At 46.7% G+C, this 57,671-nt stretch carries 55 protein-coding genes (1 of these 55 running past the window's edge); 24 read left to right on the top strand and 31 right to left on the bottom strand.

Features of this window, described 5'->3' with window-relative positions:
* On the top strand, positions 1-277 hold the final stretch of the coding sequence (locus B5G00_RS12225) for an ABC transporter permease (RefSeq protein WP_087273088.1). The gene continues 980 nt to the left of window position 1, outside the view; only the last 277 of its 1,257 coding nucleotides appear in the window; its start codon lies off the left edge, out of view; its stop codon occupies positions 275-277.
* A gap of 200 nt (positions 278-477) precedes the next feature.
* Here the strand turns inward: B5G00_RS12225 and B5G00_RS12220 are convergent, their stop codons facing one another.
* Positions 478-1,113: a lactate utilization protein gene (locus tag B5G00_RS12220; protein ID WP_087273085.1), complete on the bottom strand. Its 636-nt coding sequence runs from the start codon at positions 1,111-1,113 to the stop codon at positions 478-480.
* 132 nt (positions 1,114-1,245) lie between these two features.
* Here B5G00_RS12220 and B5G00_RS12215 point away from each other — a divergent pair, with 132 nt between their 5' ends.
* From B5G00_RS12215 to gnpA, 7 genes are all read left to right on the top strand, one after another.
* Entirely contained in the window at positions 1,246-2,121 is an 876-nt protein-coding gene (locus B5G00_RS12215) for a DegV family protein (protein ID WP_087273083.1), read from the top strand.
* Between the two features lie 4 nt (positions 2,122-2,125).
* Positions 2,126-3,892 carry an arginine--tRNA ligase gene (gene argS / locus B5G00_RS12210; RefSeq protein ID WP_087273080.1) on the top strand — a complete coding sequence of 589 codons (1,767 nt, stop codon included), beginning with the start codon at positions 2,126-2,128 and terminating at the stop codon, positions 3,890-3,892.
* A 159-nt stretch (positions 3,893-4,051) separates the two neighbouring features.
* Positions 4,052-6,004, top strand: coding sequence for a fructose-1,6-bisphosphatase (locus B5G00_RS12205; RefSeq protein ID WP_087273190.1), 1,953 nt, complete (start codon positions 4,052-4,054; stop codon positions 6,002-6,004).
* The gene (locus tag B5G00_RS12200) at positions 6,001-6,828 is read left to right on the top strand and encodes an alpha/beta hydrolase (protein ID WP_087273077.1); all 828 of its coding nucleotides are present in this window, start codon (positions 6,001-6,003) and stop codon (positions 6,826-6,828) included. The genes B5G00_RS12205 and B5G00_RS12200 overlap by 4 nt, the downstream gene beginning before the upstream one ends.
* 146 nt (positions 6,829-6,974) lie before the next feature.
* On the top strand, positions 6,975-7,745 hold the full coding sequence (gene rpsB, locus B5G00_RS12195) for a 30S ribosomal protein S2 (RefSeq protein WP_087273188.1): 771 nt from the start codon (positions 6,975-6,977) through the stop codon (positions 7,743-7,745).
* 26 nt (positions 7,746-7,771) lie between these two features.
* Positions 7,772-8,704 (top strand): translation elongation factor Ts, encoded by a 933-nt coding sequence (gene tsf, locus B5G00_RS12190; RefSeq protein ID WP_087273074.1) that lies wholly within the window; start codon positions 7,772-7,774, stop codon positions 8,702-8,704.
* A gap of 456 nt (positions 8,705-9,160) precedes the next feature.
* Entirely contained in the window at positions 9,161-11,323 is a 2,163-nt protein-coding gene (gnpA, locus tag B5G00_RS12185; protein ID WP_330396361.1) for a 1,3-beta-galactosyl-N-acetylhexosamine phosphorylase, read from the top strand.
* Here gnpA and B5G00_RS12180 read toward each other — a convergent pair.
* The gene (locus B5G00_RS12180) at positions 11,304-12,161 is read right to left on the bottom strand and encodes a helix-turn-helix transcriptional regulator (protein WP_087273067.1); all 858 of its coding nucleotides are present in this window, start codon (positions 12,159-12,161) and stop codon (positions 11,304-11,306) included. The genes gnpA and B5G00_RS12180 overlap by 20 nt on opposite strands.
* Before the next feature lie 252 nt (positions 12,162-12,413).
* Between B5G00_RS12180 and B5G00_RS12175 the strand changes: the two genes are divergently transcribed.
* The 4 genes from B5G00_RS12175 (at position 12,414) to B5G00_RS19020 (ending at position 15,842) form a co-directional block, all read left to right on the top strand.
* Positions 12,414-13,799, top strand: a complete 1,386-nt coding sequence (locus B5G00_RS12175; protein WP_087273064.1) for a carbohydrate ABC transporter substrate-binding protein — start codon at positions 12,414-12,416, stop codon at positions 13,797-13,799.
* Between the two features lie 81 nt (positions 13,800-13,880).
* The gene (locus tag B5G00_RS12170) at positions 13,881-14,771 is read left to right on the top strand and encodes a carbohydrate ABC transporter permease (protein ID WP_087273061.1); all 891 of its coding nucleotides are present in this window, start codon (positions 13,881-13,883) and stop codon (positions 14,769-14,771) included.
* Positions 14,772-14,789: 18 nt separating this feature from the next.
* Positions 14,790-15,662 carry a carbohydrate ABC transporter permease gene (locus B5G00_RS12165; RefSeq protein WP_087273058.1) on the top strand — a complete coding sequence of 291 codons (873 nt, stop codon included), beginning with the start codon at positions 14,790-14,792 and terminating at the stop codon, positions 15,660-15,662.
* Positions 15,663-15,674: 12 nt separating this feature from the next.
* Entirely contained in the window at positions 15,675-15,842 is a 168-nt protein-coding gene (locus tag B5G00_RS19020; RefSeq protein WP_164496697.1) for a DUF6903 family protein, read from the top strand.
* A gap of 195 nt (positions 15,843-16,037) precedes the next feature.
* Here the strand turns inward: B5G00_RS19020 and B5G00_RS12160 are convergent, their stop codons facing one another.
* The gene (locus tag B5G00_RS12160) at positions 16,038-17,498 is read right to left on the bottom strand and encodes an arylsulfatase (RefSeq protein ID WP_087273055.1); all 1,461 of its coding nucleotides are present in this window, start codon (positions 17,496-17,498) and stop codon (positions 16,038-16,040) included.
* 2 nt (positions 17,499-17,500) lie between these two features.
* A complete protein-coding gene (locus tag B5G00_RS12155; protein WP_087273052.1) occupies positions 17,501-18,472 on the bottom strand; it encodes an AraC family transcriptional regulator in 972 nt (323 codons plus the stop codon).
* A 202-nt stretch (positions 18,473-18,674) separates the two neighbouring features.
* On the opposite strand from B5G00_RS12155, the gene B5G00_RS12150 reads away from it, so the two are divergent.
* The 4 genes from B5G00_RS12150 to B5G00_RS19350 all read left to right on the top strand — a co-directional run bounded on the left by B5G00_RS12150 (position 18,675) and on the right by B5G00_RS19350 (position 21,276).
* Positions 18,675-19,793: a phosphotransferase enzyme family protein gene (locus B5G00_RS12150; protein WP_087273049.1), complete on the top strand. Its 1,119-nt coding sequence runs from the start codon at positions 18,675-18,677 to the stop codon at positions 19,791-19,793.
* A 111-nt stretch (positions 19,794-19,904) separates the two neighbouring features.
* Complete coding sequence (locus tag B5G00_RS12145) at positions 19,905-20,255, top strand: DUF6864 domain-containing function (RefSeq protein WP_087273046.1); 351 nt, start codon at positions 19,905-19,907, stop codon at positions 20,253-20,255.
* A gap of 17 nt (positions 20,256-20,272) precedes the next feature.
* Complete coding sequence (locus B5G00_RS19355) at positions 20,273-20,704, top strand: hypothetical protein (RefSeq protein WP_242971346.1); 432 nt, start codon at positions 20,273-20,275, stop codon at positions 20,702-20,704.
* Positions 20,701-21,276 (top strand): hypothetical protein, encoded by a 576-nt coding sequence (locus B5G00_RS19350; protein ID WP_242971345.1) that lies wholly within the window; start codon positions 20,701-20,703, stop codon positions 21,274-21,276. Before B5G00_RS19355 ends, B5G00_RS19350 begins: the two co-directional genes overlap by 4 nt.
* Positions 21,277-21,307: 31 nt before the next feature.
* Here the strand turns inward: B5G00_RS19350 and B5G00_RS12135 are convergent, their stop codons facing one another.
* Genes B5G00_RS12135 through cysD form a run of 4 tightly spaced genes read right to left on the bottom strand, consistent with a single transcriptional unit; the run spans position 21,308 to position 26,721 of the window.
* Positions 21,308-22,822 carry a chromate transporter gene (locus tag B5G00_RS12135; RefSeq protein ID WP_087273044.1) on the bottom strand — a complete coding sequence of 505 codons (1,515 nt, stop codon included), beginning with the start codon at positions 22,820-22,822 and terminating at the stop codon, positions 21,308-21,310.
* Positions 22,791-23,972, bottom strand: a complete 1,182-nt coding sequence (locus B5G00_RS12130; RefSeq protein WP_087273041.1) for a sulfotransferase domain-containing protein — start codon at positions 23,970-23,972, stop codon at positions 22,791-22,793. The genes B5G00_RS12135 and B5G00_RS12130 overlap by 32 nt, the downstream gene beginning before the upstream one ends.
* 26 nt (positions 23,973-23,998) lie before the next feature.
* The gene (cysC, locus tag B5G00_RS12125; protein WP_087273038.1) at positions 23,999-25,822 is read right to left on the bottom strand and encodes an adenylyl-sulfate kinase; all 1,824 of its coding nucleotides are present in this window, start codon (positions 25,820-25,822) and stop codon (positions 23,999-24,001) included.
* The gene (gene cysD, locus B5G00_RS12120; RefSeq protein WP_087273035.1) at positions 25,822-26,721 is read right to left on the bottom strand and encodes a sulfate adenylyltransferase subunit CysD; all 900 of its coding nucleotides are present in this window, start codon (positions 26,719-26,721) and stop codon (positions 25,822-25,824) included. The genes cysC and cysD overlap by 1 nt, the downstream gene beginning before the upstream one ends.
* A 488-nt stretch (positions 26,722-27,209) precedes the next feature.
* Here cysD and B5G00_RS12115 point away from each other — a divergent pair, with 488 nt between their 5' ends.
* The 3 genes from B5G00_RS12115 to B5G00_RS12105 all read left to right on the top strand — a co-directional run bounded on the left by B5G00_RS12115 (position 27,210) and on the right by B5G00_RS12105 (position 31,871).
* Positions 27,210-28,934 (top strand): ABC transporter ATP-binding protein, encoded by a 1,725-nt coding sequence (locus B5G00_RS12115; protein ID WP_087273032.1) that lies wholly within the window; start codon positions 27,210-27,212, stop codon positions 28,932-28,934.
* A 4-nt stretch (positions 28,935-28,938) separates the two neighbouring features.
* Entirely contained in the window at positions 28,939-30,726 is a 1,788-nt protein-coding gene (locus B5G00_RS12110) for an ABC transporter ATP-binding protein (protein ID WP_087273029.1), read from the top strand.
* 353 nt (positions 30,727-31,079) lie between these two features.
* The gene (locus B5G00_RS12105) at positions 31,080-31,871 is read left to right on the top strand and encodes a PD-(D/E)XK nuclease family transposase (protein ID WP_330396360.1); all 792 of its coding nucleotides are present in this window, start codon (positions 31,080-31,082) and stop codon (positions 31,869-31,871) included.
* A gap of 349 nt (positions 31,872-32,220) precedes the next feature.
* Here the strand turns inward: B5G00_RS12105 and B5G00_RS19645 are convergent, their stop codons facing one another.
* The 3 genes from B5G00_RS19645 to B5G00_RS12085 all read right to left on the bottom strand — a co-directional run bounded on the left by B5G00_RS19645 (position 32,221) and on the right by B5G00_RS12085 (position 33,957).
* Entirely contained in the window at positions 32,221-32,955 is a 735-nt protein-coding gene (locus tag B5G00_RS19645; RefSeq protein ID WP_330396359.1) for a hypothetical protein, read from the bottom strand.
* 218 nt (positions 32,956-33,173) lie between these two features.
* Entirely contained in the window at positions 33,174-33,593 is a 420-nt protein-coding gene (locus tag B5G00_RS19640) for a hypothetical protein (protein WP_330396358.1), read from the bottom strand.
* Positions 33,556-33,957, bottom strand: a complete 402-nt coding sequence (locus tag B5G00_RS12085; protein WP_087273023.1) for a plasmid mobilization protein — start codon at positions 33,955-33,957, stop codon at positions 33,556-33,558. Before B5G00_RS12085 ends, B5G00_RS19640 begins: the two co-directional genes overlap by 38 nt.
* A gap of 327 nt (positions 33,958-34,284) precedes the next feature.
* On the opposite strand from B5G00_RS12085, the gene B5G00_RS12080 reads away from it, so the two are divergent.
* Positions 34,285-34,560: a DUF6870 family protein gene (locus B5G00_RS12080; RefSeq protein WP_242971344.1), complete on the top strand. Its 276-nt coding sequence runs from the start codon at positions 34,285-34,287 to the stop codon at positions 34,558-34,560.
* A 147-nt stretch (positions 34,561-34,707) separates the two neighbouring features.
* The gene (locus B5G00_RS12075; protein ID WP_087273020.1) at positions 34,708-34,911 is read left to right on the top strand and encodes a hypothetical protein; all 204 of its coding nucleotides are present in this window, start codon (positions 34,708-34,710) and stop codon (positions 34,909-34,911) included.
* Here the strand turns inward: B5G00_RS12075 and B5G00_RS12070 are convergent.
* From B5G00_RS12070 to B5G00_RS12040, 6 genes are all read right to left on the bottom strand, one after another.
* On the bottom strand, positions 34,904-36,577 hold the full coding sequence (locus tag B5G00_RS12070) for a recombinase family protein (protein ID WP_002604471.1): 1,674 nt from the start codon (positions 36,575-36,577) through the stop codon (positions 34,904-34,906). The two genes, B5G00_RS12075 and B5G00_RS12070, sit on opposite strands and share 8 nt — an antisense overlap.
* 77 nt (positions 36,578-36,654) lie before the next feature.
* Positions 36,655-36,828: a transposon-encoded TnpW family protein gene (locus B5G00_RS12065; protein ID WP_002604472.1), complete on the bottom strand. Its 174-nt coding sequence runs from the start codon at positions 36,826-36,828 to the stop codon at positions 36,655-36,657.
* Between the two features lie 458 nt (positions 36,829-37,286).
* Positions 37,287-37,529 (bottom strand): helix-turn-helix domain-containing protein, encoded by a 243-nt coding sequence (locus tag B5G00_RS12055; RefSeq protein ID WP_002604473.1) that lies wholly within the window; start codon positions 37,527-37,529, stop codon positions 37,287-37,289.
* Entirely contained in the window at positions 37,513-37,950 is a 438-nt protein-coding gene (locus tag B5G00_RS12050) for a sigma-70 family RNA polymerase sigma factor (RefSeq protein WP_002604474.1), read from the bottom strand. Before B5G00_RS12050 ends, B5G00_RS12055 begins: the two co-directional genes overlap by 17 nt.
* A gap of 473 nt (positions 37,951-38,423) precedes the next feature.
* Positions 38,424-39,407 (bottom strand): 23S rRNA (adenine(2503)-C(2))-methyltransferase RlmN, encoded by a 984-nt coding sequence (gene rlmN / locus B5G00_RS12045; protein WP_002584956.1) that lies wholly within the window; start codon positions 39,405-39,407, stop codon positions 38,424-38,426.
* A 16-nt stretch (positions 39,408-39,423) separates the two neighbouring features.
* Complete coding sequence (locus B5G00_RS12040; protein WP_003431289.1) at positions 39,424-39,609, bottom strand: cysteine-rich KTR domain-containing protein; 186 nt, start codon at positions 39,607-39,609, stop codon at positions 39,424-39,426.
* A gap of 398 nt (positions 39,610-40,007) precedes the next feature.
* On the opposite strand from B5G00_RS12040, the gene B5G00_RS12035 reads away from it, so the two are divergent.
* The 3 genes from B5G00_RS12035 to B5G00_RS12025 all read left to right on the top strand — a co-directional run bounded on the left by B5G00_RS12035 (position 40,008) and on the right by B5G00_RS12025 (position 42,190).
* Positions 40,008-40,364, top strand: a complete 357-nt coding sequence (locus tag B5G00_RS12035) for a helix-turn-helix transcriptional regulator (protein ID WP_002584957.1) — start codon at positions 40,008-40,010, stop codon at positions 40,362-40,364.
* 201 nt (positions 40,365-40,565) lie between these two features.
* Positions 40,566-40,895, top strand: a complete 330-nt coding sequence (locus B5G00_RS12030) for a plasmid mobilization protein (protein WP_002584958.1) — start codon at positions 40,566-40,568, stop codon at positions 40,893-40,895.
* Positions 40,856-42,190, top strand: a complete 1,335-nt coding sequence (locus tag B5G00_RS12025; RefSeq protein ID WP_002584959.1) for a relaxase/mobilization nuclease domain-containing protein — start codon at positions 40,856-40,858, stop codon at positions 42,188-42,190. Before B5G00_RS12030 ends, B5G00_RS12025 begins: the two co-directional genes overlap by 40 nt.
* Before the next feature lie 201 nt (positions 42,191-42,391).
* Here the strand turns inward: B5G00_RS12025 and B5G00_RS12020 are convergent, their stop codons facing one another.
* The 14 genes from B5G00_RS12020 to B5G00_RS19825 all read right to left on the bottom strand — a co-directional run bounded on the left by B5G00_RS12020 (position 42,392) and on the right by B5G00_RS19825 (position 57,591).
* Positions 42,392-42,601 carry a transposon-transfer assisting family protein gene (locus tag B5G00_RS12020; protein ID WP_002584960.1) on the bottom strand — a complete coding sequence of 70 codons (210 nt, stop codon included), beginning with the start codon at positions 42,599-42,601 and terminating at the stop codon, positions 42,392-42,394.
* Positions 42,602-42,605: 4 nt separating this feature from the next.
* Positions 42,606-45,953, bottom strand: coding sequence for a YodL domain-containing protein (locus B5G00_RS12015; RefSeq protein ID WP_058118381.1), 3,348 nt, complete (start codon positions 45,951-45,953; stop codon positions 42,606-42,608).
* Positions 45,954-46,078: 125 nt separating this feature from the next.
* A complete protein-coding gene (locus tag B5G00_RS12010) occupies positions 46,079-46,447 on the bottom strand; it encodes a cysteine-rich VLP domain-containing protein (protein WP_002584962.1) in 369 nt (122 codons plus the stop codon).
* On the bottom strand, positions 46,444-48,519 hold the full coding sequence (locus B5G00_RS12005) for a type IA DNA topoisomerase (RefSeq protein WP_002584963.1): 2,076 nt from the start codon (positions 48,517-48,519) through the stop codon (positions 46,444-46,446). The genes B5G00_RS12010 and B5G00_RS12005 overlap by 4 nt, the downstream gene beginning before the upstream one ends.
* Positions 48,516-49,265, bottom strand: coding sequence for a DUF4366 domain-containing protein (locus B5G00_RS12000; RefSeq protein ID WP_002584964.1), 750 nt, complete (start codon positions 49,263-49,265; stop codon positions 48,516-48,518). The genes B5G00_RS12005 and B5G00_RS12000 overlap by 4 nt, the downstream gene beginning before the upstream one ends.
* Positions 49,255-49,521, bottom strand: coding sequence for a DUF4315 family protein (locus B5G00_RS11995; RefSeq protein WP_002584965.1), 267 nt, complete (start codon positions 49,519-49,521; stop codon positions 49,255-49,257). Before B5G00_RS11995 ends, B5G00_RS12000 begins: the two co-directional genes overlap by 11 nt.
* A gap of 6 nt (positions 49,522-49,527) precedes the next feature.
* Positions 49,528-50,250 (bottom strand): phosphoadenosine phosphosulfate reductase domain-containing protein, encoded by a 723-nt coding sequence (locus tag B5G00_RS11990; protein ID WP_002604475.1) that lies wholly within the window; start codon positions 50,248-50,250, stop codon positions 49,528-49,530.
* A 13-nt stretch (positions 50,251-50,263) separates the two neighbouring features.
* Entirely contained in the window at positions 50,264-52,234 is a 1,971-nt protein-coding gene (locus B5G00_RS11985; RefSeq protein WP_002604476.1) for a C40 family peptidase, read from the bottom strand.
* Positions 52,231-53,187: a DNA-methyltransferase gene (locus B5G00_RS11980; protein WP_002604477.1), complete on the bottom strand. Its 957-nt coding sequence runs from the start codon at positions 53,185-53,187 to the stop codon at positions 52,231-52,233. Before B5G00_RS11980 ends, B5G00_RS11985 begins: the two co-directional genes overlap by 4 nt.
* On the bottom strand, positions 53,184-55,580 hold the full coding sequence (locus B5G00_RS11975) for a VirB4-like conjugal transfer ATPase, CD1110 family (RefSeq protein ID WP_002604478.1): 2,397 nt from the start codon (positions 55,578-55,580) through the stop codon (positions 53,184-53,186). Before B5G00_RS11975 ends, B5G00_RS11980 begins: the two co-directional genes overlap by 4 nt.
* Positions 55,540-55,932 carry a PrgI family protein gene (locus tag B5G00_RS11970; RefSeq protein WP_002604479.1) on the bottom strand — a complete coding sequence of 131 codons (393 nt, stop codon included), beginning with the start codon at positions 55,930-55,932 and terminating at the stop codon, positions 55,540-55,542. The genes B5G00_RS11975 and B5G00_RS11970 overlap by 41 nt, the downstream gene beginning before the upstream one ends.
* Before the next feature lies 1 nt (position 55,933).
* Positions 55,934-56,482, bottom strand: coding sequence for an MT-A70 family methyltransferase (locus tag B5G00_RS11965; RefSeq protein ID WP_002604480.1), 549 nt, complete (start codon positions 56,480-56,482; stop codon positions 55,934-55,936).
* Positions 56,483-56,492: 10 nt separating this feature from the next.
* Entirely contained in the window at positions 56,493-57,344 is an 852-nt protein-coding gene (locus B5G00_RS11960; RefSeq protein ID WP_003502113.1) for a VirB6/TrbL-like conjugal transfer protein, CD1112 family, read from the bottom strand.
* Between the two features lie 85 nt (positions 57,345-57,429).
* Positions 57,430-57,591 carry a Maff2 family mobile element protein gene (locus tag B5G00_RS19825; protein ID WP_087273017.1) on the bottom strand — a complete coding sequence of 54 codons (162 nt, stop codon included), beginning with the start codon at positions 57,589-57,591 and terminating at the stop codon, positions 57,430-57,432.
* Positions 57,592-57,671 lie beyond the last annotated feature (80 nt).

Raw genomic sequence — 57,671 nt, 5'->3', positions numbered from 1 at the left:
ACTGAAAAAGGCCATTGGAGCCAATAAGAGAAGAATCCTGGGCCAGTTTTTGACTGAAGCAGCGGTACTTACCAGTATTGGGGGAGTCCTGGGTGTATTTGCGGGAGTTCTTCTTGCAGCAGTGATTGCCAGGATGTCCTCTATGCCTATGGTCATCAGCATACCTGCGGCTGCAGCCGCTGTGGCATTTTCAACAGTGATAGGTCTGGTATTCGGCCTTCTGCCCTCAGTAAAGGCAGCGAATTTAAGTCCTATTGAAGCCCTTAGAAGGATGTAAAAAATATAAAAGAAGGAGCTGTCGTATTAATCAAAATTGAGAATATTTATACATTTTATTGCTCAGTCTGTGCCGCTTTGAGCCTATGGTCTCAAAGCTATGCTCGACAAATTCGCATAAAATGTATAAATATTCCTGACATATGACTAATGCGCCAGCCCCTTTTTTTACCTTACGCTATAAAGAAGAAAGATAAGGTCTCAGAAACCATACTCTTCTCCTACCAGTATCACGGTAATCCGTCCGGCCTGCATAGACCTGCGGGTGATCACGGTCTGGCAGCAGATACAGTCATCACTCTGGCAGTCAGCACAGAAACCTGTGACAGAGCAGGGGGTTTTGGAACCTACCCGGATGCTGTTAGGCGGAGCTGCAATATTCCGTACCCGGCGGATGCCATCCTCCAGATTGGGGACTACTTTGTTCATGCCGGCGATGACCAGTACGTGGGCCGGGCCGTTTATGAGACAGGCAACCCGATTGCCGATACCATCTACATTGACCAGCTCCCCCTCTTTGGTGATTGCGTTGGTACTCATAAGGAAATAGTCGGCTGTAACGATTTTGCCGTATAAGGCCCTGGACTCTTCCGGGGTCTTTGCTGATTTCCGGTCTATGTATTCGTAGTCACCGCTGCGGATCAGGTCCATAATGCCTGTTTCCACTAAAGTCTCGGAACCACCGTTAGTTACCAGAGCCCCTTTGGGAAGAATAGATTTTACCAGCTCCAGAGCTTTTTCACCGGTTTCGCAGTAATATCCTTTCATATTCCGTTTTTCCAGATTCTTGATGATGGTTTTTGCCTGATTTTCATAAGATTGAGATTTATAGCCCATTGAAAGCCCTCCTTTATTTTTGTTTTTTCTATCATAAATCTATTTCCGACAAAAGAAAAGTAATTGTATTCAGGGGAATACTATGCTATTATTAAAAATAGTGACCTAAAAGAGGAAAAGGAGCCGAAAATCATGGGAAAAAAGAGAATCGCTATTGTAACGGACAGCAACAGCGGAATTACTCAGAAACAGGGTAAGGAGATGGGAATTACTGTGGTTGCCATGCCTTTCTATATCAATGAGCAGTTATTTTTTGAGGATATCACCCTTACCCAGGAAGAGTTTTATAAAAGGCTGACAGAGGGAGCTGATATTTCCACCTCTCAGCCTTCACCGGCAGAAGTGATGGAGCTTTGGGAATCTTTGCTCCAGGAATATGAAGAAGTGGTTCATATTCCTATGTCCAGCGGTCTGAGCAACTCCTGCCAGACGGCTATGGTTTTGTCCAGAGAGTTTAAGGGAAAAGTTCAGGTAGTAGACAACCAGCGTATTTCTGTAACCCAGCGACGATCTGTATTGGATGCCATGGCTTTGGCAGAAGCCGGGAAAAGTGCAGCCCAGATCAAAGAAATCCTGGAGCGGGAGGGTCATGAATCCAGCATTTATATTACTCTGGAAACTCTGAAATATCTGAAAAAGGGCGGCAGGATCACACCTGCGGCAGCAGCTCTGGGGACAGTGCTGAATCTGAAACCGGTGCTTCAGATCCAGGGAGAACGTCTGGATGCTTTTTCCAAAGCCAGAGGGAAAAAGCAGGCGAAAAAGATCATGATCAAGGCTATAGAAAAGGATCTGAAAACCAGATTTAAAGAATATACAGACAAAAGGCTGATGTGCCTGGATGCAGCCTATGCGGGAAATGAAGAGGAAGCCCAGGAATGGAAAAAGGAGCTGGAGAAGAACTTCGGCGTGGAAGTATTTATGGCGCCTCTGTCCTTAAGCGTTGCCTGTCATATCGGACATGGAGCTCTGGCAGTGACTGCATCGAAAAAAGTGGAAGTGGAGTAGAGAGATGAAAACATTTATTGGATGTATAGAAGAAGTGATGATGGAGGCTTTTAAGGCTTCCGGGTATGAAGAAAAGTTTGGAAAGGTGACAGTATCCAACCGCCCAGATTTGTGTGAATATCAGTGCAACGGAGCTATGGCTGCGGCCAAGGCCTATCGGAAGGCGCCGATCATGATTGCCAATGACGTGGTAGAAAAACTTCAGGACAAGAGCATTTTTGAATCTGCCCAGGCGGTAAACCCTGGATTTATTAATCTGAAGCTGGACAGAGATTTTCTGGCGTCTTATTTGAATCAGATGACAGAGGATGAAAATTTGTCTGTGGAAAAGACAGGGTCTCCTAAAACGATTGTCATCGATTACGGCGGCCCCAATGTTGCCAAGCCTCTCCATGTAGGCCATCTACGCTCTGCCATTATTGGAGAGAGCATTAAACGGATGGGAAGATTTCTGGGCCATAAGGTAATAGGAGATGTTCATCTGGGCGATTGGGGTCTCCAAATGGGACTGATCATCACAGAACTTTCCAAGAGACAGCCGGATCTGGTATATTTCGATAAGGATTACCAGGGAGAATACCCCCAGGAAGCGCCTTTTACAGTCAGCGAACTGGAGGAGATTTATCCTACAGCCAGCAAGAGATCCAAGGAAGATGAGGACTATAAAAACGAAGCCCTGGAGGCCACCCTGGAACTTCAGCAGGGAAGGAGAGGCTACAGAGCTCTCTGGGAGCAGATCATGAAGGTATCTGTGGCGGATTTAAAGAGAAATTATGAAAAACTCAGTGTGGATTTCGATTTGTGGAAGGGAGAATCTGATGCAGATTCCTATATTCCGGGCCTGGTGGAATATCTGAAAGGAAAAGGCTATGCTTACCAGGATCAGGGAGCCCTTGTGGTAGATGTAAAAGAGGAAAAAGATACGAAGGAAATTCCACCCTGCATGATCCTGAAATCCGACGGGGCTTCTCTTTACACAACAACAGACCTGGCTACCATTGTGCAGAGGGAGGAAGACTATCATCCCGATGAAATTATCTATGTGGTGGACAAACGTCAGGAGCTTCATTTTGTTCAGGTATTCCGGTGTGCAAAAAAGACCGGGCTGGTGCCGGATAGCACAGAGCTTTCGTTTGTAGGCTTTGGAACTATGAACGGCAAGGACGGTAAACCCTTTAAAACAAGAGAAGGCGGCGTTATGCGTCTGGAGCGGCTCATCAGCGAGATTAACGAAGAGATGTATAAGAAGATTGTGGAAAACCGCAGCGTAAAAGGAGATGACGCCCATAAGACTGCAGAGATGGTAGGGCTTTCTGCTATTAAGTACGGAGACCTTTCCAATCAGGCTTCCAAAGATTATGTTTTTGATGTGGACAGATTTACTTCCTTTGAAGGGAATACGGGACCTTATATTCTGTACACTATTGTCCGTATCAAATCTATACTGAACAGATATAAAGAAGCGGGAGGAAATCCTGAAGAAGGAGTAATCCTGGGCGCTGCCAATGACAGTGAAAAAGCTCTGATGATGGTACTGTCCAGACTGAATTCTGTAATACAGCCTGCATTTCAGGAAAAAGCGCCTCATAAGATCTGTTCTTATATTTATGAACTGGCAAATGCCTTTAACAGTTTTTATCATGAGACAAAAATCCTGGGAGAGGAAAATGAAAAACAGAAAACTTCCTGGATACAGGTACTTGTTCTGACGAAGAAAGTTCTGGAAACCTGCATCGGACTCCTGGGCTTTGAGGCGCCTGACAGAATGTAAAACAGTATTATAAGCATGATGGCCGAAGATATCTGGAGTAGTAAAACAGAACTATTTACAGATGTTTTCGGCCATATTTTTGTGAAAAGGGGAGAAATGTATCTTTACACCTGATTTTATGATAGAATGGTAAAATCAAAAAGTATCGGGGGAAACGAAATGGAAAATATGAAAATCAGGTACCTGGAAACCCTGGCAGAACTGTATCCCACCATTGCCAAGGCTTCCTCAGAAATCATTAATCTTCAAGCCATTTTGAATCTGCCAAAAGGAACGGAACATTTTCTGACAGATATCCACGGCGAGTATGAGGCTTTTTCCCACGTATTAAAAAATGGGTCAGGCTCTGTAAGAAGAAAGATCAAAGAAGTATTCGGCCATACTTTAAGTGAACGGGAACAGAGAGCCCTGGCAACGCTGATCTACTATCCAAAGGAAAAAATGGATCTGGTAAGAAAACAGGAATCCAACATGGAGGAATGGTATAAGATTACTTTGTACCGGTTGATAGAGGTGTGCAAAAAGACTGCCTCCAAATATACCCGCTCCAAGGTACGAAAAGCCCTGCCAAAGGACTTTTCCTATGTGATCGAGGAATTGATCACGGAAAGGCCTGAGGTTATTGACAAAGAATCTTACTATGAGCAGATTGTGCATACGATTATTGAGATTGGCTGTGCGGAGAAATTTATTGTAGATCTTTCAGAATTGATCCAGCGTCTGGTAGTGGACCATCTTCATGTGCTGGGAGACATTTACGACAGAGGTCCGGGACCCCATAAGATCATGGATGTATTGGAAAACTACCATTCTGTAGATATACAATGGGGGAATCATGATATCGTATGGATGGGAGCGGCGGCAGGACAGACCTGCTGTATAGCCACCGTGATCCGAAACTGTGTGAGATACTCTAATCTGGATATTCTGGAGGATGGATATGGCATCAACCTCCTTCCGCTGGCGACTTTTGCCCTGGCTTGCTATAAAGATGATCCCTGTACCTGCTTTAAGATTAAAGGCCACAGTGATCTGAACCCTGAGGAACAGGCCCTGAATATGAAAATGTACAAAGCTATTTCTATTATCCAGTTTAAGCTGGAAGGACAGCTTGTCAAAAAGCGGAAAGAATTTAAGATGGAAGACAGGGCCCCTCTGGAACATATCAATTATGAGGAAGGCACGATCCAGCTGGAAGGGAAGACCTATCAGCTTCTGGATAAGAATTTCCCAACCATTGATCCAAAGAATCCGTATGCGCTGTCACCGGAAGAAGAAGAGGTGATGGACCGTCTGATTTTTGTTTTTGAGAACTGCGAAAAACTTCAGCGACATATGCGTTTTCTGCTGAAAAAGGGAAGTCTTTATAAAATTTATAACCGGAACCTTCTCTACCACGGCTGCATCCCGCTGAATGAAGACGGCAGTTTCAAAGAAGTGGAGGTTTACGGAAAGGTATATAAGGGCAAAGCTCTCTATGATATATTAGAAACTTATGTGCGGAAAGCCTTTGTAGCCATTGACAAAGAGGAAAAAGAAAAAGGCAGGGACATTCTCTGGTTTATCTGGGCCGGATCTTCTTCCCCCCTTTTCGGCAAAGATAAGATGGCTACTTTTGAGAGATGCTTTCTGGCGGAAAAAGAGACCCATGAAGAAAAGAAAAATCCCTATTATCGTTTTCTGGAAAACGATCAGGTTGTAGAAAACATATTCAAAGAGTTTGACATTACCGGTGACTGCCGTCATATTGTAAACGGCCATGTGCCTGTACATCACACAGAAGGAGAGAGCCCCATTAAGTGCGGCGGCAAACTGCTGATCATAGACGGTGGTTTTTCAAAAGCATATCAAAAGGTTACAGGAATCGCAGGCTATACCTTGATCTACAATTCCTGGGGAATGATCCTGGCGGCTCATGAACCTTTTACTTCTGCCAGAGATGCCATTACCAAAGAAAGCGATATTTTGTCTGCCAGCATTCTCATTAAGAAAACAACAGAAAGAAAGACTGTGGAAGAGACTGACAACGGAATAAAGATTAAAGAAAGGATAGCAGAGCTTCAGGAGCTTTTAAAAGCCTACAGAGATGGTCTGCTGATAGAAAAGTTATGATTTGCGAGAGAATATCCATACAAACGGAAAATTCAGAGAAGAATACCCATTTAGACACTTATATACTGGAAGATTTTTTAGATGGAGGGCCTCAGTGGAAAAGGCCTTTAGTGCTGATCTGTCCGGGAGGCGCCTATGCCAGAACTTCCAACAGAGAAGCAGAGCCTGTGGCTCTGCAGCTTAATGCATTAGGCTACCATGCAGCAATTCTCAGGTACTCCTGCGCCCCTGCAGTTTATCCTGCAGCCCTTCATGAGACTGCACTGTCAGTAAAGTACCTGAGAGACCGGGCAGAAGAGTGGCATATCGCTTCGGACAGAATCCTGATCATGGGATTTTCTGCCGGAGGCCATCTGGCTGCCAGCTACGGGGTTTTCTGGCAGGAAGAGCATATGGCAGAGGCAGCAGGATGCACTTCGGAATACTTAAGGCCCCAGGGTCTGATCCTCTGCTATCCTGTGATCAGCTCAGATGAAAAAATCGCTCATACAGAGAGCATACGAAATCTTCTGGGAGATTCTTATGAGATTTTAAAGGAAAAGATGTCTCTGGAAAATCAGGTAACAGATCAGGTGCCCAAGACCTTTCTCTGGCATACCTTTGCAGACGAGACTGTACCCTTCTGGAATTCCTTCCGGTTTGTCCGGGCTCTGGGAGAAGCAGGGATACCTGTGGAATATCACTTGTATCCAGAGGGAAAGCATGGCTTAAGTCTTGCTACAGAAAGTGTTTCCGATGAAGAGGATGGCAGTAAAGTGGTGAAAGGATGTCAGAGCTGGATGCCTCTTCTTCAATCCTGGCTGATGCGAAATTTCGGTCTTTGAATAAAAAAGCCTTGCAATAGGTAAATTATGTATGCTATAATATTCGCGTTGCGAAAATATCACGCCTGTAGATTCCAATGGACGGTGCTTAAAAAGTCCCGGAGGAGATGAAGCCGGCGGAAGAAAAACCAAAAGGAGAGAAAAAAATGAGTGTTATTTCAATGAAACAGTTACTGGAAGCAGGTGTTCATTTCGGACACCAGACAAGAAGATGGAACCCTAAGATGGCTCCATACATCTACACAGAGAGAAACGGTATTTATATCATCGACCTGCAGAAATCTGTAGGAATGGTTGACGATGCTTACAAAGCTGTAGCTGACATCGCTGCTGACGGCGGTACAATCCTGTTCGTAGGTACAAAGAAACAGGCTCAGGATGCTATCCAGACAGAAGCTGAAAGATGCGGTATGTTCTATGTAAACGAAAGATGGTTAGGCGGTATGCTGACAAACTTCAAGACCATTCAGAGCAGAATCGCAAGATTAAAAGAAATTGAAGCTATGGAAGCTGACGGAACTTTTGATGTTCTGCCAAAGAAAGAAGTTATTAAACTGAAAAAAGAAATGGATAAACTGCAGAAGAACCTGGGCGGTATCAAAGAAATGAAGAAACTTCCAGACGCAATCTTTGTAGTGGATCCTAAAAAAGAAAGAATCTGTGTACAGGAAGCTCATGCACTGGGAATCACACTGATCGGTATCGCTGATACAAACTGCGATCCAGAAGAATTAGACTACGTTATCCCAGGAAATGATGATGCTATCAGAGCTGTAAAATTAATTGTTTCCAAGATGGCAGATGCAGTAATTGAAGCTAATCAGGGTGAAGCAGCAGATGCAGAAGATCTTTTCACCGAAGAAGGAGCAGAGGAAGCTGTTGAAACTGCAGATGAAGAGGAAACTACAGAGGAATAATCAGTAACTTTCAGGAGGAATATACGATGGCTATTACAGCAGGTATGGTAAAAGAGTTAAGAGAGATGACAGGCGCTGGAATGATGGACTGTAAGAAAGCTCTTACAGCTACAGAAGGCGATATGGACAAGGCTGTTGAATTCTTAAGAGAAAAAGGTCTGGCTACAGCTCAGAAGAAAGCCAGCCGTGTTGCAGCAGAAGGTCTTTGCAAGACTTTAGTTTCTGCTGATGAGAAGAACGCAGTTGTAGTAGAGGTAAACTCTGAGACAGACTTCGTTGCAAAGAACGAGAAATTCCAGGGCTATGTAGCTCAGGTTGCTGAGGCTGCTATGGAATCAAATGCTGCTACAACAGAAGAATTCCTGGCTGAAACATGGAAATTCGATACCACCAAGACTGTACAGGAAGCTCTGGCAGGACAGGTTGCTGTTATCGGTGAGAACCTTCAGATCAGAAGATTTGCAAAGGTTTCCGAAGAGAACGGTTTCATTGCTTCCTACACACATATGGGCGGTAAAATCGGCGTTTTAGTAGACGTTGAGACAGACGTGATCAACGATGCTGTAAAAGAAATGGCTAAGAACGTAGCTATGCAGGCTGCTGCTCTGAAACCTCTGTACACCAACAGAAATGAAGTTTCTCAGGAGTACATTGACCATGAGAAAGAAATCCTTACAGTAGCTGCTAAAAACGAGAAGCCAGACGCTAATGACAAGATCATCAACGGTATGGTTATGGGACGTATCAACAAAGAGCTGAAAGAGATCTGCCTCTTAGACCAGGTATACGTAAAAGCAGAAGACGGAAAACAGTCTGTTGCAAAATACGTAGAAGAAGTTGCTAAGGCAAACGGCGCTAAGATCACGATCAAATCTTTTGTACGTTTTGAGACAGGCGAAGGTATCGAAAAGAAAGAAGAGAACTTTGCTGAGGAAGTAGCAAAGCAGATGGGAATGTAATGCGGATTTCCCATTAATATTCTGATGAATAAACCCTTATAAATGGCGTGAATATGCTGTTTGTAAGGGTTTTTATTTTTGAAAAATAGATGTTTTAGAAGGAGTTTGTGACAAGAAGGAAGGAATAAGTCAAGAAAGCATTATTGGGGATGATACTGCCAATCTGAGACCCGTTGAATTTTCAGCCTTCTCTTGGTACGATTGTAACCGTGAAAGAACTGATGAAGAAGAATGGTCTGTATCATAAGCTGTTCCATATTCAGCAGGAGAGCTTTGGCCGGGCTGTATAAATCGAAGCCGAAGGATGAACAATGTGTAATTTTGCATTATAAGAAAGATGAGCAAAAATGCTTCAATGAGCAAGAATTATAAAAATATCAGCAATGAGCAGATTGACTCTGCACTCCTTTTTCAATATGATTAAATCAATAAAAAGCAGGAGAAAGGAGAAGAATATTGAAAGAAAATGCGAAGGGGAGAGTGACGATCCCTACAGATGTTGATGTTGTTCCCGAGACACTGGAGCTGCTGAAAAGATGGGGAGCAGATGCCATTCGTGACTGTGACGGTACTGACTATCCGGAAGAGCTGAAAGATGTGGATGCAAAAGTATATTCTACATATTATACCACAAGAAAAGACAATACCTGGGCAAAGGCAAATCCAGATGAAATCCAGCAGATGTATATTATGACGCCTTTTTACACGGCTGTCGGTGATGAATTGTCTGTTCATCTCATGGATCATCTGTATCCGGATATGCTCAAGGTAAATGATCAGGATGATATTGCCAGATGGTGGGAAGTGATTGACAGGACTACAGGAGAAGTAGTTCCCCCGGAACAGTGGAGCTATAACTGCGAGACCGGAGATGTGACTATCCATGGCGCTCAGGCTTTCCACGACTATACAGTAAGTTTCCTTGCATATATCATGTGGGACCCGGTCCATATGTACAATGCAGTGACCAACGGATGGGAGAATTTTGAAAAGCAGATTACTTTTGATGTGCGCCAGCCTAAGACTCACAAATATTCAATGGAGAGGCTGAGAAAGTTTATTGCAGAGAACCCTCATGTAGATGTAATACGTTATACCACATTTTTCCATCAGTTTACCCTGATCTTTGATGAGCTGGCCAGAGAAAAGTATGTGGACTGGTATGGATATTCTGCATCAGTAAGTCCTTATATCCTGGAGCAGTTTGAACAGGAAGCAGGATATAAGTTCCGTCCGGAATTTATTATTGATCAGGGATATATGAACAATACCTATCGTATTCCTTCAAAGGAATTTCTTGATTTCCAGGCTTTCCAGAGAAGAGAAGTGGCAAAACTGGCCAGAGAAATGGTGGAGATTACTCATGAGTGCGGAAAAGAAGCCATGATGTTCCTGGGAGATCACTGGATCGGAACAGAGCCTTTTATGGAGGAATTTAAATCCATCGGACTTGATGCAGTTGTAGGAAGCGTAGGAAATGGAGCAACACTGCGGCTCATCAGTGATATCCAAGGAGTAAAATACAGAGAAGGACGTCTTCTGCCTTACTTCTTCCCCGATGTATTCCATCAGGGAGGAGATCCGGTAAAAGAAGCGAAAGTGAACTGGGTAACAGCCAGAAGAGCCATTCTGAGAAAGCCTATTGACCGGATCGGATACGGGGGATACCTGAAACTGGCCATGGAGTTCCCGGATTTCGTTGATTATGTGGAAAGTGTCTGCAATGAGTTCCGTACTTTATATGAGAATATCAAAGGAACAACTCCTTACTGCATTAAGAAAGTAGCTGTACTGAACTGCTGGGGAAAAATGCGGGCATGGGGCAATCATATGGTTCATCATGCGATTTACTACAAACAGAATTATTCCTATGCAGGGGTAATCGAGGCTCTCAGCGGAGCACCCTTTGATGTTCAGTTCATCAGTTTTGAGGATATCCGCCAGAATCCTGCCATATTAGATGATATTGATGTAATCCTGAATGTAGGAGATGGGGATACAGCCTATACAGGAGGAGATAACTGGACCGATGAAAAGATTGTTACTGCTGTAAAGAAGTTTATCTATAACGGCGGAGGCTTTATCGGCGTTGGAGAACCTGCAGGACATCAGTATCAGGGACATTTCCTTCAGCTTGCAACTATTATGGGTGTAGAGAAAGAAACAGGCTTCACCTTAAACGTGGATAAATATAACTGGGAAGAGCATGATCATTTTATTAAGGCAGACTGTACTAAGGATATTGATTTCGGCGAAGGAAAGAAAAACATCTATGCCCTTGACGGAACAGAAATCCTTGTCCAGCGTGATAAGGAGGTACAGATGGCTGTGAAAGAGTTTGGAAAGGGACGCTGCGTATACATCAGCGGCCTGCCTTACAGTTTCGAGAACAGCAGGATTCTGTACCGTTCCATTATCTGGTCTTCCCACGATGAGGAAAATCTCTGCAGATGGTTCAGCACAAACTTCAATGTGGAAGTTCATGCTTATGTAAAGAATGGAAAATACTGTGTTGTAAACAACACATATGAACCCCAGAGTACAACTGTGTACAGAGGAGACGGCAGCAGCTTTGATGTAGACCTGAAGGCAAACGAAATCATTTGGTATGAGATTTAAGCTGTCCGCCCTCATGGTGGAGCTGCCGGTATTTTATAGGGGTGATGCCGTAAAATTTCCGGAAGGTCTGAGTAAAATAGGACTGAGAGGAAAAACCTGTGGAACCGGCAATATCGGAGATGGAAAGGTCCGTATCCCGGAGAAGCTGACAGGCAGCCTCCAGCCGGCGCTGATTCAGATATTGGATAGGTGAAAGGCCGGTATATTTGGTGAAAGAGTGAGCCATATAATATTTATTCATGTGAGTCAGTCCTGTTAAAGTGTCCAAAGTGATGTGCTCTGCATAGTTTGTGTCCAGATATTCTTTTATCTGGGCACATTCTTTTGTCATCCGTACAGTATTAATAGAGACAGGCATCAGCTGTCGGGAGGTGCGAAGGATGCGCAGGATCAGGATTTCCAGCAGATGCTGGCAGATCAGTTCTGCACCATAGTTTTCTGATTTAACTTCATAGTAAATCTGTGCAAACAGATCCTGGATCATTGCCACATTGTCAAAATTGCAGAAAATCTGAGGAGAAGGCGCCTGGTCTTCTTCCTGAAAGGCAATGCCGTCGATACCAAGGACATAATACTGAAGAGGAGTACCGGGAATGGACTGCTCTGTATGTTCCAGATAAGGAGGAATAATGATCAGATCTCCAGTTTCTATTGGCCGGATTTCCCGGTGAAACAAAAACTTTCCTTTCCCGTTCAGTACAAAGAAAATTTCTGTAAAAGGATGTGTGTGAAGCACACTGGTCCAGTCTTTTTCGTCTTTGGACAGAGAGATGGACAGCAGCCGGGAATTAATTTTAGGAATCTCATTTTCTTTTATGGAATAATGTCTGTGGCTCATATTGCCTCCTTTTTATTATTGATGTCAGATGATACCCTTGTACACTGAGGGTAAGTTTTATTGTAGATATTATACAAAGAAAAACCGAAGAAAAGCAAGGCTTTCAGGATAAAACGACGACAAATATTTATATATCGTGACAAAATCATTTTGAAAACAGCAATAATTATAAAAGAAAAGGCAACATCTGTATGGAAGCTTTACTTAAAATGGGATATGATGTAAACAACAGGAAAAAAGGAGGTAAAATTCATGAAGAGAAAAATGGTGAAAAAGCTGATAGCGGCATCACTTGTTTCTGTTATGGCAGCTTCTATGCTGGCTTCCTGCGGAAGCAGCTCAAATGAAAGCGCCAGTGGAGATAACAGTGGAAGTGAAAGCGAAGGCGGAGATGTGCTGAAAGTTGCAGCCTTTGAAGGTGGAAACGGAGCGGATATCTGGGAAAAGATCGCAGCAGCTTTTGAGGAAGAGACAGGGTGCGAAGTAGAATTAGAGCTGTCCTCTGAGCTGGATCAGGTGCTGACAAAAGATATCCAGAACGGTGATATTCCCGATGTTGTTTACTACAACCTGGGACAGGCCAGCGGATTTACAGAGACTATGCTGAAGGAAGAAGCAGTTGCAGATATTTCCGATGTATTTGATGACGAGCTCAAGTCTAAGATGTTGGATGGAATCCTTGACGGAACAGCTGCACAGCCTTACGGTGACGGCAAGATTTATCTTGCGCCGATTTTCTACACCCAGACAGGATTCTGGTATAATGCAACCCTTGTAGGCGAAGGAAAAGAATATGCCCTTCCTACAACATGGGATGAATTCTTTGAACTGGGACAGCAGGCAAAAGCAGATGGAAGAGCACTCTTTACATATCCACAGTCAGGATATTTTGATGCTACTATCTACGCGATGCTGGCACAGGCAGGCGGAACTGATTTCTACAACAATGCCCTGACCTATGATGCAAACACATGGACATCTGATGAAGGAAAGAAAGTTCTTGACACAGTGGCACAGCTTGTATCTTCCGATAATATCTGGGCTGATACAGTTGCTAATGCCAATACAGACGGCGGATTCAAGATCAACCAGCAGGCAGTTATCGACGGCGAAGCACTCTTTATGCCTAACGGAAGCTGGGTAGTTGGTGAGATGGCAAATACAACCCCGGCAGATTATGAATGGGGCGTAATGGGTGTTCCAAAATGGAGCGCTGATGAGAGCCAGTCTGTATATACATTTACAGAGCAGATGTGGATTCCTGCAGATGCTGAAAACATTGATCTTGGAAAAGAATTTATCAAATTTATGTACTCTGATACAGTTGTTGATCTGTGCCTTGCAAATAAGACTACAAATGCCGAAACAGGTGAAGAGTCTGATTCACCTATCGTTGTTCCAGTAAAAGGCGCAGCCGATAAACTTCCAGAAGGCGTGATCAAGAGCAGCTTCCAGACAGGAGATGATGTAGTAGCCGTTACAGGTACATGGGCTACAACAGCTCCTATCGAAGGTCTTGATATGAAAGGCTCCATCTATGGACCAATCGATTCCATCAGCAATGGTGACATGACTGTAGATGAGTGGCAGACCCAGCTTGTAGATGTTTGGGAAAAATGTGCAGGCGCTATGGAGTAATATTTAAATAAGAATAGCATATGTGCTGAGAAAACGGTGAGTTGTTACAGCTCACCGTTTTTAAGAGAAAGGAGACATAGTATGAATCGAAAACGGGCCCAGGGACGCTTTGTTTTTTTCTGTATTGCACCGGCGGCTATACTGGTCACTCTTTTCATATTTATTCCGACCATCAACGTGTTCAGGATGTCTCTGTACCGCATGGGCGGAATTACAAACAGAAAAGAATTTGTTGGTCTGTATAATTTCAAAGCTCTTCTTGAGGACAAAAGTTTTCTGCAGGCAATGCAGAACTCAATTGCGATTATTGTCCTTGTGACGCTGTGTACAATATTCTTTGCAATCCTATATGCAGCTATACTTTCAAGGGGAAAATTCAAAGGAAAAAATTTTTTCCGGATTGTTTTCTATATACCCAATATCCTGAGTATCGTAGTTATTGCCGGTATCTTTGGAGCAATCTATAATCCCAGCACTGGTCTTCTGAATACTTTTCTTAAGGCTATCGGACTGGGAAGCCTGACCCAGCAGTGGATGGGAAATCAGGATATAGTTCTGTATTCCGTAATCTTTGCTCTTGTATGGCAGGCCATCGGATACTATATGGTCATGTATATGGCAAGTATGGCGGCAATACCCCAGGATCTCTATGAGGCGGCATCTCTTGATGGAGCCACAGAGATCCAGATGTTTTTCCAGGTAACTCTGCCCCTTATATGGAGCAATATACGTACAACTTTAACGTTCTACATTATCAGTACAATTAACCTGAGCTTTCTGTTTGTACAGATCATGTCCGACGGCGGACCAAACGGACATTCCGAAGTATTCCTGAACTATATGTATAAGCAGGCTTATGGTGCAGGAGTTTATGGATATGGAATGTCCATAGGCGTAGTAGTATTTATTTTCTCATTTGCACTTGCGGCTATCGTGAATAAGATCACAGACCGTGAAGTGCTGGAATTCTAAGAAGGAGGCGCAGACAGGATGAAAAAACAGAATCCAGTTACAAAGATCCTTTTTAAGATCATTGTATATGCAAGCCTGATTGCCATGACAATCTCAATCCTGGTGCCGGTTGCCTGGGTATTTATGGCAAGCTTCAAGCGCAACGCAGAATTTATCGGAAAGGGAACAAATCCCTGGGCGCTTCCGGAGCAGCTCCAGTATCAGAACTACATCACAGCTTTTGTAGATGCAGAAATGGGAAAATTCTTCCTGAATTCTGTGATTGTTACGGCACTGGCATTGATCCTGCTTCTTATAATCGCTCTTCCGGCCTCATATGCCCTTTCCAGGTTTGAATTCCGGGGAAAGAAGATTTTAAACATTGCTTTTATGGCAGGACTTTTTGTAAATATTAACTACATTGTGGTACCGATTTTCCTGATGCTCAGCGATGCTAATAAGGCTTTAGGCGTGGACTTTTTCCTGGACAACAGGTTCTTGCTGTCTCTGATCTACGCTTCCAGTTCTCTGTCCTTCTCTATATATCTGCTCAGCGGATATTTTAAAACCCTTCCAAAAGGATATGAAGAGGCGGCTTATATTGACGGATGCGGATACTTCAAGACCATGGTACAGATTATGATACCTATGGCAAAACCCAGTATCCTGACAGTAATCCTGTTCCAGTTCCTGTCATTCTGGAACGAATATATCATCGCATTTACGATCATGGATGAACACAGTACCCTGGCAGTAGGCCTTAAGAACCTGATGGCAGTGGAAAGGACGGCAACCAACTATGGCATTATGTACGCTGGTCTGGTGATCGTCATGATCCCGGTACTCATCCTTTACATGTGCGTGCAGAAACAGCTGACCGAAGGTATGACCCTTGGAGGTCTGAAGGGATAAGGAGGAAATGATATGGGCAAAGTTATAAAAAACGTGATCCTGCTGGTCGTCTTTGCTGTGTGTGTTGGGCTGGTCATTATCGGACAGAGGAATATCAGCCTGACAGGACTTGCAATGGAACTGATCGGACTTGTGGGACTGCTTGTCCTTCTGTTCCTCTATAACAGAAAATATAAGTGACAGGTATGCAGGAGCATATATGAAGATATAAAGGAACTGTCGCATTAATCAAAATCAAGAATATTTATACATTTTATTGCTCAGTCTGCACAGCTTTGAGTCTATGGTCTCAAAGCTGCGCTCGACAAATTCGCATAAAATGTATAAATATTCCTGAAATATGTTTAATGCGACAGTTCCTTTTATATTTCCAGGTCAGGGAAGAAGGGCCTCTGGCAGAGAGGGGGAATAGGGACGTCCTGGTATCAGATCCTCTCCGTTGGTGAATCCTTCAGGTCGGTCCTTTAAGGACTGCACCAGATATGTGCGCAGTTCTCTGATCCGGTTCTGTCTGGAAGGATCCATTATCAGGTCGGTCAGTTCGTGAGGGTCTGAGGCCAGATCAAAATACTGTTCCTGGCCTGTCTGAGAATGCCAGATGTATTTGTCTGTCTCGGTGACGATCCAGTGGTTTGAAAAGACATCGTAAGAGTGCTCTCCATGGAGCCACTCACGCTGAACCTTTTCCGGAGACTCTGTAAGGGGCAGAAGGCTTTTGCCGTCTACAGAAGCCGGAATCTGGGCGCCGGCAATATCCAGAAGAGTAGGCATAATATCCCTCAGCTCCGCAATACTGTGGCAGACAGAACCGGCTTTCAGATCTGGCAGTACATGCTTTCCGGCGGTGATGAACAGAGGAATATGACAGCTTCCTTCATATGGCCTTGATTTCCGGAACATATGATGATCGCAGAGCTCCTCACCGTGGTCAGAGGTAAAGAGAAATACCGTATCGTCATAAAGTTCCTGTTCGATGAGAGCCATGATCAGACGTCCGATCTGGTGGTCCAGATGGGTGATGCAGGCGTAGTATCCTAACTGCGCCTGACGTATAAGTTCCGGGTCTTCGGGGCCTGTCCGGGAGTTAAAGATCCTTCCCTCTTTCTTTAAATATTCCTCTGTCTCCCAGGAGCCTACAAAGGGCGGACGCAGTTCCTTATCCTTATAAAGGTCAAAATAGTGCTGGGGAGCGTCAAAGGGAGGGTGAGGACGGAGATAGGAGGCCATGAGGAAAAAGGGCTTCCGTGGGTCCCGTCTTCTGAGAAAATCCAGACACCGGTCTGTGACCCAGTTGGTAGGGTGATATTTTTCTTCATGGATCCAGGGCCGCGCCAGATAGCTGTTGCAGTCTATGCCGGTGTCTGTTACGTCAGCATCGGCTCCCAGCTCCTGTTTCAGCCAGTGAAAGTAGTCATCAGCCACGAACTGGGATTCTCTGTATGGAACAGAGCCGTACCTGGCGCAGTGGAGATATCCGTCGTGAAGGTCTACATTATGGAATCCCAGAAAATTGCGAAGGGGATGGACATGCATCTTTCCAACGCACTGGGTGTAATATCCGGCAGCAGACAGTTCCTCTGCCATTGTGTGTTCGTAATTCCAGGGAAGATTGTCTTCATAGCCTACCCTGCCATGATGGCTCTGTTCTCTTCCGGTATGGAGGGCAGCCCGGGCGGCAATACAACTGGGGCAGGCGCTGTATGTATGGTCGAAGACCACCCCCTGAGCGGCCAGACTGTCAAGATAAGGGGTCTTTACATCTGGGTGACCGCTGTAGCCCAGGCAGTCAGCCCGGAGCTGGTCTGTCATGATTAATACGATGTTTGGCTTTGTCATATTCAATACTCCTTGTGGATGATTTTGGCGGACTGTTTCCCATCTATATGCCGATGCTCCGGAACTTGCTCAGCAATGGCCCGGATGGAAGAGGCATATTCGGAAGGGGTCATTCCCGTCATTTTTTTAAACTGTCTGGAAAAATAATGAATGGAAGAATAGCCCAGAGATTCGGATATCTGGGTAAAATTCATCTGTTCATCCCGGATCATCTGCTTCGCGGCTTCAATTTTCAGAAGCGAATAGTATTCAATGATTCCTTTGCCGCATTTTTCATGGAGAAGCTTCTGAAGGCGGGAACGGCTAATGAGATTGTCGGTGCAGATCTGCTCAATAGACAGATGTGCCGAAAGGTTCGCAGAAAGATATCTGCTGATCCTTGTAAAGGTTTCTTCATCCGCATTTTTTTTCATGGTCTTATCCGGAGAGGGAGAGAGGCCAACAAAAAGAGCCGGTCCTTCTTCCCGGTTATGACGCCGGAAAAGTCCGATAAGAAACTGTTCCAGACAGGTGCGAATGATCTGAGCTGCTCCAGGAGGGGCCTCCGGACGAATGGACAGAGAGGTCTGATAAGGGTCGTCCAGCCTTCCATTCAGATAACTGCGGGCTTCCTGTACAGTCCGGGCAAGAAGACGCCGGTCAGTCTCCTGGATATTCAAAACCTTGTTCCGAAAAAAATCCATCATGGGACTGTCAGAGGAAAAAGATATAACGATGAGACAGGGGGCGGCACCGTCTCCGGCCTTGACCCAGTGGAACTCTCCGGGCTCATGAAAAGCAATCTGTCCCCGTGTAAGGACAAAAGAACGGTTTCCGGCTCCAATGGTTACATCTCCTTTATCTACACAGACAAATTCCCAGAAGGGATGAGATTCTCCCGGAAAATAGAAGCTGTTCATATATTCAAAATAATGGAGTGAGAAGAGCTGGTCAATGGAAAGCTCGCTTGGCAGCCGGATTCCCTGGTAGGACATAAGTCATCGCCTCCTTTATCTGGCGGTACTCCGGATTTTCTGCTGTGTACCTTCCTCTATCATACCCTATCTGCGCAGAAAATGCAAAATAAAATATGCTGATCGTGCAAATTAAAGAGAACATAGGATAAAGATTTTCCTATGACTTTCCTTTACAATTAGGGCAGAAAATAAATGGTCCAAAAAGAAAGGAAGAGAACAAATGGGACGTGTATCAGAACTGCAGATCAGGGAAGCAATTGCTAATTTTAATTATACAGGAAAGTTAAAGGAACGCCGTCTTTTTGGAAGCGGGCATATCAATGACACCTACCTGCTCACATTCGAAATCGGCGATATGGGGACTATGAGCGCTATCCTTCAGAGAATGAACCGGGAAATTTTTACAAAACCTGTGGAGCTCATGGAAAATGTTGTGGGAGTGACCTCTTACCTCAGGGAAAAGATTATTGAGAGGGGAGGAGATCCGGAGAGAGAGACCCTTAATGTCATCCCGGCAAAGGACGGAAAAGCTTATTTTGTGGATTCCAAAGGAGAATACTGGAGGTCCTACAAATTTATCACAGATGCAACATGTTATGACAGGGTAGAAAAACCCGAAGACTTTTACGAGAGTGCAGTTGCATTTGGAAACTTCCAGAGACTTCTTGCAGATTATCCGGCGGCCACCCTTCATGAAACTATTAAAGGGTTCCACGACACACGGGCAAGATTCCAGGTGTTTAAAAATGCTGTTGAACAGGATGTCTGCGGCAGAGCGGAATCTGTGAGAAAGGAAATTGAATTTGTCCTTGCTCACGAGGAGACTGCCAATGTCTTTGGAGAACTTCAGGATAAAGACCAGCTGCCTCTCCGAGTGACCCACAATGATACAAAGCTTAACAATATTATGATTGACAATGTTACAAGAAAAGGAATCTGCGTCATCGACCTGGATACGGTAATGCCGGGGCTTGCTATGAATGATTTCGGTGATTCTATCCGGTTTGGAGCCAGCACTGCAGCAGAAGACGAAAAAGATTTGAGTAAAGTATCCTGCAGTATGGAACTGTTTGAAATCTATGTGAAGGGATTTCTCCAGGGCTGTGCAGGCAGCCTTACGCCAAAAGAGGTGGAGCTCCTTCCTATGGGCGCAAAAGTGATGACTTATGAGTGCGGCATGCGTTTCCTTACCGATTATCTCCAGGGTGACCACTATTTTAAAATACACAGAGAAGGACATAATCTGGACAGAGCAAGGACACAGTTCAAGCTGGTGGAAGATATGGAGGCAAAGTGGGATACCATGGCGAAAATTGTCCGCAAATATGAGAATCTTTAAGCCTGCACATAGAAAGGCTGTGAGTCGGTTTTCTGGGGGACTTTACAAAATTTATGCTTTCGTGTTACGATAAACATATTACTTTTGAGATTATAAATTGAGGTGAAGAATATGCAGATTCATTTGAGCTCTGATAAATATGATGTTATCCACAGCGGACAAGTATTTTTGTTTGAAAAAAATAAAAATCTTCGCTTAGAGGTTGACACGGAAGACGATTTGATTTTTACAATTGAATTGAGATTTTACGAGAATGAGTCTGGAGACCAGGAAATCAGGCAGAATATAAATGAAAATCAGATTTTACTGTCCTGCTATAATTTTCATAAAATGGGGGCGGGTCTTAAAACTCCTGTTGAGGTGGCTACAGTAAAAGGGAAAAAATTATATTTCTTTTTCTGGTCTGACTTGATAGCTGGAGAATCGAGAAGTGTATCTTACACCTTTTTCTATGAAAGATAGTAAATGAGGGAGCGAACATGAGTCATATTGTCGATAAAGTGAAAATTGAGTTAAATGTGAATACGGCATCTGACAGCGTGCGTCGGTCCGTGATATATGAAGTGATGCATATGGAGAAGACTGTAGCCAGAATATCTTCTACCGGAGAGGCAGAAGTTCTGAACAGAAAATTTATGCCATATGATCTTTATTTGGAAGAGGAAGATCTGGAATACGACATTGAAATAAGGATGAACAATCTTAACAACTTTTATCACTGGTGCGCATCCAGAGTATTATCCCTGGACAGAAAATATGCTAAGGAAATTTTAAACAGCATAGGTGCTGTACAGGCAGTGACAGACAGGGAACGTGCAGATATTTCTCTTTCTTATCATTGCGTTTCTCTTACAGATGTGTTCTGGGTGAGAAAGCATGGATCAGGGATAGGGAAGGCTTCCGGCTTTTGAAAGACGGAGATGAGAATGTAGTAAGGAGAGAACTGCTTGCAAGCCAGATCTGTCAATGCTTTGCTGTGCGTCAGGTTGTATACAGAGAATCTTCTTTTGAAGGAATACAGGTGAGTGAGAGCAGTCTGGTTACTTCAAAAGAACAGTCTATGATTTCAAAAATGTCATTTGATATTTATGCCTGCAATCATGATTTGGATACGCTGGAGATATGTAAAGAAATTGACCCTGAAACTTATTACGGAATGAATATTCTGGATTATCTTACAGGAAATACAGACAGACATCCGGAGAACTGGGGATTTTTGGTGGATAATACCACAAATGACTATATATCCTTATATCCTGTGATGGATTTTAATCAGTGTTTTCAAGCCTATGATACATTAGAGGGAGCCAACTGTCAGACAGTTCTTCCGGCTAAAATGACACAGAGAGAGGCTGCCGTGGAAGCAGTAAAGAAGATAGGACTGCCTCAGATCCGGGAAATGGATATGGATAAATTTGGCGATATGAGAGAAGAGGCAAAGATGTTTCAGATGAGGCTTCAGGAACTGAGAGGCTATTTATAAGAGGGACTTTATACCTCTTATAAATAGCCTCTCAAACCGCCATTATATATGCTGCCAGATTGCAGAATAAAAGTGCGGCTGCTGCAGAGCCCAGCACCATGTAAAGGGGCCGGTATCGGAATCTTTTAACAAACAGGAGCTCACCGCCCAGGCAGATAAGACATAAAACCGGGGGAAACCAGGTGGGGATGCCGGCCTTTGCTCCGATTTGGATACAATTATAGAGCAGCCCCAGGCTGACAGCAAAAAGGAGACCGCTGATAATTGGTCTGGTGGCTTTTTTCAGATGTTCAAAGACTGCGGCGTTTTCCAGCTGTTCATAAAAATAAGCGCCAACAGAATAGGTGATGCAGGACATGGCCACTGCACAGCCGAAGCCGCCAAGGCCTGTCAGTATGCCGGTCCAGATGTTGCCATCTGCCCGATATCCCAGAAAATATCCGGTTCCTGTCAGAATCTTGCACAGGATAGAACCTGGAATGGCGTTTGCTACGGGAACCAGATTTGAATAGAAATCCGAGTAAAGGACCAGTCCGGAAGTGACAAACATACCTCCCGCCACTGCCAGATAGGCGTCTCCTCCGCCAAATGACAGAATACTGCTCAGGGCGCCCCGGAATAGATAGGTACCGGTGCCTTCATAGACAAATAGAGCAGGCAGGGCCAGCAGAACCATAAAGAGAAAGGCCATGGCTGCCTCCCGGAGAGCCGGAAATATACTGGTATTCAGCCTCATATGATGCTGTCTTAAGTCCTTCACCAGTCCCCAGACTGCCATAAGGAACATTAAGAGCGGCAAAAATATCTTCAGAGGCGTCTGAGAAAACAGTTCCATTTCACCTACACAGACACAATAAAGGAGAGCTATGGAGAAGGCTGGAATAACCTTCCGAAGACGATAGTCGTCACCCAGCCAGAAAATCAGGAAAAAGGCTACAGCCATTACATTAACAGTGGAAATACTGAAAAGAGGCTGTCCTTCAATTCCGAAGATCTGATAGATCTGGCTGCCGCAGGTCAGTCCGAATACAGATGCAATGATCAGTACACAGGGCAGACTGAAAGGAAATTTTCGGAGGATCCTGTTTTTGGGACGACGGCTTTCCGGTATCTGGCTGTTGTCCAGAGTCTGGGCAATATAGCATCCTAATACATAGAGGATATAAGCAGTGACGCCTACAGAGAGATAATTGATCTGCAGAGTCAGCCCGCTTCCGAAAGAACTTAACAGCGCGGTAAAGAAAAGGACCAGGAGACAACCGGGAAGAGAAATTGCAGCGGCTGCACAGAGCATTCCCAGGTCTCCTGCTGTAATGCGTCCGATTCCTGATGCAATTTCCACAGGAAGAGCGCCGGGAGTAATAGAGGCAACGACCACTGCCTCTTCAAAATCTTCTTTCGATACAAGACCGTATTCTTCCACAGCTTTTCTATATAACACGGGTATCAGCGCGTTCCCTCCGCCGAAGCCCAGAAGGCCGCACTGGACCATAGCCGTGATCAGTCTGAAAATCTTATGCTTTTGTTTTGGTTTTTCCTTTGTCATCTCTCGCCCAGCTTTCCGGAGCCTTACGGCCAGCAAGTTTTTCTACTTTTCTGATTTCATTCCGATAATAATAGTTCAGAAGTCTGCGGGTAGCAGGAAGCATTTTTGAGGTATCTGTTTCTGACCGGGTACAGGTATCCATGATCCAGTCATAAAAATTTGTATATTTCTGAAAAAATCCAGGATGGCTGTGGCCCAGATTAAGAAACTCAAAAAGCGTATAATAAATTCCCTGAGAGTAATACATGATCTTTGAGCGAAGGGGAGAGGCCGGACGGAAATTGGTCTCATTGCTCTTTACGCCAAAGGTCATTTCAGGATTTTCAGGAATCTGGAGAAAATGGAGGATATCTTTTGTCTCTCTTTCTTCATCCCGGATAAAATCTTCAAAGAAAACAAATTTCATGTTTTCTTTGGAAAAGTATCTCAGGTATTCCTGAATACAATATGCATAATTCCCCTGAGAAAAGCAGAGGTATTTCATGCGTTTTTTCATGATTTCCTTCCGGCGCCTGGGATTGAGCAGCACAGAGCGGACATAGGTGTCAAAAGCTGCAGCATGGCCTCTTTTTTTATCATCGGCTACTACAGACATAGGGAGAAATCCCAGGGCAAGGAAATATTTATAGGCGGAATAACACCGGTCTGCCGGATCCCGCATCATAAAGATCAGTTTTGTATCATGGGGAAAGTCTTTTCCCAGCCAGCGCGCGCACCCGCCAAAGCCCAGACCTGCATTGACCTCTCCGGTATATAACTGCATATTCTTTGTATTGACAGCAGCTTTTTCTGAATCTTTGAGGATATTTTGGGTGTTGCTGGCAGATGATTCTTTTTTGGAGGCAGTTTTGACAGCAGAGCTTTTATCTCCAGATGTCCGGCCTCTTCGTCCTGTGAGGAGGCCTACGGAATCTGCAGTCTTTTGGCGGCCAGAGGCCGCGGCTTTTCGTGCGGCCTCATAATGACCGAAATATCTTTTCTCATACCAGGAAGCTCCCAGTATTCTTCTTACAAGAGGGACCCGGTAAAACATAGGCTCTTTCACATCTTCTGTCAGATAGACATTCGGGTGCTGTTTTAGCAGGTCATAAAGGGACGTAGTCCCGCATTTTTGAAATCCGATACAGATAAAATCGGGTCGCTTTTTCATATGCTCTCCTTCTTGAAAGTATTTAATTATAAAAATGAAGACAGCTTGTCCAGAATATTGGCTACGCAGGCGTCAATGGAACGTTCTGTGGTATCCACTGTGATTTCCGGAGATACAGGAATCTCATAAGGACTGCTGACGCCGGTAAAGTCATGGATCTGTCCCATACGGGCTTTTTTGTAAAGCTCTTTGGTGTCACGGTTTTCACATTCTTCCAGCGGCGTGCTGACATAGACCTCTATAAAAGAGGAGCCGATGATATTTCTGGCATTTTCACGGTCCCGGTGGAAAGGTGAGATAAAAGCAGTCAGTACGATGAGGCCGGCGTCATTCATCAATTTTGCTACCTGAGCGATCCTGCGGATATTTTCAATCCGGTCTTCTTCTGAAAAGCCAAGATCTCTGTTCAGCCCAAGGCGGACATTATCCCCGTCCAGCACCATGGTATGTTTCCCCATGGCATAGAGTCTTTTTTCCAGAGCATTTGCCAGCGTGGACTTTCCAGAGCCGGACAGTCCGGTAAACCAGATGGTCAGAGGCTTCTGCCCCATATTCCTGGCCCGGATATCTCTGGTCAGATCAAAATTGTGCCAGAACAGATCCCCAGATCCGGCCATAATGCTTTTCACTGTGCCCCCTGCACAGGTGCGGTTGGTTACCTGGTCAATGAGTATCAGTCCTCCCAGAGGCTGGCAGTTATCAAAAGTATCTAATATGATTTTATCGGAGCTTAAAATGCTGCATACGCCGATTTCATTTTTGTACAGCCGGTCTGCGGGAACATGTCTGCCGCTGTGGACATCAATCTTATACTGGATTTCCATGACCGTGACGTTGGTCATTTTTGTTCCCAGTTTCAGTATGTAGTTTACTCCCGGTACAAGAGGGGACTCATCCATCCATAAAAGTGTGACCATAAAACTTTCTGATATGGGATGGCCTTTTCCAGTTACAAGGACACAGCCTCTGGAGATATCGATCTCTCTGTTCAGCTGCAGAGTTACGGGCTGGCCTGTAATGGCATGTTCTACAGAGTCAAAGCCGGTAAGAATACCGGTAACCACAGCAGATTCCCCGCTGGGAAGGCTGCGGACCTCATCTCCTACAGAGATACTTCCGCTTTCAATCTGTCCCTGAAAACCACGGAAACCGGAATTAGGACGGCATACTCTCTGGACAGGCATGGTAAAATCTGTCTGAGTGCCATCGGAAAGGATTTCTACCTGATCCAGATATTCCAGCAGGGAAAGGCCCTTATACCAGGGCATCTGGTCAGAGTGTTCCGTAATGTTGTCTCCGGCAGTGGCAGAGACAGGAATGATGGTAAGACTGTTTAAAGAGAAGGAATCTGTCATTTCGTAAATCGTGTTTTCAATCTCTTTGTACCTCTGGCGGTCATAGCCCACCATATCCATCTTATTGATAGCAAATACCACGTCCCGGATTCCCATCAGGTAACAGATACGCAGATGTCGTCTGGTCTGGATCTGCACGCCTTTGGAGGCGTCAATGAGAATGATAGCCAGCTGGGCAAAAGAAGCGGCCACAGCCATATTCCGGGTATATTCTTCATGGCCGGGAGCATCGGCTACGATGTAGCTGCGCACTTCTGTCTTAAAATAACGATAGGCCACGTCAATGGTAATCCCTTGTTCTCTTTCGCTCATAAGTCCATCCAGCAGCAGAGAGTAGTCAATCTGTCCGCCGGCGCTTCCCACTCTGCTGTCCAGTTCCAAAGCCTGGCGCTGGTCTGCATAGAGCTGTTTGGTATCATATAGAAGATGACCGATCAGGGTGGATTTTCCGTCATCTACGTTTCCGCAGGTAAGAAATTTTAACAGGTCTTTCATCAGAAATATCCCTCCCTTTTTCTACGCTCCATGCTGCCGGCAGCTTCATGATCAATGACACGGCTGGTCCTTTCGGAATAAACCGCTCCCAGAGTTTCAGCAATGATCTTTTCCAGGGTATCTGCATCTGATTCCATTCCGCCGGTGAGAGGGTAGCAGCCCAGTGTACGGAAACGTATTTTTTTATATTGGATCTCTTCTCCGGGAAGAAGTTTCAGCCGGTCATCATCTACCATGATAATATTGCCGTCCCGATAGATGCAGGGACGTTCTTTGGCATAGTAGAGAGAAACGATTTCAATATTTTCCCGCTGTATATACTGCCAGATATCTGCCTCTGTCCAGTTAGACAGAGGGAAGACACGGATGCTTTCTCCTTTATGGATTTTTGTATTGTATAAATTCCACATTTCAGGCCGCTGATTCTTGGGATCCCAGGTCTGTTCCTTACTGCGGAAAGAAAAGATACGTTCTTTGGCTCTGGACTTTTCTTCATCTCTGCGTCCGCCGCCGAAGGCTGTTGTAAAGCCATAATGTTTCAGCGCTGCTTTCAGAGCCTGAGTTTTCATAATATCTGTATAGGCAGCACCATGATCAAAAGGGTTGATTCCCTGGCGAACTCCTTCCTGGTTTGTATAAACCAGCATGTTCAGATTATATTTTTCGGCAATGTGGTCCCGGAATTCGATCATTTCGCGGAATTTCCAGGTTGTATCAATATGAAGAAGGGGAAAGGGAAGATTTTCCGGATAAAACGCCTTTCTGGCGAGATGGAGCATGACAGAGCTGTCCTTCCCTATAGAATATAGCATAACGGGATTTTCGCATTCTGCGGCAACTTCCCGCATAATGTAAATGGACTCTGCTTCCAGAGCGCTTAGGTGATCTAAAGAATTCAAATTTATCTCCTTTCCAGGATAATGATCCTGAGAAATAGTTTCCCTTCTATTTTAAAAGGAAAATGTGAACATTTTGTGTCAAAAAATGTATTTTTGAAAAAAGTTAAAAATGTGTTGACAATAGAGATATAAGTATTATAATAGGTCTTGCTTGCTCGGAGGGCAAATCATTCGAAAGAAATGATAAGCCGGATAAGGCACAGGCTGAGATGCCTGCACCTTGTCCGGCTTTCTTTGGGCTTATGGGAAAAACAGAACGTGATCATCTGAGGACCTGCAGCCGCAGCTGCAGGATCGGAGAAGATGTCGGGTGCGCCCGGTTATTGAAAAGATAACCAGGCGCACTTTTTTTTATTCTACAGGAAAGTCCTTTTGCCAGTAAGCCCGCCAAAGAAGCAGGCAAGTCAATAATTTGGCTGCAGGCAGCAGAGTATCCGGTCTGCAGTAACGTTGACCGAAGATTTTTAAAAAGAAAAGGGAGGCGTATTATGAGACTGATCCTAAAATTTTTAAAACCACACTGGAAGCTTTGTGTGATCACGGTTTTGCTTTTGGTCATTGATGTTGCCGGGGCATTGTATATCCCTACCCTGGCTGCAGAGATCCTCAATGAGGGAACTTCTGGCAGTACCTTTGACACTCTCCTGAACACAGGCATACAGATGGCAGCAGCTTCACTGTTGTCAGGAGTATGTGCCATCACAGGAGGTTACACCTGTGCCATGCTCTCAGCAAGACTGGGCAAGGACATGAGGGTAGCTATATATGAAAAATCACTGAAGCTTTCCATGTATGATTTCCGACAGTTTGGCACAGCATCTATCACTACCCGTACGGTGTCGGATATCACCACTATCCAGTTTGCAGTTACCAGCTGCATTCAGATGATCCTGCCGGTACCGGTAATCTTCGTTATCGCCCTGGCCCTGGCATTCAGCCTGGATGTTGAGATGGGATTCATCCTGCTGGCCGTGGTGCTGGTAGTACTTGTACTGGCATTTATCATTATCCGCAGTGCATCGCCGCTGTTCAGACGTTTGCAGAAATTACTGGACCGGATGAGCACAGTCCTTCTGGAGAATATTACCGGTGTCCGAGTTGTCCGTGCTTTTAACAATGAAGCCAGAGAGGAAAAACGTATGGCAGAAGCATTTTCCAATTATGCGGAAACCTCCATTAAGGCAAACCGCCGTTTTGCCAATCTGGACGGGCTTTCCTTCTTCTGCATTAACTTCTTCGTAGTGACTGTTTACTGGCTCAGCGGAGGAAGGATCAGTTCAGGCCATCTTCAGATCGGAGACATCACCGCAGTGATCGAGTACGCCATGATGGTGCTGTTCTTCATGATGATGGCCCAGATGGTGATCCTGACACTGCCCCGTGCCCTGGAGTGCTGTGAGAGGATCCAGGAAGTTCTGGACCATTCACCGGAAATACGTGACATGGTTACAGAGAATCCCAAAGCAGAGAAAGACGAAAACGAAGTATTGTCATTCCAGGACGTATCCTTCCGATTTGCAGATGCAGAGGAGAATACCCTTCACCGGCTGAACTTTACCTGCCGCCGGGGCGAGACTACGGCTATTATCGGAGGAACGGGAAGCGGAAAATCTACCATTGCCCTGCTGATGCTCCGTTTCCATGATGTGACAGCCGGAAATATCCGCCTGAATGGAACGGATATCCGCCAGGTGACTCAGGAATATCTGAGAGACCATATTGGATATGTACAGCAGAAGGCATGGCTTTTCTCAGGCACTGTAGCCGATAACCTGCGGTACAGCAATCCCGATGCAACAGATGAGGAATTGATGCATGCAGCAGATGTAGCTCAGGCAGGAGATTTTATCCGTTCCCTTCCTGAGGGGCTGAACTCTTACGTAGCTCAGGGAGGGACCAACTTCTCAGGAGGACAGAAACAGCGTCTATCCATTGCCAGGGCACTGGTGAAAAAACCGGAACTTTATATCTTTGACGACAGTTTTTCCGCACTGGACTTTAAGACCGACGCAGCTCTCAGAAAGGCTCTTGTCCCGGAAACCAAGGACGCCGCAGTGGTGATCATCGCCCAGAGAGTCAGCTCTATCCGCCATGCAGACCAGATCATCGTAATAAACGAAGGTGAAATGGTTGGAAAAGGAACCCATGAGGAACTGATGAAAAATTGTCCGGTGTATCGGGAAATTTCAGATTCGCAGACAAAGGAGGCATAAAGGAATGGTACAAAATATAAACAAAGCACAGAATGTATGGAAGACTATCTCCCGTCTGGCTAGGCGGCTCCATGGACAGAGAGTTCGTCTGACGGTAGTAGCGATTTCCATTATAATCTATGTTGGACTTAGTATCTGGAACCCCCTTTACAGTGCAAAGGTTATCGACCTGCTTTGGAACAATATTCAGGCAGCATGGAAAGAAGGAAGGCCTTTTGCCATTACCTGGGATCATATGGGTAAAGAACTGGTCCAGCTTACATTCCAGTATTTCTTTACATGGATATTCTATTACCTCCAGTCCTACCTGATGGCAAACGTGGCAGAGACCCTGACCTGTACCCTTAGGACAGAGATTTCCCAGAAGCTGAACCGGCTTCCATTACGTTTCTTCGACAGGAATAAAGCAGGAGAAATCCTGAGCCGTGTGACCAGCGATTTAGATAAGATTGCAGAAGTATTGCAGACGGGACTTCTGAAACTGATCGTGGCTATCGGTACCATTGTGGGCTCACTGATCGTTATGTTCATGTACAGTGTTCCGCTGACTTTGATCTTCCTGCTGTTTATGCTGATCGCCCTTCTGGTGACAAATATCGTGGCAAGAAAAAGCCTCCAGAGTGCAATGGCAAGGCAGGAAACCATTGGAACCCTTACAGGTATCGCAGAAGAATATTACAAAGGCCGTGACGTGATCAAGGCTTACAACCATGAAAAACAGAGTATTGAACAGGTAGAGGCGGCAGCAGAGGAAAACCGCATAGCAAACCAGAAAGCGGACTTCCTGACCAACTGTGTGAACCCTCTGATCCGTCTGCTTACCAGGATTGCCCACGTAGTTATTGCAGTGATCGCAGGTAAGGCTATGCTGGAGGGAAGAATGACCGTAGGTGTTGTTCAGGCTTTCTTCCAGTATGTAAACCAGACGGCAGAGCCTATGACAGAGGCATCTTATATGCTCAACTCTCTTCAGTCAGCTCTGGCTTCTGCAGAAAGAACCTTTGAGCTGCTGGATGATGAGGAACAGGTTCCTGACAAAACAACGGTGACTACCATTGAACGGGCCCAGGGACGGATTGGTTTTGAGCATGTAAGTTTCGGATATGATCCAGATAAACTTCTGATGAAGGATATCAGCTTTAAGGCAGAACCAGGACAGAAGATTGCTGTGGTAGGAAGTACAGGAGCAGGAAAGACCACACTTATCAATCTGCTTATGAGATTCTACGAGATAAACGGCGGAAAGATTACCATAGATGGAGTGCCGACCACAGACATGAGCCGCAGCGGCCTGCGGAAGAACTTTGGTATGGTACTCCAGGACACCTGGCTTTTCGGCGGAACTATAGCAGAAAACATAGCATACGGAAAAGCAGACGCTACAAGGGAAGAAATCATTGCAGCAACCAAAGCGGCTAAGGTGGATTATTTTATCCGTACTATGCCGAAAGGCTATGATACCGTATTGGATAATGAGGCTTCCAACCTGTCTGCAGGACAGAAACAGCTTCTGACCATTGCCAGAGTATTCCTGTGCAACCCGCCTATCCTGATCTTAGATGAGGCTACTTCAAGTGTAGATACCAGGACCGAGATGGAAATTGGAAAAGCTATGAAGAAGCTCATGAAAGGAAGGACCAGCTTTGTTATCGCCCACAGGCTTTCCACTATCCGGGATGCAGATATGATCCTGTTTATGGAAAAAGGAAATATCATTGAACAGGGCAATCATAAAGAACTGCTGGTAAAACAGGGAGCTTACGCAAAACTTTATTACAGCCAGTTTGAATAATAGAAGGACTTTATCCCCATGATACCTGGTATTCATACAGGTACATGGAGATAAAGTCCTTTTTTTACATTATAGGAAAAAGCGATCAGCGGCATAAACAGGTATATCCACTGCGGTTCAGTAAAAGCGGCAAGGCAGAGATTGAAAAATCGTATGCAACGCATTATGTGGATTCTGCTCGTGCAGCAGCTTTGAAAGAAGGTCAGTGATAGAGAACAATCGAAGATTTATGAAAAATTCACAACCAGAAAAATTGCGCTGATTGTAAAGATACTTTTTCTGTGGTATGATATGGATAACAGAAAAACTCTTTCTGTTATTTGAGTTTAAACAAGAGGAAAGCCGGTGAGACTTTGGCAGAATTGGATTTTGGAAGAAAACACGCAGAAGATTTGCAGAGACTAAGGGGCTTCCGCCTTCTGGATGACGATTTTATGAGCAAAGTCTTTGAAGATAAAGCGTGTTCGCAGTTTTTACTGCAAATCATTTTGGAGAAAAAAGATTTGATCGTCCAAAAAGTACACGCACAGCATGATGTAAAGAATTTGCAGGGACGTTCCATCCGTTTGGACATCATAGCGATTGACGAGGATGGGCGTGTCTATAATATTGAAATCCAGAGAAGTGATAAGGGAGCCAGTATTAAGCGGGCAAGGTATAACAGCAGTCTGCTGGATGCAAATGTAACGGAGCCTGGGGATGATTATGAGAATCTCGCAGAGACGTATGTTATTTTTATTACAGAGAATGATGTACTGAAAGCGGGACTGCCTATTTATCACATTGACCGGACAATCAAAGAAACTGGTGCGGCATTTGGGGATGAAACGCATATCGTATATGTAAATTCCCAGATAAAAGATGGAACAGAACTTGGTAAACTGATGCATGATTTTTCATGTACGGATGCGAACGACATGCATTATAAAATTTTAGCTGATCGAGTACGCTATTTTAAGGAAGATGCGAAAGGAGTGGAAGCTATGTGCAAGGCTATGGAAGATATGAGAAAAGAGGCCGCTGCTGAACAGTTGCTTAAAACACTTCGTAATCTAATGAAGAATTTAGGTTGGACGGCAGAGCAGGCAATGACAGCTATGGGGGTTTCTGAATCAGAAAAGGATATTCTTATGAAAAGAATTTAACAAATCATCAACAAGTCGATTAAAGCTCAAAATTTGAGCGATGGTCGGCTTTTGAAATTAAGAAATGGTATGATCCTGACTGCGGTCAGTTTCTGGAATATGGGGATGTCCGAGGATGCTGTCCACATTGGAATAGACTGTCCGAAGCTCTTTCTGGTATTCCTTGAAATAATGATAGGTGTCATATTGGGCTGACCGTTTTATGGTCAGCTTTTCTTTTCAGCCTTTAGCACTTTCATGGATGGAATTTTCCCATCAGTATTTTTGTCTTTTAAAAATTTGACTGCAGATTCATAAAGCTCAATTTCCGTCTGATGTTCCTGACGGAATTTTTTCTTATTTCTGGATTTCAGCATTTGTGCAAAAATTGGTTTGTTGGCAAGGTACTGTCCGGTATAATGAATCTGTTGATTGATATTTTTAAGCTTGCTTCGGTAGCTTTGACTGCTTTCCTGGATGTCTTGTATTTTTCGGAAATATCATCAAATGCCATTTGCAGATTTTCCCTGGAGTCATAGTGGTGCTCCTGCACATAGGCAATGGTTTTCGCCAGTTGCTGTAGATTGGAGATTTTTACTTTCTGTGCATAGGCGTGACTCTGCTGTGCTTTAACATTATTCTGGAGGTCAACAACGAGCCACAAGTCAGATTTAATAAACAAAATAGCAGCCGGATCGGAAGAATAATCATAATCCGGATTGTATTCAAAAAAGCTGTGTTTCTTTTCTTGTGGATTGGCAGGAGATTCTGGCGAATGTTCTATTTTGGAAATGTCCGGTGTCTCCTTCAAACGCTTCTGATTTTGTTCAAACAATTCTACGAGGTAGTCTTTGTAGTATTGTGTTCCCAGTGTCCGGTCAGTTATATTCCTGTTACGTTCTGGATGAAGATAACTGAAACGCCCTCTGCAATCTGTAAGTGTGATATAGTATTTTTCTTGCAATCCGTTTTTGAACTGTTCCAGATTTCCGGATTGTGAAGCAATGTCATTGATTGCATCCCGTAAATATTGTTTCTGTGTCTGAAAAGTCGTCCGGCGTGGTTTCATGCCATCCGCTACGATCTGCTCGTTACGTTTATTCAATTTTTCCTGCTCCCTGCGGGCTGCCCAGTATTCTCTCTGGGTAATTTTATTTTTAGGCGGGGAGAGCAGGTCAACCTGATAAAGATTTTCTCTATGACAAATGTCCATGACTGATTGCTACAGATAATCTTTTATCAGATGATGTTTATAACCGGCCCGGTTGTCGCAGGGACGTTCCATGAAAGGTTGCTGCTCCACATCCAGTTTTCGCAAAGAATTTATGATGATGTGTACATGGATATTTCCGCTTCCATTGTGACCGTCCATATGCGTACAGACGAGAGCCTGATGACCGGGGGGATTTTTTTTGCATATTCCATTCCCAGGGCTTGTGCCCGTTCTCCGGTCAGCCCATGGTCGTCTTTATCCTTTGGGTCAAAACTAAGGATGTAATGATGGGATTTGATGTCATCATAGTGCTGGTTCTTGTGATAACTGGAATTCAGTTTTTTGCACTCTTTATCAAAAAGCATGGCTTCACAGTTGATGTCGTCTATATAATATTCATCCCTTAATATCATGCGCCCATTTTCGTCCAGGATGGGTTCCATGGTAATCTCATCATGCTGGAACAGCATATAATCAATAATCTGACTGTAATCAGTGTTTTTGCTTGCGATGTGTTTCAACACTGCCATGATAATTACCTGCCATTTTTGCAATCTCTTTCCGCATATCAAAAATCTGTGAGATACATTCATGTATTTCGTCCTGCATCGCTTTGGAACGGATACCGCCCATGTGGAAATACCGTGCGATCTGATTCAGGTTGCCCCCGATTTTTCCAAACTCTGCGGTCAACTTCTGTAGTGCGGATACATCGGCAACCACTTCATATGTGATATTTACATTTCCCTCCAGCAACAGCTTGCGGATGTAGGCGGAAGTGGAAAGGCCGGCTTCCTGTGCCATTCTTGTCACAAGGTCATATTCGACATCCGTCAGGCGGAAAGCAATCAGATGGGAGCTGGCCAGTTCTTTTTCTTTCTTTGGTCTTGCCATAGATTCTCCTTTTTTCTATGAGCCAGCATATCCGGTAAACGCTGTATGACGCTGCGACCACAACTTTTTGTGGAAGCCAAACAGCACAAGTTTCTTGTGCGTCCACCGAGGGAATGGGGAGCCGGAATCCCCATCAAGATATGCCAGGTATGCGAAAATCCATGAAATGGGTTTTTGTATAACATAGGCGAATCTTGCCCTAGAAAAGAATTTTCCTCTCATATATCCCTATCGGGGAAAAGGAAAAAACAAGTGGAACATAAAATTTGATATAACAGCTTGTTTTCCGGCCTCTGAGGGAAGGGGTTAGTGAAAGGGGCTGGTAAAATGGTAAAGAAAAAAGCAGAGCAGGAAACACTGGCGGAAAGATTAAGGAGAATGGCACAGATGGATATCCGGGCTGTGGGCAGGGAAACACTGGTGGAAAGAAGTACCGTGAAACTTGATCCGGGATTGAGCCGGGAAGAACGTATTTTGAGCTTTATAGAGCAGATTAAAAATCCATACTGCTATCTGGATGATGGCGTAGTGTTAAAAATCAGCTTTATAAATACGGACGTCACTTTAGAGGAGCGGCTGGAAGAATATGTGCGGAATCTGTAAAATGAATAGTTTTATCGCAATACCCTCTTGAAAAATATGCGGAGTTATGGTAATTTGGATGTAGGTCAAAAAAATTTAAGAACTAACAATGAGTAGAACTCCTATGATTGAGGGTCATCCTATGTCTCAATCACAGGAGGTTTTTTTATGGCTAAAAAGAAAAATAAAATCTATCGTGCTGGTGCTTATAAGAGACTGTCGCAGGATGAGGGCAGAGGAGAGATAAGCAACAGTATCATCAACCAGACGGAACTCATTAAGGATTACGGAAAAAAACACAGCGATACTGAAATTGTTGCGGAGTACGATGACGATGGTTATTCAGGGACGAACTTTGCTGGGGTTAGATAGCGATACTTTTTACATCTACCATGTTGCGGCGGTCATGGTTGACAACTTGCGTCGGCTCCTGCTCGGTATCAACCTGTCCGACAAAGCTATAATGGATTTCGATTTTCCGGGTGTTGGTTTCCCGGTCTAATTCATGTATCAAAATACGGTCGATAAACTCATGGACGTTTTCATAGGTCAATTCCTGTATGTCGCTGTATTTCCCGACAATCTGAATAAACCTTGATATATCCCTTTTTCGCTCGGTAACGGTTGCGATCTGCTGTTGTAACTCGTCTATCCTTGCGGCAAGGGATTTCTTTTCGTCCTCATAGCCGGAAGTTAGAAACACAAACCGTTCATCTGTCAGTCTGCCTAATGCGTTGTCCTCATACAGCTTGCGGAAAAGCGTGTCAAGTTCGGTCATACGCGCCTGTGCTTTGAAAAGTTCCTTTTGCTGCTGCGCTAATGCCTTTCTCGCTTCCATGTCGCCGTACTCGGTAGCTTTACAGATAAAGTCCTGTTCGTGTTCCTTAACATACCGCAAAACCCGCCGCATATCTTCCAGCACTAAATCAAGAAGTACGTTTTTGCGGATATAATGAGAGGTACACTCGCTGCCTGTCCTTGCCCTGTTGCGCCATGCGCCGCAAGAATAGGAAAACTTGCGCGGCTCGATATTTACGCCCTGTTGGTAATACATCTTATGTCTGCAACCAGCGCAAAACAGCAAGCCGGAAAAAATATCAATCTCCGCTGCTTTTGTCGGGCGGTGGCGGGTAGCAATCCGCTTTTGCGCAAGTTCAAAGGTTTCCTCGTCAACAAGCGGCTCATGGGTGTTTGGGAAGAAATAGCGTTGTTCTTCTTCGTTCTTCCGGGTCTTTTTCGACTTGTAGGATACCTTGTGAGTTTTCGCGGTTATGGTATGCCCTAAATATTCCTGCCTTGCTAATATGTCATAGAGCGTTTTGTCCGGCCAAGTATAGGGGGCGATCATTGCCCGCTGATACCGCGCCTGTCCTGTACGCTGATAGCGCAACGCTCCAATCGTCAAGACTTTGTTTTCCGCAAGCCATTTTTGGATTTCGCACATACGCACGCCGCTAACAAACATAGCGAAAACCTGTTTGACAATCGGCGCGGTTTCCGGGTCGGGTATAAGGTGGTGGCGGTTGTTCGGGTCTGGGATATAGCCGTATGGATATTCCCCGTTGACGCGCTCGCCTTTTTGCGCCTGTGCCTGTTTAACTGCGCGGATTTTCTTGCTTGTGTCGCGGGCGTAAAACTCGTTAAACCAGTTCCGCAAGGGGGTAAACTCGTTATCCTCCCGCGCTGTGTCAACTCCGTCGTTGATCGCGATATAGCGTACTCCGTTTTCGGGAAATACAATCTCTATGAGTTCGCCCGTTTTCAGATAGTTTCTGCCAAGACGGGAAAGGTCTTTGGTAATGACCGTCGCCACTCGTCCGGCTTCCACTTCCTGCAACATCGCTTGCAGCCCCTCGCGCTCAAAACTCACGCCGGAAAATCCGTCGTCCACAAAAAACTTTGTGTTCAAAAAATGGTGTTCGTCCGCATAGCGTTGAAGTATCATTTTTTGGTGCTGTATGCTTCCGCTTTCTCCGGCTTGCATATCCTCTTGACTTAAACGGCAGTAAAGGGCGGTGATTTTATTCGACTGTAACATTAGTCCTCCTTTCCGACAGCCGAATAAACAGGTATAATGTGTTGCTATCATTATACCATATCCCGCCGCCTAATGCACTACTCGGACGCTAAAAATCCCGGATTTCCGGGCTTTTTCTGCAAATCCTTTACAATGAGTTTCTCAATCTTTTTATGGATTGTATCGGTTGCCTTTTCACTCGGCAACGCTTGAACAAGATAGGTGATTTTCCCTATTTTGCGTTCGGTTGTAATTGTCTGTTTTTTATCCATTAGAAAAACCTCCTTTTCCTGTATGGATAAACTATATTCGTCAAAAGGCAAAAACGGGCGGTTGTTAGCTGCAACCTCACGGGAGTTTCACCCCGGCCCATGCTTATGGGTGCGCCGCGCAATACTTTGAGGGTGTTCAACGCGGGAGTATCATTGTGCCGCCTTGTATGTCGTCGCCCACAAGCTGCTAAACCTGTTTTACGGCGCGGTAGTTCTCGCTCGGCTTTTCCCCTATGGGGAAAAGCTGTCATGGCGTACCCGCCGACTGGCTCGGTACAGACGGAATGTACCCGTTTGCCTGTTATGCTGCGCACCAAAGGCCGCTTTCTTTGTCAAAGAACAATAGGCTTTGTCGGCCTGCAAAAGCACATCAACAGCGGATATGCTTTTGCGGAACGACAAATAGCCCATAACGGGAAGCGTGGAAAGGGGACACGCTCCCCGCATGGGCTAAAAGATTATCCTACATGAAAAGCAAGGGTGCGGGTAATAAGGCGCACTTGCAGCCTGTTACGCATTTCCTCGTCCACATAGGAATAGGTATTGCCCGCGTCGTCTTTCAGCGTGCGGGTACAAAGTTTCGCTATGTAACCCTCGTAGTGCTTCAAGATCGCGCACATGGCGGTTGTGTCGCCGTTTGCCGCTGCGGAAATGACAGGGAACGGCAACAGATTTTCAGACTTCCTAACGGTATTCATCATCTGCTTTTCCCTCCAAATACTGTTTGATTTTCGCAAGCGCGGATTTCCTGTGCCGGAAAACCGTCGTGCGTACAACATTCAGCAGTTCGCCAATTTCCGCGTCGCTCATATCCAAGAAGTAGGACAAAAGGATAATGTCGCGTTTCCTTTCGGGCAAAGCGTTAAGGGCTTCGGCAAGCAGTTCATTTTTGACGAGTACATCAAAGCCGGACACTTGAAAACGGAAATAATCGCTTTCGTATTCGTCCGTTGTGAAAAGCTGCGCGAGTTCGCTTTCGCTCAAATCCGAAAAAGTAACTTCGCGTGCTGCGCGTTTCGCAAGAGTGCGGCGGTGGCTTTTCGCTTCGCCGACCAAAGTTTTCTTTGCTAATGCGTCGTACTGATGTTGTATTCTTTCCTTGTCGGAAGAAGATAGCTCCATAGAGTTCACCTCCTTCCCGCGTGGAGTAGAGGACGGGAGTTAAGGGCTTGTCCTCTCTGCCCCTTTCGCTCCGTACCCGTTCGGGAGATGGCTCTTGAGTGCGCTTTTCAGAAAAAAGTTGAAAAAAGCAAAATGCGCCCGTCCGCAAGACGCGGACGGGCGCAAAGGAAATGTAAGCAGTAGCTAAATGTATTGACAGTTCACATTCATAGCCGGAATATCCCGCTTGCGGAGCATAGCTTTTTTTGACCGCAAAGCATTAGGCGGGTTACAGTAAATAAAAATGGACACGGCGATACCTCCCCGATACCGCCGTATCCTTAAAAAAGGGCGACTTTAATACACTACCCGCAATCCATTCTATAATAGGGAACAGCGGCTTTTGCGCAATATTAAATAAAAAAGCCGATAACACATAGGTTTTTTGACCTAATGCGTTATCGGCTCTGCGTCTATGCGTCTGGCACTTTTAATCATTTTTTTTTGAATTTATTATATGTGTTAGCTAACTGTCCACAAGCCGCGTTAATCTCTCTGCCATGAGAAACTCTCATAGTAACTTCAAGTCCTGCTTGCTCTAATTGATGTTTGAATGCAACTATTTCCCGTTTCTGTGGTGCTTTAATTCTTGAATTGCTTGTTGGGTTGTATTGTAACACGTTAATCATAACTTTTTTGCCCCGAAACCATTTTGCAAGTTGTCTTACATCTGAGGGCCGGTCATTTATACCCGGTAAAAGCAAATACGCAAAGACAATTTTGCGATTATGCCTTTCAGAATAGGATAAGGCTTGCTTAACAACATCTTCAATAGCATATATGCGCATGTGAGGAATAATACGATTTCTTGCAGATTGTGTTGCTGCGTGTAAAGATATTGTCAACTGAATTTTAAGATGTTCCTCGCGCAATTTTTTTAATTGATCGACCGGACCAACTGTTGATATGGTAATGCCGTCGGTTGGAAAGTTGAGCCCATATCTATCTCGGAGAATATGGATTGCTTTTATCAAGTTGTCATAATTGAATAAAGGCTCTCCCATACCCATAAAAACGATACGGTTTACTTTTCGACGCAACAATATAATCTGTTGTACGATTTCTGACGATGTTAGATTACGAACAAAGCCATTTCGCCCGGACTCACAAAAAATACAACCAACAGGACAACCGACTTGTGTGCTCACGCAAACAGTTCCACCATCTCGCCGCTTGATAAAAACCGTTTCAATGTATTTGTTGTCTTTCAGTTCGTAAACATACTTTTCAGTATCACTGCTTTTGCAAATATTTTTTACCAACATTGATAGATTTTTTTTGCGTGGTAATTGCTTATATAATTCTTCATATAAGGCTTTTGCTTCATTCTCGCCAATAACTTCCGACATTTCTTTGTAAGTAAATCCGTATGGATCATTCCGTACTTCCGCAGGCGTATATTTAGGTAAACGTTTCATTTTTATATCCTTTCTTCTAAATAATAAAAGTTTGTTTTTCTGTATTTTTGATTACAATCTCTAATTTTTCTACATCAATGATATGCGTCAATTTGCATTTAGGGCAGAAAAGAGGAAAATCTTTTAATACAGTATTATGAAATACTTGAACTCTCGTCTTTCCGTTACAAATCGGACATTTTATCCAATATTTTTTAAGCATTATATTTCACTCGTCCTTTTTACACAAAAAAATGCAGGTCAATCCTCAACATGAGCATTGACCTGCATTTATAATGCACAGAGCAGTACAACAAAACTAAGGCATAGCTTGCACTATGTCTATACTATATCTATACGTCGTTAGTTTTTTGTATAGCATCCGCAAAATAAGCATGACAAAAAAGCCCATGTTGAAAATGGGAAAATCCTTTTTTTCAATGCTTATCTAATACGCATGCTATGCAACATAAACGCCGCCTCCTTTTACATAAATTTTATTTTATCAGAAAATCAGTCTACTGTCAATACACAACAGGAAGTATTTAACCTAATGATATGAATTGTGTGGACATATCCAAAAAGAAAGGTGAACTGTAAAATGTAACAGGGTGAATGAAAATGGCAAAAAGACCCGTACCATTGTACGACTTTAAGGCTTTCGGGGCAGCTATAAAAGCCGCGAGAAATGAATACGGCGAGAGCCGCAAAAAGGTAAGCGACGAGTTATATATTTCCCCGCGCTACCTTGCGAATATCGAGAACAAGGGACAACAGCCGAGTTTACAGGTATTCTATGACCTTGTAACCCGGTATCATATTTCGGTAGATCAATTTTTCTTCCCGAACAGCAATGCGGAGAAATCCACCGGGCGGCGGCAGCTTGACGCGCTGCTGGACGGTATGAGCGATAAAGGCATACGGATTGTAACCGCAACAGCAAGGGAGATAACGGAAGTCGAAAAAGCAGAGGATTAACCTCACAATATGAGAAATCGGGAGATTGCAGCGCATGGCGGCTGCAATCTTTTTTTGCGTCCAAAATCAAAGGAACGCGCAACAAATACCGCCTTTCGGTGGGGGTATGGAGTAGATAGCAAGCACAGCAAACGAGTACCCGTTTGCGGAAAATGCTTGTTGGGATAATCCCAAACCCTTATACCGAAAGGCGGTGCGGAAATGGAAAACCGAAAGAGAAATATACAGATGAAGTTTTACGTTACGGAAGAAGAAAAGCGGCTGATCGACGAGAAGATGAAGCAGCTTCCCATAAAGCAGTATGGGGCATACTTCCGTAAAATGGCGATAGACGGGTATATTCTTGTCGTTGACCGAAGCGACACAAAAGCATATATCCGGGAACTGCAAGCGGTGAGCCGGAACATCAACCAAATTGCAAAACGCGCCAATGCGACGGGGACGGTTTACAGGCAGGATATAGAGGACATTAAAAAGGCGGTGGACGAGATATGGCGGTTACAAAGACGCACCCTATTAAATCAACCTTAAAGGCTGCGATAGACTATATCTTAAATCCCGAAAAGACAGACGGGAAGCTGCTTGCGTCCTCTTTCGGCTGCGGGCTGGAAACCGCCGATATTGAGTTTGCATGGACGCGGGAAGCTGCCGGAGATCGCGGCACACATTTAGGGCGGCACTTGATACAATCCTTTGCGGTGGGAGAAACCACACCGGAAGAAGCGCACAAAATCGGCATGGAACTTGCCGGGGCGGTATTAGGCGGCAAGTATGAGTTTGTTTTGACAACTCACGTCGATAAAGACCATCTGCATAATCACTTGATTTTCAACGCGGTTAGCTTCGTTGACTACAAAAAGTACCATTCCAACAAGCAAAGCTATCACTTTATCCGGCGCACCAGCGACAGGATATGTAAAGAGCATGGGCTATCCGTCGTCGTACCGGGACAGGACAAGGGAAAAAGCTATGCAGAATACACCGCCGAAAAGCAAGGGACAAGCTACAAAGCAAAGCTGAAAACGGCGATAGATACTCTCATTCCCCAAGTGAAAGATTTTGACGAACTGCTGCGCCGCTTGCAGGAAATGGGGTATGAAATCAAACAGGGCAAATACATTTCCTTTCGCGCTGCCGGACAGGAACGGTTTACCCGCACAAAGACGCTCGGCGCGGCCTATACGGAAGAAGCGATAAAGGAGCGTATCAAGGGCGTGTATGTTGCCAAAACAAAAACGCTGCGGGAAGATAAGAAAATCCGGCTTGTCGTCGATCTTGAAAACAGTATCAAAGCCCAACAGTCGGCGGGCTATGAACGGTGGGCAAAAATCCATAATCTGAAACAGGCTGCTAAAAGCATGAACTTCCTAACCGAAAACAAGATTGAGTATTATAGCGAACTTGAAAGCAAGATAGCCGATATTATGACCGCTCATGACGCGGCGGCAAAGGCGGTTAAGGAAGTGGAACAGCGTATGTCTGATTTGTCGCTGCTTATCAAGCACACCACCACATACCGACAGTTAAAACCGATTTACGATGAATACCGAAAATCGCCGGACAAGGAAAAGTATCTGCGGGGGCATGAAAGCGAAATTATCCTGTTTGAAGCTGCGGCAAGGGCATTAAAGGAAATGCAGATAAAGAAGCTGCCCGATCTCGCCGCGCTGCGCAAGGAGTATAGAAGCTTAAACGACAGGAAAACCAAATTGTATGAAGATTATCGGCAAGCCAAGAAGCAAATGCAGGAATACGGCGTTGTCAAAAAGAACGTCGATAGTATTCTTTACCCGTCCCAAAGCAGGGCGCGGGAGCAGGAGCGATAAGGCGCAAAACATGGGGTGGCAAGTGGAATGTTAAGGGCTGAAAACGCCTGTGTTTCTGCGGCTTCCAGCGCATGAAAACGACATAGACGATAAAGTATATTCAAACCCGCAAAAACGGCTTTCTAATTGTCCACGCAAGGACAAAAAAAGAACAGGGGCGCGGTGCCGGAAATCGGCAACCGCGCCCCTGTTCTCTATGGGCTATTCCTCGTCGGTCAAGATAAACTCCCTTTCGGAAAACTCGCTGTCCGTCATGGCTTGCAGCTTGTTCACCGCTGCGGCGGCAAGCTGGCGCATATCCTCGTCCATGTAGGGCATGGCGGCAAGGATATTTTCAAGCGTTGTTTCCCGGCTGTCCTCGGCGTAGATCGCAACAATGTTTTCTTCCTCAATGGTAAAGCGGGTATTCATGCTATCAAACCTCCAAATCCTTTTTATGCTCTTTCTGTTTATCTTTCGGCTGCTGCGCCGCCTGTTTCTTGTATTCGTCCAGCTTCTTCAAAATGGACGGTTTTTTCTGCGGCTGTTCCCGTTTCTCGGCTTTTACCGCTTTTGCAAGGTCGGTAACGGAAATCGCTTCCCCCGCCTTTGCCCGCTGCTCAAAATCTGCAACGGTGGGCGTTTGCGGCGTATTGTTGATAAGCCCGTCAAAATTGTTGTCGTTCTGCTCTATGGTGTCCTCGACGTGCTTTAAGGGATTATCCCGCTGCGGCTGCTCGGCGGCTATGGCATAAGCCTGTGTGCCATTCCCCATAATGAGATACTTCCCGTCCTCCGACGCATGGTGAAAACCAAATCCCGCCGCTTCGATCTGTTCACGGCTCATATCGGTAATATGAAAATTGCCCCTCGGCGTTCTGACGGTTTCACCCGTCAAAAGGCTGTCGGGGGTCGCTTCCGGCTGCTGCTTTTCAAGCTGCCCGTCCTTGTAGGAATATCCTTGCGCCGCGATTGCTTCAAGGGTCTTGCCCGTAACGTCGCCATAAATCCGCTTGTCTGCGTCAACCAGCATTTGCAAAGTGTCTTGTACGGTGTCGGACAAGGCTTGCTGCTGTTCGGGCGGCAGCTTGTCAAATACGGGGGTCTGCTGCTCCTGCAAAAACTCCGGCACTTGCTGAAAACCGATACTGTCTACATAGTGGGCGGTGTCCTCGTCGTTCTGATGAAGCACAACAATGTCGGAAACGGAAAGGCTATGCCCCTTGAAATCGGCGGGGTGGTCGATATTAAACCTTTCCCAAATGTCGCCCAGCGTCATATCCTTTGTAAGCGGTGCAGTATAGACGAGTTCATAATTTACCCGGTCAATGGTAAGTCCAGCCGCTTGCAGACGGTCATAAGGCTCAAAGCGCAAGTCCCTTGTTTCGTCCCCGCGCTTTAACTGATAAATGGAAAAGGTATCGCCCTGCTCCTGCTCGGCTTGCCGCTGCTGCTGCAACTCGGTAAAATGCCCCTCAATCTCGGTAATGAGTTCCTTTGCGGTGGTCTGTATTGTTTCAAGGGACGCTTTTAACTCGGTCATTTCCTTGCCGCTGCTCCAACCAGCCACATAGCCGAAAGAGTAATCGGAAGTATCAAGGCCGAAATGCTGGCAAACCGTATAAGCGACGCTTTCCGCTTCTACCTCGCAGGTATGGCGGTCAACGCGGTTTTGCTGCTCCGGCGGGGCGTTTAAGTCTACGTCGTGCAGCTTCGCATGGGCGATTTCGTGAATGGCGGTCTTTACCGCCTGTAATTCACTCACGCCCTCTTTGATTGCAATACGCTTGTCGGTCAAACTGAAATACCCATTTGCGCCGTTTGTGATCTGCTCAAATGCAATCGGGACGGGGGACGCTTTTTCAAGGGCGGCGAAAAAATCCTCGTACTGCTCCACATCGGCAAGCAGCGGTTTAACGGAAAGGTCGGGAAACTCCTTGCCCTCGGTCTGCGAAATATCAAAGACGGTTATAACCTTAAAGGCGGGGACGGTGATTTCCTTTTCTTCCTTTACCACTTTTCCCTCGCGGTCAAGCATGGGCTTTCTCGTTTCGGGGTCGATTTTATCAACCAGCTTTTTCACCTTGTAGGGCGCGGGGGCAAAGATTTTAATGCCTTTCTCGCCTTTCTTTACATGGCGGTCAAACTCTTTCTGCCATTGTGAATAGCCCTTTACCAAATTGCCGCCCTGCATGGCAATTAGGATAGTGTTATTCAAGCTGTAATCGTGAAACTTCGACATGGCAGTAAGAAACTCTTTGTAGCGGTCGCTGTCAAAAATCGCCTGTACGCCCTGTTCCAAACGCGCGGTGATCTCCTTTACCTTTTCGGCGGGCTTTTCGGAAGTAAGGATAATGGGGACGACGGGGCGGGGCTGCTGCGGCTCTGCGGCCTGTGCGTCTGCTTGCTGCGTTTCGGCTGCGTCCATATAGGCTTTGTCCTGTTCGCCGCGCTCCGGCTGCGGGTAACTCATAATGCGGTATTCTTCCGGCACTTCGCGCCCCTCAAACTGCCGTTCCCACTCGTCGCCGCTTTCCACGATATAGCCGTACTCGGTAAACGCGCCTTTTTCCTGCGCGGCAGCGTTCCTGCCAAAAGTAGAAAGGTCAATGCCGCCTTTCCATTCTTCGGGCATTTGTACCATGCCGGATTGATTTAAGTAATAGTCGCCCAAATCGTGGTAGTTATGTACTTCGGGGATATGGACGTAGAAATCCACGTTGTAGGTGAAGTCAATTACCTGTCCAATATTTGCAAGCCCGTTTTTCTGCTGCAAGGCTGCGTTCAGCTTGCCAACCTCGGCGGGGTCAAGCTGTTCGAGCCGCGCCGCAAGAAAATTGAGTTCGTCCACGTCGGCGGCGCATACCATTTCATAAGGCAAGGCAATATGTTTCTCCGGGTCGTCGGAATAGCCGCGAATGGAAAAATCCTGCGGGTTGTCGGCAGTAATGCCGACGTTCCGCATAGCTTCGTGCAACTGCTCCTTTGTGGCGGGCATATCCAGCCAATAGCCGCCGGGGTCGCCCGCGTCAAAGCGGCTGCGGTTGCCTATCATAATAGAAAACTGTTCGCTCATGTGTTCACGCTCCTTTTCCTGCCCGGTATTTTCGGGGATAGCTGCCGCCTGTTGCTGCTGCGGGGGTTCTTCGCCCTCTATGGTGTAGTCCGGCATGAGCATACCGTTTACTTTGAAATAGTCGGCGTACTCCTGCGGGATAGGCGGGGAGATTTCCGTAAACAGACGGTCATACGCTTTGATACGCCCATTCAGATACTTTTCCATAGCTGCCTTGTCGGTGAAAACCTTTCTATCTTGTCCGGCAATCTTCGCTTGGGTTCTGCTTGGGCTGTTGGTGCGCACGCTCCATGTAAGCGTCCATGAATACGGGATAGATTTCTGCGCTTCTTTGTCGTAGCGGGTATTCTCGTAAATGTAGTAATTCATCTGATATACCCGGTTGCTGCGAATATGGCGGTTATGCTCGGTGGTCTGCCACTCGTTAGCGGTGTGCTGGACGTGCGGCGTTCTCACATATTCAAGTGTTTTATCCAGCAAAAGCGTTCTTCCCGCCTGTTCTTCCCATGCGGCGGCGCGTTCTTTAAGGTCGTCAAAAATCGCCTGTTCTGCCGCCGCGCTTTCGCTGCGCATGGAAAGTAGCTGCGCAATCGGCAAGGAAGCATAAGGGGCAATCTCCCTGTCCTTTGCTTCAAAATATATCCGGCGTTCTATCCGCATGGTTTCGGCGGTTTCCAATTTGTCATGGTCGTATGAGGAATACGGCATATTCTTTCATCACGTCCTTTCTCGGTCATATAAGGGTTTGGGACTATCCCAACAAGCAAAATGCCCGCGCTCTCTATGGGAAGCGCGGGCATTTCTCGCAAACGGGTACTCGTTTGCTGTGCTTGCTATGTAGTTGTTTTTATCCGTAAACGCCTGTTTCTCTCGCTTTGGGCTTTCTGTCTGCGGCGTATCTTTGCCGCGCAATCGGGGCAGTATTTCGCCCGGTTGCTGCCCGCCGCAAACGTGCTGCCGCATACCGCGCAACGCTTCAAATCGGTTTCCCCGCTGCGGGTGATCTGTTCGCAAAGCTGCCTGTCGGCGGGTAATACCGCTTCGCGGAAATAGCGGCATAGCAGCGAATAGCTGATACTCTGCACACAAACGCAAGTTTCCCCGTCGTCCAGCAGCAGACAATTCCCGCAATCGTTGTTTGCACAAGCGGCGCGGGTCATTTTCTTTACGGCGCGGTATTGCTTTTCATCAAGCCTTATCATTTTCGGTTCTGCTCGACGCGGAAGTTTACATACTTGCCGCCTGTGTCGGCAAGCAGCACAACTCCGTCAAAGGTCTTTCCCGTCTTGGTCGAGTACATACCTTTGATTTTTACCTTTCCGTCTTTCAAAAGGGCGGCGGCAATCGCCTTTGTGAAAGCCTTTTTGCGCTGCTCAAAAAAGCGGTCATTCTTCCACATCACAAAGCTGCAAGCCCTGTCGGAGCAGTAAAAGTTTTTCTTGCCCTCGTAAACCGCCGCGCCGCAACGGGGGCAAGTGCCGATTGCTTCCCGCTGCGGGGTAAACAGCTTCGCTTTATCCTCGGAAATCGCGGAATAGGTCTTGACAAGCCCCGCTGTCATTTCCTCAATCCCGCGCATGAAGTCGGCGGGGCTGTCGCTGCCCTTTGCAATCCCGGTAAGGCGCGTTTCCCATTCTGCCGTAAGCTGCGGGGACGTAAGGCTGTCGGGCAGAATAGCGACAAGGTTATACCCGTCCTTTGTGGGGATTAGCTTTTTGCCCTTGCGCTCGGCAAAGCCCGCGCTAATGAGTTTTTCAATGATACCCGCCCGCGTCGCGGTGGTGCCTAACCCTTTGCGCTCCGCGTCCTCCGGCGTGTCCTCCTTTCCCGCACTCTCCATAGCCGAAAGTAACGTATCTTCGGTAAATGCCTTTGGGGGCTGCGTGTAACGTTCGGAGATCTCCGCTGCCGGATTGTCAAAGGTCTGCCCCTCGGCAAGCGGGGGTAAAACCGCTTCCGGCTCTGCGTCCTCGTCCTGTTCCCCGGACGCGGCGCGGGATAGTCTTTCAATCTCGCGCCAACCCTCGCAAAGCGTCGTCCTGCCCTTTGCGGTAAAGGTATAGCCGCCGCAAGTGAAAACCGCCGTAACCGCTTCATACTCATAGGGCGCGGCAACGGCGCAAAGCAGTTTTGCGCACACAAGGGTCATTAGCTTTTTCTCACTTTCGGCAAGGGAAGAAAAGCCCGTTTTCACAAACTCCGCTGTCGGCAAAATGGCGTGATGGTCGGTTACTTTGCTGTTGTCGCAAATCCTCGCAAGGTCGGCTTGCAGCTTCACGCCCTGCATAAAGGGGAGAGCAGCGCAAAGGCCGGTGATAAGTTCCTTTGTGCTGCCCTCCATATCGGAAGTGATATATTTGCTGTCGGTGCGGGGATAGGTCAAAAGCCGTTTTTCATAAAGGGCTTGCGCATAGTCAAGGGTCTGTTTCGCCGTAAACCCATACAAACGGTTTGCTTCCCGCTGCAAGGCGGTGAGGTCAAACAGTTTCGGCGGGGCTGCGGTCTTTTTCTCTTTTTTAAGGGAAGTACAAACGGCCTGCGATTTCTCGCAAGCCGCTTTCATCTGCCGCGCCGCCGCTTCGTCGTCCTGCCTTTCGGAAAGGGCGGCAACGCCGCCAACGTCCAGCCGGACGACATGATATTTCTCTTTCTTAAAGCTGCTGATTGCATAGTCGCGGTTTACCAGCATAGCAAGGGTGGGCGTTTGCACTCTGCCGACATTCAATGTTTTATGGTAGAGGATAGAGAAAAGGCGGGTCGCGTTAATGCCAATGAGCCAATCGGCCTTTGCTCTGCAAAGCGCGGATTGATAGAGGTTGTCATAGCCGCGCCCGTCTTTGAGATTTGAAAAGCCCTCGCGGATTGCACTTGCTTCCATGCTGCTAATCCAAAGGCGGGAAAAGGGCTTTTTGCAATTCGCCTGTTCATAGACAAAGCGGAAAATGAGTTCCCCCTCGCGCCCGCTGTCGCAAGCATTGATAATCTCGGTAACGTCGCTGCGGTGCATAAGGTCTTTGAGAATGGAAAACTGCTGCTCCTTGCCGCTGGCAACAATAAACTGCCACTCCTGCGGGACAATGGGAAGATCGTCGTACTTCCATTTACGGAATTGTTCATTGTAGGTCGCCGCGTCTGCAAGGCTAATCAAATGCCCGATACACCACGACACAAGGTAGCCGCCGCCCTCAAAATATCCGCTGCGCTTTTCATTCGCGCCCATAACGGCGGCAATCGCCGCCCCGACGCTCGGTTTTTCTGCAATTACAAGTTTCATAGATTATCGTCCTCCTGCTCGGTCTGTTCGGTTTCGACTACTTCCGTTTCCTCGTCGTCCTCGTCAAAATCAAGGTCGTCAAGGCTGCTGCTGCCTTTCGCCGCGTCCTTTTTGGGCTTCAAAATCTTAAAGTAGTAGAACGCGCCGCCGCCCGCTGCGGCAACAAGCAGCACGACAAGCAGAATACCCATGCCGCCGCCTTTTTCTTCTTCCGGCGGCTGCTCGGTTTCTTCCGGCTCCGGCTCGGCTTCCACACCCGCGCACTCGCTCATGTTGACGCTGCAAACCGGGCAAGCGGTGTTGACGCTTCCGGCAACGCATTTATCGGTGCAGCTACAAACGGGGGCTTCGGTCTGCCCGTCCTCCATAAGGGCGGTTAAATCCGCTTCGTCCACTTGGTTAAGGAAATGGACGGTATTTTCCCCGTCCTCGGCGCGGTCAATGATGATGTAAAAATAGTTGCCACTTTTGGTAACGACGGTGATAAACTGCTTGTCGCCGGACGCTTCACCCGTTATATCGTCCACAAGGGACATATTCCCGTCCGGGGTAAGGGGCTGCGGCTCATAGCCGCCCGTCGTTTCTTCCGGCTCGGTTTCCGGCGCGGGGGTTTCCTCGGTTACGGGGGTAGGCGTGTCGTCGCTTTCATCGCCACCGCCCGCATAAGCGGTAACAGAAAAGCCGCACATGATAACCAGTGCGGCAAGCAATACGGTAAACTTTCGGATTATCTTTTTATTCTTCATTGTCGTTGTCCTCCTGTTCGGCGGGGTAAGTGGCTTCCGGCTGCGGCAAGGTGATTTCGCCGCTGGCGTAAGCGGAGAGGAACGCGGCAAGCTGCGTCCCGTCAAGGTGTACCGCCTTTACCATTTGCACGATCTGCGCGTTTTCTTCCTCGACTTTCTGCGCTTCAAGGTCTTTCAGCTTCTTTTGCTGTTCAAGGATTTTTGCCCTCGTTTTCTCAATATCCCTTTCGATACGGTCAAGTTTCGTGTTCGCCATAGTCATTTACTCCTTTCCAAACTGTTCTTTCCATGAATAGCTGCGCCCCAATCCCTTAACGGTTTTAAGATAGGGCATAGCGTTTTCTTCCAAAGTCGCCGCCCGGTTAAATAGATCGGGATAGTGTTCTTTGAGATATAAAATCTCTTGTTTCTTCATGCTCGGACAAAAGAAACAGGACGATTTACCCGGCTGCGGCAATCCTGCCGCTTTGATTTCCCGGATACAATCGTCCCTGTTCCAGCCCCATTCTTCAATGAGGGGGTAGCGGTTATGATATTTTTTGTCGGCTTCGTTGTACTTGCGGGAATGTTCATACCGTTTCACTTCTCCCGCGTCATAGCCGATATAGCGGTTGACTTTCTCGCCGCGCTGCCATACTTCGCGGCAAGGCGCATAGTGGTTGCAAAACTTTTCCTGCGGTGCGATTTTGTGTTTCTGCGAACAACGCTTATGCCCGTAGGCAATCGACGGGAGCGTATGAGAGCGCAAGCACTCGGTTTCAAGAGATAGGCGGTTGCCGTAGCGGTCAACATACTGCACAACGGTAATCTGCGGCATACCGTGTTCCGCAAGCCATTGATTGATTATCTCGATAAATTGATAGGTATGCGGGTGTTCCGCGCCCGTATCGGCAAAGGTGATAAGGTCAATCGGGATTTTGTGCTTGTATAGGCCAATAAGTAAGGCGGCACTATTCGTGCCGCCGCCAAAAGATACAATATTCATTTTTCAACTCCTTTTAATTGTAATTTAACCGCCCGTAGGCGTAAAAGTGGGATTGCCAATAGCTGGTGTCCAGCTTTGAATACTGGATAGGGTCGCCACAATGCAGCATGACGGGGCTTCCGTCCCCGTCCTCGCCCACATAAATCCCCACATGGGAAACGCCGGGGGTGTCGTATGTACCCGTAAAGAACACCAAATCCCCCGGCTGCGGGTTAGAAACAGGGGTTGAGATGTTGTAAAGCCCTTGCGCCCCAAGTCTGCCCGTATTGTATAGGCCGCTGTTCGTCAACACATAACTCACAAAGCCGCTGCAATCAAAAGAGGTTTCCGGGGTGCTGCCGCCCCACACATAGGGAAAACCGACGTATTTATCTGCTTCCTCCATGAGCCGCGCAAACTTTTCATCGGAACCCAGCAGCGCGGCGGGTACTTCATAATCGGCGGGCGGGTTTTCATAGTATTTAGACACATAGCCGGATTGCGGGAAAAGGTCGGGTCTGTTTCCCAGCGACGACATATACATAGCGTACATGGATAGCTGTTCTTCGCCCATGATGTAAACGGGGACATGGGAGAGGTTGAAGTTTTCCAAATCCACATGAAGAATGTAATAGTTATAGGGGACTTCAACCGTATAGGGGTTGCCCTCGCTGTCCGTCCTTGTTTCGGTGCGGTAGCGTACCTGTACTTCTTCCTCGACCGTCAAGATATACTGTTTCTCAAAGAGCATTTCAAGGGTGCTTTGCACTTCATCGAGTGTAAACACGCCCTCATGCCACGCGGAAAGGATAGAAATTAGCACATAGGGGTCATGCTCGATCTCGTCCGCGTTTACCCGGTATTCGTCATAGCCGGGGTATTCGCTTTCGATATTGTCCAGCATATCTTGTAACTCGGCTTCCATAGCGGCATACGCGCTTTCCGCGCCCGTTATATCCGCGTCCTCGGAGAGATAGGACGACGCAATCAAGCCGCTGCCGCTGTTGCCGCCAAAGAGGGAGCAAGAGGACAGCCCGCCGAAAAGCAGCAGCACGATAAAGGCAATCCCGCCCACAATCAAGCAGCCTTTCCAATGCCGGACAACAAAGAACGTCGCCCGTTTGGTTTCCTGCGCGGTTTTCTTCGCCGCCTTTGCGGTGGCTTCAGCGGTTTTTTTCGCTTTGCCGCCCGCTTTCAGCGTTTTTGCATACTGCTTTTTAATGCGCTGCTTCTGCCAAAAACGGGAAATGGGGTTGGAGTGCGCAAGCGCGGGGTTATCGTGCAACGCCTTTTGATAGAGAAAATCTGCGTTTGCCTTTACCGCTTGTTTTTCCGCTGCCGCCGCTGCCCGGTAGGGTTTCAGCTTATGGCGGCGTATGCCGCCCTTAACTGCCCGCGCCGCCATGCCGCCCGCTTTCTCTCCGGCAAGTTCTACCCGGTGCCCGCTTTCCACACCGACGTTTTCTTTCTCTACCTCGTAGATTTTCCCATGTACGGTACTGTTTAACTCCTGTGCCGGACGGGATAAGGGGTTATGCCGCAACTTGCCGTTTGGGGGCTTATCCGTCTTTTCAAAGGAAAGGCGCGTCTTTGCCTTGCCTTTCGCTTCGTCAAAAACGCGCTCTTTCTTGATTTTGGTCTGCTTGGGGATAGCCGCCCGCGCTGCGTCTAAACAGTCTGCCGCCTTATCCGATTTCTTGATCGCTTTTTGAAGTTCCGGCGTTGCCCGTTCCGCTTCGGAAAACTGCAAGCGGGAAGAATGGGTTTTAGGCTGCGTCGCGTCAAGGGCTTTTTTCTCCGCGCCTTTTGCTGCGTGTCGCTCAATCTCTGCGCCGATATGCTGCACAACCTTTTCCGCTGCCACCCCTGCGGGGGCTGAATAGTTTTCTTCCTGCGGCCTTTCGCTGATACTGGACGTTTCGCCCGTCGTGAGGTTTTCCGCAACCGCACCGTCGCGGGTCATTTTTTGCGTTACCTTGTCGGGGGCTTTCAGTTCCTTGCTCAATCTTCATCACCTCCAATCCGCTGTTTTGCAAGTTCGCAATAGTCGGGGTTTAACTCAATGCCGATATAGCGGCGGTTAAGCCGTTTTGCTACCATGCCCGTCGTGCCGCTGCCGAAAAAGGGGTCAAGGACAATCCCGCCGATGGGACAGCCCGCCAAAATGCACGTTTCCGCAAGTTTCGGCGGGAACGCTGCGAAATGCCCGCCATGATAGCCGACATTGTTAATCTGCCAAACGTTGCGGCGGCTGCGGACGGGAGAAATCAACTCGTCGGCGTATGCGCCCTTTTCGCGGGGGCGGTTGATTTTCTGCGGTTGGTTTTGCCCCGGAACAGTAACGTTATACTTATTTCCTTTGCTAACTCCGCTTTTCAGCCGCCCCGCCGTTGTGGGGGCTATCGGCTCGGCTACTGCTTGCCAATCGTAATAATACTTCTTTGACTTGGTAAGCAGAAACACATATTCATAGCAGCGGGTCGGCCTGTCCCGCGTGCTTTCCGGCATGGGGTTTGTTTTGTGCCAAATGATAGAACTGCGCAAATACCAACCGTCGCCCCGCAAGGCGAGGGCTACAAGCCACGGAATACCAATTAAATCTTTGGGCTTGCAGCCGGGGGCGCGGTGGTTAAACGCCACTTGCTGCCCGTTCCTGCCTTTGGGGTATTTGGGGTCTTGGTGGTCGGCTTTGCTGCCTGTGCCGCAATAAGTGTCCGCGATATTCAGCCAACAAGTACCCTCCGGCGTAAGCACCCGCTTTACCTCATGGAATACCGCCGTAATACGGGAAACATATTCCTCCGGCGTTGCTTCCCGTCCGATCTGCCCGTCTGCGCCGTAGTCCCGCAAGGCATAGTAGGGTGGGGACGTTACGCAACAATCAACTGCATTTTCCGGCAAGGTTTGAAGCACCTGCAAGCTGTCGCCGCAATAGATTTTGTCCATTTCTATCCTCATGCCGACACCTCGCCGGGTTTGGTCGTCATTACACGATAGAGTTCCGTATCTTGCGGGAAACGGTCAATAAAGGGCAAAATCACGTTGCCATAGAAGATAAGCCCCTCGCCCGCGTCGGAATGGGTTACATAGGTCATTTGCTGCTGCGAAATGTTAAGCTGCTTTGCAAGGATTTCCCTGTCGCCCTGGGCTTGGTTGAGCATATACACAAAATCGCTGTTTTCAAAAATGTTCTCCACCTCGCGGGACGATAACAAATCTTTCACGTTTTGGGTGATACCTGTCGGAATACCGCCCCATTTTCTAAAACGCTTCCAAATCTCAACGCTGTACGCTGCGGTCTGTTCCTCTTTGAGCAGCAAATGAAACTCGTCGATATAGTACCGCGTCGCCTTGCCTTCGCTGCGGTTTATGGTAACTCTGTTCCAAACTTGATCTTGGACAATGAGCATACCGAGTTTTCGTAGCTGGGTGCCGAGTTCTTTAATATCAAAGCAGACAAGGCGGTTGTGAATGTCAACGTTTGTTTGGTGGTTAAACACGTTCAAACTGCCATTTACATAGAGTTCCAATGCCGACGCGATACGCTGCGCTTCCTTTTCCGGCTGCTTCTTGATTTCATTGTAGAGGTCGCCCAAAATCGGCATATTCTCCGGCTTCGGGTCTGCAAGGTAGCTGCGGTACACGCTGATAACGGCGCGGTCAATCAAAGTCTTTTCAACCGCTTCCAGCCCGTTTTTGCCGCCCATAATCAACTCGCAAAAGGAAAGGATAAAATCGCTCTTTAAGGCTATGGGCGTGTCGCCCTCGCTGTAATTGAGGTTTATATCCATCGGGTTAATGTACTGCGTGCTGTTCTGCGAAACCTTGATAACCTGCCCTTTCAGCCGTTCCACAAGGGGGTAATATTCCGCTTCCGGGTCGCAAATGATAATATCGTCTGCGGTAATGAGAAAAGCGTTGGTGATCTCGCGCTTTGCCGAAAAACTCTTGCCGCTGCCGGGTGTGCCGAGTATCAAGCCGTTAGGGTTCTTCAGCCTTTTCCTGTCGCACAAAATCATGTTATTCGATAATGCGTTTAAGCCGTAATACAACGCTTCGCCGCTTTGGAACAGCTCTTGTACCGTAAAGGGGACGAAAATGGCGGTGCTGGAAGTCGTCAAGCCCCGCTGGATTTGGATTAGGTTTTCGCCCAATGGGATAGAGGACATAAGCCCCTGTTCCTGCCGGTAGTCAAGGCGGGTGAGCATACAGTTGTATTTCTGTGCGATACTTGCGGCCTGAAATACGTCGTTGTCCAATTTCTGCTTTGTGTCTGCCACATTCAAAACTAACAGCGTAAGCAAAAACATTCGCTCGTTCCGGCTCTGCAAATCCCGCAAAAGGTTTTTCGCTTCGCCGCCGTAGGTGGCAAGGTCGGACGGAATTATATCCATATCGTAGCCGCTGCGGATTGCCTTTTTCTGTTCCTCGATTTTCATACGGTCAAGGTCGGTGATTTTCCGCTTGATCGTCTTGATCGCTTCGTTGTGGTCGATACTCTGAATGTGCAGATTGACGACAATCCCGTTTTCCGCTTCCATGAAGTCGGCAAGCATACGGTCTGAAAGTTCCGGCGCGGCAATCTGCAAAAAGGAAACCGCGCCAAACTTCCCGCCCATTTGAAACATTCGCCCGTCGCCAAAACGGAAAGAGGACGGGGCAATAAAGTCTTTGACGGAAAGGCCGCTTACGGGTAGCCATTCCCACGCAAAGTTGAAGCGTTCCCCGTCCGGGTGGAAAAGCCCATGCAGCACTTCAAGCCGCTGCTTCCCGTCCAATACCCGCGCCGCCGCGCCGATCACCTTAAAATGGTTGAGGGTGTCCGTTTCGATACGGGCAAGCCGCGCCCGCGCCGATTTAATATCTTTTGCTTCAATGGTAAAGGTGAGAAACTTTGTCTTGATAAGCCCGTTGTTGCCGCGTTCAAGCTGTGTTTGCAGCATTTCGGTGTATTCGGCTCTGATACTGTCAAAGTCGTCATTCTGTGGGGCAATCGTGATACTGCTCTTGAAATCCTCCTTGTTCGCATGGCGGCTGATTAAGGAAAGCTGCACACTGATAGAAGCGTCAAAAGAGTTATACATATCGCAAAGGGCTTCAAAAATGGCGGTCTTGTCGTCCGGCTGCGCAAGCTGATAGTTAATATCTTCAAACTCAATGCACTTGGAATACCGCCCGTTTGCAAGGCGGCAAATCCCGTCCTTATACATTCGTTCAAACGGTATGCTGTCCTGCGCCGTATGGGGCTTCCCGTCGCCCTTTGACTGCCGGATAAGCGCGTCGATCTGTTTCTTTTCCTGCCGCGTAAGTTTACGCTTTTTGTTTTGGGTCTTTCCCTTTTCCTTTGACAATCGCCCGTACCTCCTTATCTAATCGCTCCTGCCGCGCAAGGGCGGTATAAAAATTGTTGGTCTGATAAGGTCGCTCTTTGGGGCGAAGAAACTTCACTTCCACAAATTGCCGTATAATCACTTCCAGCGGTTGCCCGTTCTTCTCGTACATAGCGAGTAGGAACATGGGCAGCATGGCAAGCACCATGCACAAAGCCGCCGTTGTCGTTCCCGCGCTGTCCTTTGTCAAAAAGAATAGCGGTAGCCCGATAGCCACCGCCGCGCCGAAACAGAGTAATTGTCTTTTGGTAAGGTTGAACATTACCTTGCTCTTGATTTTGGTTAAATCCTTTGGGACGGTTACATACGCCATTTCAAACCTCCTTTCCGGCAAACCGTATGTCGCTTTTGATTTCATTTCCCCATACGTCCCAACCAGGGGTATGCTGCCTTGCAAACAGTTCAATACGCGGTAGGTCGCCCATAAGGGCAAGTATCTTTTCCCGCGTTATATCCGGCTTTTTGCTGTGCTGCTCAACAGGGGAAATAATAAATTGATGTACCTTGTTTGATTGTCGCTTCGGGTGTCCTTTGGTAGCAAGCAAGCAGATTTCCGCATTTCCTCGCGTCCAAAAGCCCAAGCCATAAAACCAAGTGGGCGATTTCCGATTTTGCTTTAACCATACAAAGGCAACGGATTTATAGGTAAATCCCCAAGCCTTGATTAACTGCAACGCTTCTTTAAGCTGCGGGAACGTCGCCCATAGGAATAAAATACAGTCCTTATCCGCAATTTCTTTGACGGGTAAAGCGCAAAGTTCCTCAATACTCATAGTGGGATAGTGCTTTTCCGCTGCGCCCTGTACCTTGCTTCTCGCGTATCTCCAAGGGGGATCGGCGTAAATGATTTTGTATTTCTTCATCTGCACCCCCTTAATGCGCGCTGAATACGGATTTTGCAAGGCTTCCCGTTTTGAAAAGCGTAAAACACAAGAGGACGGTATAGCCCATGCAAGACCAGATCGCGCCGGATATGTCATCGGTTGCTGCGATTGTCTGTATCAAAACCGCATAAATACCGACGCACACAAGAATTAGAAAAGCCTGAAAACCGAGGGCAAGCAAGGATTTTAAGTAGTTCTGTCCCATGCCGCCCCATTCACGATTTACCATTGTCGCAACGGGGATAGGGGCGATACTCGTTACAAGGTATATTTCAATCATGCGCCCGTACACCACCAGCATGATACAGATAGACAACGCTTTCATGGTAAGCCCCACAAAGAGTGATTGAAACCATAGCCCCAAAAGCCCGCCGACGCTCATAGCGTCCAGCTTTGCTTCTATATCGGTGATAACGGTTGCAATATCTATGCTTGTGTCGGATATGATAACGCCCGCGCTGTCGTTGACGACGCTCTGTGTAATGTCAAATACGCCCATGACGATGTTCCAAGTATTTGTTACCAGCAGCACCGCAACAAAGGTTTTGAAAATCCACTTGAAGAAAATCCAAGTGTCGAGATCGTGCAGATTGTTTTTCTCAATTACAAGCTGGATTAGTTCGTAGCACATGACAAAGGTAATGATAACGCCCGCAATCGGCACAATGACGTTTTCCGATAGGCTGCGTATCATATTGAATATGCCCGCGTTCCACCCGGCGGGGGTTGTGCCGACTTGCGTTGCGATTTCTCCAACCTCTGTATTTACGCTGTCGAACAGCCCGGAGAGATTAGAGAGTATTCCGTCTGTCAAAATGCCGCGAAACCAATCTTCAATCATCTGCCATATCAAAAGCTAATCCCTCCTTTCCCGCGCCCTCCCGCGTGAAGCGGGAGAGCGCGGCGGGTAGTGTTAGTTTGTGGCATTATCCAAACAGGCCGGAGAGCAGCGGGACAAGGGTAAGGCCGATAAGGGCAACGCCGCCGCCCGCCATCAACTGTTTCATGCCCTGCGACTTTACTGATGTGCGATAAAGAAGTAATAGAAATGTAAAAAATTTTGCCGTTCCTATCCGGCACTTGGCCATTGTGTCGGATAGGTCGGGCGTTAGGCTTCGGGCAAGTCAATCTTGCCGACAAAGCTGTAATAAATCTCAATGTCCTGCCT

The organism is Blautia sp. An46 (assembly GCF_002161645.1).
Classification (GTDB): Bacteria; Bacillota; Clostridia; order Lachnospirales; family Lachnospiraceae; genus Blautia; species Blautia ornithocaccae.
Note: the sequence above shows the minus strand (reverse complement) of the source record. Positions and strands in the feature narration are given on the sequence as shown.

Bases quoted from the DNA above. Each gene is read 5' to 3' on its own strand.
- B5G00_RS12035 (WP_002584957.1), top strand. From the start codon at position 40,008: ATGGCAAAAAGACCCGTACCATTGTACGACTTTAAGGCTTTCGGGGCA.
- B5G00_RS12065 (WP_002604472.1), bottom strand. From the start codon at position 36,828: ATGGATAAAAAACAGACAATTACAACCGAACGCAAAATAGGGAAAATC.
- B5G00_RS12205 (WP_087273190.1), top strand. From the start codon at position 4,052: ATGGAAAATATGAAAATCAGGTACCTGGAAACCCTGGCAGAACTGTAT.
- B5G00_RS12135 (WP_087273044.1), bottom strand. From the start codon at position 22,822: ATGACAAAGGAAAAACCAAAACAAAAGCATAAGATTTTCAGACTGATC.
- B5G00_RS12070 (WP_002604471.1), bottom strand. From the start codon at position 36,577: ATGTTACAGTCGAATAAAATCACCGCCCTTTACTGCCGTTTAAGTCAA.
- B5G00_RS12005 (WP_002584963.1), bottom strand. From the start codon at position 48,519: ATGAAACTTGTAATTGCAGAAAAACCGAGCGTCGGGGCGGCGATTGCC.
- B5G00_RS12115 (WP_087273032.1), top strand. From the start codon at position 27,210: ATGAGACTGATCCTAAAATTTTTAAAACCACACTGGAAGCTTTGTGTG.
- B5G00_RS12165 (WP_087273058.1), top strand. From the start codon at position 14,790: ATGAAAAAACAGAATCCAGTTACAAAGATCCTTTTTAAGATCATTGTA.
- B5G00_RS12040 (WP_003431289.1), bottom strand. From the start codon at position 39,609: ATGCTTAAAAAATATTGGATAAAATGTCCGATTTGTAACGGAAAGACG.
- B5G00_RS12155 (WP_087273052.1), bottom strand. From the start codon at position 18,472: ATGTCCTACCAGGGAATCCGGCTGCCAAGCGAGCTTTCCATTGACCAG.
- B5G00_RS11970 (WP_002604479.1), bottom strand. From the start codon at position 55,932: ATGGCGTATGTAACCGTCCCAAAGGATTTAACCAAAATCAAGAGCAAG.
- B5G00_RS12085 (WP_087273023.1), bottom strand. From the start codon at position 33,957: ATGGCAAGACCAAAGAAAGAAAAAGAACTGGCCAGCTCCCATCTGATT.
- rpsB (WP_087273188.1), top strand. From the start codon at position 6,975: ATGAGTGTTATTTCAATGAAACAGTTACTGGAAGCAGGTGTTCATTTC.
- B5G00_RS19020 (WP_164496697.1), top strand. From the start codon at position 15,675: ATGGGCAAAGTTATAAAAAACGTGATCCTGCTGGTCGTCTTTGCTGTG.
- B5G00_RS12080 (WP_242971344.1), top strand. From the start codon at position 34,285: ATGGTAAAGAAAAAAGCAGAGCAGGAAACACTGGCGGAAAGATTAAGG.
- B5G00_RS12075 (WP_087273020.1), top strand. From the start codon at position 34,708: ATGGCTAAAAAGAAAAATAAAATCTATCGTGCTGGTGCTTATAAGAGA.
- B5G00_RS12175 (WP_087273064.1), top strand. From the start codon at position 12,414: ATGAAGAGAAAAATGGTGAAAAAGCTGATAGCGGCATCACTTGTTTCT.
- B5G00_RS12145 (WP_087273046.1), top strand. From the start codon at position 19,905: ATGCAGATTCATTTGAGCTCTGATAAATATGATGTTATCCACAGCGGA.
- B5G00_RS11995 (WP_002584965.1), bottom strand. From the start codon at position 49,521: ATGGCGAACACGAAACTTGACCGTATCGAAAGGGATATTGAGAAAACG.
- B5G00_RS12020 (WP_002584960.1), bottom strand. From the start codon at position 42,601: ATGAATACCCGCTTTACCATTGAGGAAGAAAACATTGTTGCGATCTAC.
- argS (WP_087273080.1), top strand. From the start codon at position 2,126: ATGAAAACATTTATTGGATGTATAGAAGAAGTGATGATGGAGGCTTTT.
- B5G00_RS12025 (WP_002584959.1), top strand. From the start codon at position 40,856: ATGGCGGTTACAAAGACGCACCCTATTAAATCAACCTTAAAGGCTGCG.
- B5G00_RS12010 (WP_002584962.1), bottom strand. From the start codon at position 46,447: ATGATAAGGCTTGATGAAAAGCAATACCGCGCCGTAAAGAAAATGACC.
- B5G00_RS19640 (WP_330396358.1), bottom strand. From the start codon at position 33,593: ATGGCAGTGTTGAAACACATCGCAAGCAAAAACACTGATTACAGTCAG.
- cysC (WP_087273038.1), bottom strand. From the start codon at position 25,822: ATGAAAGACCTGTTAAAATTTCTTACCTGCGGAAACGTAGATGACGGA.
- rlmN (WP_002584956.1), bottom strand. From the start codon at position 39,407: ATGAAACGTTTACCTAAATATACGCCTGCGGAAGTACGGAATGATCCA.
- B5G00_RS12015 (WP_058118381.1), bottom strand. From the start codon at position 45,953: ATGCCGTATTCCTCATACGACCATGACAAATTGGAAACCGCCGAAACC.
- B5G00_RS12170 (WP_087273061.1), top strand. From the start codon at position 13,881: ATGAATCGAAAACGGGCCCAGGGACGCTTTGTTTTTTTCTGTATTGCA.
- B5G00_RS12110 (WP_087273029.1), top strand. From the start codon at position 28,939: ATGGTACAAAATATAAACAAAGCACAGAATGTATGGAAGACTATCTCC.
- tsf (WP_087273074.1), top strand. From the start codon at position 7,772: ATGGCTATTACAGCAGGTATGGTAAAAGAGTTAAGAGAGATGACAGGC.
- B5G00_RS12220 (WP_087273085.1), bottom strand. From the start codon at position 1,113: ATGGGCTATAAATCTCAATCTTATGAAAATCAGGCAAAAACCATCATC.
- B5G00_RS12050 (WP_002604474.1), bottom strand. From the start codon at position 37,950: ATGGAGCTATCTTCTTCCGACAAGGAAAGAATACAACATCAGTACGAC.
- B5G00_RS19355 (WP_242971346.1), top strand. From the start codon at position 20,273: ATGAGTCATATTGTCGATAAAGTGAAAATTGAGTTAAATGTGAATACG.
- B5G00_RS19825 (WP_087273017.1), bottom strand. From the start codon at position 57,591: ATGGCCAAGTGCCGGATAGGAACGGCAAAATTTTTTACATTTCTATTA.
- B5G00_RS12180 (WP_087273067.1), bottom strand. From the start codon at position 12,161: ATGAGCCACAGACATTATTCCATAAAAGAAAATGAGATTCCTAAAATT.
- B5G00_RS11990 (WP_002604475.1), bottom strand. From the start codon at position 50,250: ATGAATATTGTATCTTTTGGCGGCGGCACGAATAGTGCCGCCTTACTT.
- B5G00_RS12000 (WP_002584964.1), bottom strand. From the start codon at position 49,265: ATGAAGAATAAAAAGATAATCCGAAAGTTTACCGTATTGCTTGCCGCA.
- B5G00_RS12030 (WP_002584958.1), top strand. From the start codon at position 40,566: ATGGAAAACCGAAAGAGAAATATACAGATGAAGTTTTACGTTACGGAA.
- B5G00_RS11960 (WP_003502113.1), bottom strand. From the start codon at position 57,344: ATGATTGAAGATTGGTTTCGCGGCATTTTGACAGACGGAATACTCTCT.
- B5G00_RS12130 (WP_087273041.1), bottom strand. From the start codon at position 23,972: ATGAAAAAGCGACCCGATTTTATCTGTATCGGATTTCAAAAATGCGGG.
- B5G00_RS12215 (WP_087273083.1), top strand. From the start codon at position 1,246: ATGGGAAAAAAGAGAATCGCTATTGTAACGGACAGCAACAGCGGAATT.
- B5G00_RS11965 (WP_002604480.1), bottom strand. From the start codon at position 56,482: ATGAAGAAATACAAAATCATTTACGCCGATCCCCCTTGGAGATACGCG.
- B5G00_RS12160 (WP_087273055.1), bottom strand. From the start codon at position 17,498: ATGACAAAGCCAAACATCGTATTAATCATGACAGACCAGCTCCGGGCT.
- B5G00_RS12150 (WP_087273049.1), top strand. From the start codon at position 18,675: ATGGGACGTGTATCAGAACTGCAGATCAGGGAAGCAATTGCTAATTTT.
- B5G00_RS12200 (WP_087273077.1), top strand. From the start codon at position 6,001: ATGATTTGCGAGAGAATATCCATACAAACGGAAAATTCAGAGAAGAAT.
- B5G00_RS11980 (WP_002604477.1), bottom strand. From the start codon at position 53,187: ATGAGGATAGAAATGGACAAAATCTATTGCGGCGACAGCTTGCAGGTG.
- B5G00_RS12055 (WP_002604473.1), bottom strand. From the start codon at position 37,529: ATGATGAATACCGTTAGGAAGTCTGAAAATCTGTTGCCGTTCCCTGTC.